This window comes from Herbiconiux solani NBRC 106740, from assembly GCF_001571005.1.
GTDB lineage: Bacteria > Actinomycetota > Actinomycetes > Actinomycetales > Microbacteriaceae > Herbiconiux > Herbiconiux solani.
In genome coordinates, this window is record NZ_BCST01000004.1 from 111323 (window position 1) to 168993 (window position 57671).

General features: G+C 71.7%; 45 protein-coding genes and 2 tRNA genes (2 of these 47 running past the window's edge). 15 read left to right on the forward strand and 32 right to left on the reverse strand.

Annotated features, from left to right (window positions below; all coding sequences use genetic code 11):
* A protein-coding gene (locus tag HSO01S_RS08230; protein ID WP_066040285.1) for a CYTH and CHAD domain-containing protein crosses the window boundary here: on the reverse strand, positions 1-664 show its 5' portion. It extends 1160 nt beyond the left edge of the window; the window shows 664 of its 1824 coding nt (coding positions 1-664); its start codon is at positions 662-664; its stop codon lies off the left edge, out of view.
* Positions 665-732: 68 nt separating this feature from the next.
* Between HSO01S_RS08230 and HSO01S_RS08235 the strand changes: the two genes are divergently transcribed.
* Positions 733-1620, forward strand: a complete 888-nt coding sequence (locus HSO01S_RS08235; protein WP_066040286.1) for an aminotransferase class IV — start codon at positions 733-735, stop codon at positions 1618-1620.
* Here the strand turns inward: HSO01S_RS08235 and HSO01S_RS08240 are convergent.
* Entirely contained in the window at positions 1609-1989 is a 381-nt protein-coding gene (locus tag HSO01S_RS08240) for a winged helix-turn-helix transcriptional regulator (RefSeq protein WP_066040288.1), read from the reverse strand. The two genes, HSO01S_RS08235 and HSO01S_RS08240, sit on opposite strands and share 12 nt — an antisense overlap.
* A gap of 111 nt (positions 1990-2100) precedes the next feature.
* On the opposite strand from HSO01S_RS08240, the gene HSO01S_RS08245 reads away from it, so the two are divergent.
* Entirely contained in the window at positions 2101-2958 is an 858-nt protein-coding gene (locus HSO01S_RS08245) for an NAD(P)H-binding protein (RefSeq protein ID WP_066040290.1), read from the forward strand.
* Positions 2959-3025: 67 nt separating this feature from the next.
* Here the strand turns inward: HSO01S_RS08245 and HSO01S_RS08250 are convergent, their stop codons facing one another.
* The 3 genes from HSO01S_RS08250 to HSO01S_RS08260 all read right to left on the reverse strand — a co-directional run bounded on the left by HSO01S_RS08250 (position 3026) and on the right by HSO01S_RS08260 (position 5439).
* On the reverse strand, positions 3026-4003 hold the full coding sequence (locus tag HSO01S_RS08250; protein WP_066040292.1) for an LLM class F420-dependent oxidoreductase: 978 nt from the start codon (positions 4001-4003) through the stop codon (positions 3026-3028).
* A 106-nt stretch (positions 4004-4109) separates the two neighbouring features.
* Positions 4110-4658, reverse strand: a complete 549-nt coding sequence (locus HSO01S_RS08255; protein ID WP_066040294.1) for an MOSC domain-containing protein — start codon at positions 4656-4658, stop codon at positions 4110-4112.
* A 37-nt stretch (positions 4659-4695) separates the two neighbouring features.
* Complete coding sequence (locus tag HSO01S_RS08260; RefSeq protein ID WP_169799965.1) at positions 4696-5439, reverse strand: acetolactate decarboxylase; 744 nt, start codon at positions 5437-5439, stop codon at positions 4696-4698.
* Between the two features lie 48 nt (positions 5440-5487).
* Here HSO01S_RS08260 and HSO01S_RS08265 point away from each other — a divergent pair, with 48 nt between their 5' ends.
* Both HSO01S_RS08265 and HSO01S_RS08270 read left to right on the forward strand, forming a co-directional pair.
* Positions 5488-6360 (forward strand): hypothetical protein, encoded by an 873-nt coding sequence (locus HSO01S_RS08265; protein WP_245635938.1) that lies wholly within the window; start codon positions 5488-5490, stop codon positions 6358-6360.
* Positions 6361-6461: 101 nt separating this feature from the next.
* A complete protein-coding gene (locus tag HSO01S_RS08270) occupies positions 6462-6701 on the forward strand; it encodes a hypothetical protein (protein ID WP_157078968.1) in 240 nt (79 codons plus the stop codon).
* An 83-nt stretch (positions 6702-6784) separates the two neighbouring features.
* Here the strand turns inward: HSO01S_RS08270 and HSO01S_RS08275 are convergent, their stop codons facing one another.
* A complete protein-coding gene (locus tag HSO01S_RS08275) occupies positions 6785-8026 on the reverse strand; it encodes a CDP-glycerol glycerophosphotransferase family protein (RefSeq protein ID WP_066040301.1) in 1242 nt (413 codons plus the stop codon).
* A gap of 182 nt (positions 8027-8208) precedes the next feature.
* The gene (locus HSO01S_RS08280) at positions 8209-10080 is read right to left on the reverse strand and encodes a S1C family serine protease (protein ID WP_066040305.1); all 1872 of its coding nucleotides are present in this window, start codon (positions 10078-10080) and stop codon (positions 8209-8211) included.
* Between the two features lie 167 nt (positions 10081-10247).
* On the opposite strand from HSO01S_RS08280, the gene HSO01S_RS08285 reads away from it, so the two are divergent.
* Positions 10248-11444, forward strand: a complete 1197-nt coding sequence (locus tag HSO01S_RS08285; RefSeq protein WP_066040307.1) for an aminotransferase class I/II-fold pyridoxal phosphate-dependent enzyme — start codon at positions 10248-10250, stop codon at positions 11442-11444.
* On the opposite strand, the gene HSO01S_RS08290 is transcribed toward HSO01S_RS08285, so the two are convergent.
* From HSO01S_RS08290 to HSO01S_RS08315, 6 genes are all read right to left on the reverse strand, one after another.
* The gene (locus HSO01S_RS08290) at positions 11445-12344 is read right to left on the reverse strand and encodes a carbon-nitrogen hydrolase family protein (protein ID WP_084361471.1); all 900 of its coding nucleotides are present in this window, start codon (positions 12342-12344) and stop codon (positions 11445-11447) included.
* A complete protein-coding gene (locus HSO01S_RS08295; protein ID WP_066040309.1) occupies positions 12341-13378 on the reverse strand; it encodes a zinc-dependent alcohol dehydrogenase family protein in 1038 nt (345 codons plus the stop codon). Before HSO01S_RS08295 ends, HSO01S_RS08290 begins: the two co-directional genes overlap by 4 nt.
* Before the next feature lie 97 nt (positions 13379-13475).
* Positions 13476-14759 (reverse strand): cytochrome P450, encoded by a 1284-nt coding sequence (locus HSO01S_RS08300; protein ID WP_066040311.1) that lies wholly within the window; start codon positions 14757-14759, stop codon positions 13476-13478.
* 37 nt (positions 14760-14796) lie between these two features.
* Entirely contained in the window at positions 14797-15915 is a 1119-nt protein-coding gene (locus tag HSO01S_RS08305; RefSeq protein ID WP_084361472.1) for a 3-oxoacyl-ACP synthase III family protein, read from the reverse strand.
* On the reverse strand, positions 15912-16958 hold the full coding sequence (locus tag HSO01S_RS08310; protein ID WP_218003786.1) for an NAD-dependent epimerase/dehydratase family protein: 1047 nt from the start codon (positions 16956-16958) through the stop codon (positions 15912-15914). Before HSO01S_RS08310 ends, HSO01S_RS08305 begins: the two co-directional genes overlap by 4 nt.
* A gap of 161 nt (positions 16959-17119) precedes the next feature.
* Positions 17120-18490 (reverse strand): F390 synthetase-related protein, encoded by a 1371-nt coding sequence (locus HSO01S_RS08315; protein ID WP_218003787.1) that lies wholly within the window; start codon positions 18488-18490, stop codon positions 17120-17122.
* Between the two features lie 126 nt (positions 18491-18616).
* Here HSO01S_RS08315 and HSO01S_RS08320 point away from each other — a divergent pair, with 126 nt between their 5' ends.
* The gene (locus tag HSO01S_RS08320) at positions 18617-19348 is read left to right on the forward strand and encodes a GAP family protein (RefSeq protein ID WP_066040318.1); all 732 of its coding nucleotides are present in this window, start codon (positions 18617-18619) and stop codon (positions 19346-19348) included.
* A 119-nt stretch (positions 19349-19467) separates the two neighbouring features.
* On the opposite strand, the gene HSO01S_RS08325 is transcribed toward HSO01S_RS08320, so the two are convergent.
* Positions 19468-21018, reverse strand: coding sequence for a family 14 glycosylhydrolase (locus HSO01S_RS08325; RefSeq protein ID WP_066040320.1), 1551 nt, complete (start codon positions 21016-21018; stop codon positions 19468-19470).
* Positions 21019-21115: 97 nt separating this feature from the next.
* The gene (locus HSO01S_RS08330) at positions 21116-22771 is read right to left on the reverse strand and encodes a M20/M25/M40 family metallo-hydrolase (protein ID WP_245635939.1); all 1656 of its coding nucleotides are present in this window, start codon (positions 22769-22771) and stop codon (positions 21116-21118) included.
* 146 nt (positions 22772-22917) lie between these two features.
* Here HSO01S_RS08330 and HSO01S_RS08335 point away from each other — a divergent pair, with 146 nt between their 5' ends.
* Together HSO01S_RS08335 and HSO01S_RS08340 are read left to right on the forward strand one after the other, a co-directional pair.
* Positions 22918-23235 carry a hypothetical protein gene (locus tag HSO01S_RS08335; RefSeq protein WP_066040325.1) on the forward strand — a complete coding sequence of 106 codons (318 nt, stop codon included), beginning with the start codon at positions 22918-22920 and terminating at the stop codon, positions 23233-23235.
* Between the two features lie 52 nt (positions 23236-23287).
* Positions 23288-24241, forward strand: coding sequence for a DMT family transporter (locus HSO01S_RS08340; protein ID WP_066040327.1), 954 nt, complete (start codon positions 23288-23290; stop codon positions 24239-24241).
* 5 nt (positions 24242-24246) lie between these two features.
* On the opposite strand, the gene HSO01S_RS08345 is transcribed toward HSO01S_RS08340, so the two are convergent.
* The 10 genes from HSO01S_RS08345 to HSO01S_RS08390 all read right to left on the reverse strand — a co-directional run bounded on the left by HSO01S_RS08345 (position 24247) and on the right by HSO01S_RS08390 (position 36468).
* A complete protein-coding gene (locus HSO01S_RS08345; protein ID WP_066040329.1) occupies positions 24247-26865 on the reverse strand; it encodes an MGH1-like glycoside hydrolase domain-containing protein in 2619 nt (872 codons plus the stop codon).
* A gap of 9 nt (positions 26866-26874) precedes the next feature.
* Positions 26875-27312 carry a Fe-S cluster assembly sulfur transfer protein SufU gene (gene sufU / locus HSO01S_RS08350; RefSeq protein ID WP_066040330.1) on the reverse strand — a complete coding sequence of 146 codons (438 nt, stop codon included), beginning with the start codon at positions 27310-27312 and terminating at the stop codon, positions 26875-26877.
* Positions 27312-28610 carry a cysteine desulfurase gene (locus HSO01S_RS08355; protein ID WP_066040332.1) on the reverse strand — a complete coding sequence of 433 codons (1299 nt, stop codon included), beginning with the start codon at positions 28608-28610 and terminating at the stop codon, positions 27312-27314. The genes sufU and HSO01S_RS08355 overlap by 1 nt, the downstream gene beginning before the upstream one ends.
* A gap of 76 nt (positions 28611-28686) precedes the next feature.
* Positions 28687-28760: transfer RNA gene (locus tag HSO01S_RS08360), tRNA-Met, on the reverse strand.
* A 78-nt stretch (positions 28761-28838) separates the two neighbouring features.
* Positions 28839-30248 (reverse strand): serine/threonine-protein kinase, encoded by a 1410-nt coding sequence (locus HSO01S_RS08365; protein WP_066040334.1) that lies wholly within the window; start codon positions 30246-30248, stop codon positions 28839-28841.
* A 151-nt stretch (positions 30249-30399) separates the two neighbouring features.
* A tRNA-Met gene (locus HSO01S_RS08370) sits at positions 30400-30473 on the reverse strand.
* A 24-nt stretch (positions 30474-30497) separates the two neighbouring features.
* Positions 30498-31790, reverse strand: a complete 1293-nt coding sequence (locus tag HSO01S_RS08375) for a type II toxin-antitoxin system HipA family toxin (RefSeq protein ID WP_066040335.1) — start codon at positions 31788-31790, stop codon at positions 30498-30500.
* Positions 31790-32155, reverse strand: a complete 366-nt coding sequence (locus HSO01S_RS08380; protein ID WP_084361476.1) for a helix-turn-helix domain-containing protein — start codon at positions 32153-32155, stop codon at positions 31790-31792. Before HSO01S_RS08380 ends, HSO01S_RS08375 begins: the two co-directional genes overlap by 1 nt.
* 69 nt (positions 32156-32224) lie before the next feature.
* On the reverse strand, positions 32225-35254 hold the full coding sequence (locus HSO01S_RS08385; RefSeq protein ID WP_245635940.1) for a UPF0182 family membrane protein: 3030 nt from the start codon (positions 35252-35254) through the stop codon (positions 32225-32227).
* Between the two features lie 113 nt (positions 35255-35367).
* Positions 35368-36468: a YlbL family protein gene (locus HSO01S_RS08390; protein ID WP_066040337.1), complete on the reverse strand. Its 1101-nt coding sequence runs from the start codon at positions 36466-36468 to the stop codon at positions 35368-35370.
* 187 nt (positions 36469-36655) lie between these two features.
* Between HSO01S_RS08390 and HSO01S_RS08395 the strand changes: the two genes are divergently transcribed.
* Complete coding sequence (locus HSO01S_RS08395) at positions 36656-38032, forward strand: zinc-dependent metalloprotease (protein ID WP_066040339.1); 1377 nt, start codon at positions 36656-36658, stop codon at positions 38030-38032.
* A gap of 951 nt (positions 38033-38983) precedes the next feature.
* Here HSO01S_RS08395 and HSO01S_RS08400 read toward each other — a convergent pair.
* Positions 38984-40789: an ATP-dependent helicase gene (locus HSO01S_RS08400; protein WP_066040341.1), complete on the reverse strand. Its 1806-nt coding sequence runs from the start codon at positions 40787-40789 to the stop codon at positions 38984-38986.
* Complete coding sequence (gene nudC, locus HSO01S_RS08405) at positions 40786-41823, reverse strand: NAD(+) diphosphatase (protein ID WP_066040343.1); 1038 nt, start codon at positions 41821-41823, stop codon at positions 40786-40788. The genes HSO01S_RS08400 and nudC overlap by 4 nt, the downstream gene beginning before the upstream one ends.
* Before the next feature lie 60 nt (positions 41824-41883).
* Here nudC and HSO01S_RS08410 point away from each other — a divergent pair, with 60 nt between their 5' ends.
* On the forward strand, positions 41884-42927 hold the full coding sequence (locus HSO01S_RS08410) for a phosphotransferase (protein ID WP_066040345.1): 1044 nt from the start codon (positions 41884-41886) through the stop codon (positions 42925-42927).
* Between the two features lie 44 nt (positions 42928-42971).
* Here HSO01S_RS08410 and HSO01S_RS08415 read toward each other — a convergent pair whose 3' ends face one another.
* Together HSO01S_RS08415 and HSO01S_RS19620 are read right to left on the reverse strand one after the other, a co-directional pair.
* On the reverse strand, positions 42972-46751 hold the full coding sequence (locus tag HSO01S_RS08415; protein ID WP_157078969.1) for an ATP-dependent helicase: 3780 nt from the start codon (positions 46749-46751) through the stop codon (positions 42972-42974).
* Entirely contained in the window at positions 46748-50341 is a 3594-nt protein-coding gene (locus HSO01S_RS19620) for a UrvD/REP family ATP-dependent DNA helicase (RefSeq protein WP_281177820.1), read from the reverse strand. The genes HSO01S_RS08415 and HSO01S_RS19620 overlap by 4 nt, the downstream gene beginning before the upstream one ends.
* A 162-nt stretch (positions 50342-50503) precedes the next feature.
* Between HSO01S_RS19620 and HSO01S_RS08425 the strand changes: the two genes are divergently transcribed.
* A complete protein-coding gene (locus HSO01S_RS08425) occupies positions 50504-50728 on the forward strand; it encodes a DUF3107 domain-containing protein (RefSeq protein ID WP_066040349.1) in 225 nt (74 codons plus the stop codon).
* Between the two features lie 10 nt (positions 50729-50738).
* Complete coding sequence (locus tag HSO01S_RS08430) at positions 50739-51038, forward strand: hypothetical protein (protein ID WP_066040351.1); 300 nt, start codon at positions 50739-50741, stop codon at positions 51036-51038.
* A 118-nt stretch (positions 51039-51156) separates the two neighbouring features.
* Here HSO01S_RS08430 and HSO01S_RS08435 read toward each other — a convergent pair whose 3' ends face one another.
* On the reverse strand, positions 51157-51873 hold the full coding sequence (locus HSO01S_RS08435) for a ferritin-like fold-containing protein (RefSeq protein WP_066040354.1): 717 nt from the start codon (positions 51871-51873) through the stop codon (positions 51157-51159).
* Positions 51874-52064: 191 nt separating this feature from the next.
* Between HSO01S_RS08435 and HSO01S_RS08440 the strand changes: the two genes are divergently transcribed.
* Positions 52065-53603: a DEAD/DEAH box helicase gene (locus HSO01S_RS08440; RefSeq protein WP_066040356.1), complete on the forward strand. Its 1539-nt coding sequence runs from the start codon at positions 52065-52067 to the stop codon at positions 53601-53603.
* A gap of 105 nt (positions 53604-53708) precedes the next feature.
* Here the strand turns inward: HSO01S_RS08440 and HSO01S_RS08445 are convergent, their stop codons facing one another.
* Complete coding sequence (locus HSO01S_RS08445) at positions 53709-54578, reverse strand: PHP domain-containing protein (RefSeq protein ID WP_066040358.1); 870 nt, start codon at positions 54576-54578, stop codon at positions 53709-53711.
* An 84-nt stretch (positions 54579-54662) separates the two neighbouring features.
* Between HSO01S_RS08445 and HSO01S_RS08450 the strand changes: the two genes are divergently transcribed.
* Positions 54663-56192: an aminopeptidase P family protein gene (locus HSO01S_RS08450; RefSeq protein WP_084361478.1), complete on the forward strand. Its 1530-nt coding sequence runs from the start codon at positions 54663-54665 to the stop codon at positions 56190-56192.
* Positions 56193-56265: 73 nt separating this feature from the next.
* Here HSO01S_RS08450 and HSO01S_RS08455 read toward each other — a convergent pair whose 3' ends face one another.
* The gene (locus HSO01S_RS08455; protein ID WP_245635941.1) at positions 56266-56763 is read right to left on the reverse strand and encodes a YflT domain-containing protein; all 498 of its coding nucleotides are present in this window, start codon (positions 56761-56763) and stop codon (positions 56266-56268) included.
* 70 nt (positions 56764-56833) lie between these two features.
* Between HSO01S_RS08455 and HSO01S_RS08460 the strand changes: the two genes are divergently transcribed.
* On the forward strand, positions 56834-57671 hold the 5' portion of the coding sequence (locus HSO01S_RS08460) for a magnesium transporter MgtE N-terminal domain-containing protein (protein WP_066040360.1). It continues 503 nt past the right edge of the window; the window shows 838 of its 1341 coding nt (coding positions 1-838); it begins with the start codon at positions 56834-56836; its stop codon lies beyond the right edge, outside the window.

A 57671-nucleotide genomic window follows, 5' to 3' on the forward strand; every position in this document is an offset into this window, starting at 1 on the left:
CACCCAACCCCGTGCGCCCGAGCGCCTGCGCGAGCTTCGACACGCTCGGTGAGACCGCGGCCCCGGCCGCGAGCAACTGCGTCTCCACCTCGTCGAGCAGCTGGGCCCGCTTCTCGGCGGTCTCGGGGGCGCCCGAACCGAGCTCGGCCTCCCACTCACGCCAGAGCGTCACGCGGCCGTGGCGGGCGTCGCTGCCCTCGACCGTGTCGTCCGAGAGCTCGACCACCACGGCCCCGTCGGCGTTCCGCAGCTCGGTCACCCTCCGGGTGGTGCGGATGCGCGCCAGCGGCGTGAGCGGACGGTCGCGCACGAGCACGCGAACCGCGTCGGCGACCTCGGTCGGCACCGAATCGCTCTCGCCGCCCTCGCCGAGCGGCCACTGCAGTTCGGTCCGACCCTCGTCGGCCGGCAGCTTGATGTGCCAGCCCTCGTCGTGACCGCCGCGGCGCCGCCGGAGCGCGATCCGGTGCCGCGCCAGTGCGAGCGTGTCGGTGTCGTAGTAGGTCGCCTCGAGCTCGAACGGCTCGAGGGGTGCGACCTCGGTCACGGGCGTCCCGGCGTCCACGCCGATCCCGCTGAGCGGCGGCAGCGCATGCCCGTCCTCGACGGCGTACTTGCGCTCGATCTCGACCTGGGACGTGTGACTGGGCTCGGTGGTCGTCATCGGTCCACTCTCCTCCTTACCGGCGCGTTCCGCTTCCCCACCGCGTGTCGGCGGAGGACACTGGGGCGATGTCTCCTCCTGTTCTCATTCTGGTCAGCCGGCCCGTCGTCGGCATGTCCGACGGGCGAACGGATGGCGACGACGGGTTCCGGCTCGCGGATGCAGGCGCCCCGCAGCTGAGCGTCTTCGACCTCGGCGTCACCCGCGGCGACGGCGTGTTCGAGACCGTGCTGGTCGAGGGCGGTCGCGCCACCGACGTCGACGCGCACCTGGCCCGCTTCGCCCGCTCGGCCCACCAGGTCGACCTGCCCGAACCCGACCACACCGTGTGGCGCGACGCGGTCGCCGCGGCCGTCGCCGCGCATCCACCGGTCGGTTCGCTGTCGGTCAAGCTCGTCCTCACCCGCGGCATCGAGGGCACCGGCGTGCCCACCGGCTGGGTCACGGCTCGCGAGGCGCCGGACTTCGCGGCGCTCCGCGTCGAGGGCGTGCGCGCGATCGTGCTCGACCGCGGCTACCGGCACGACGCGCCGGCGACCTCGCCCTGGCTCCTCCTCGGGGCGAAGACGCTCTCGTACCAGGTGAACGCCGCCGCCCTCCGCGAGGCCGCGCGCCGCGGAGCGGAGGAGGTCGTCTTCACCAGCTCGGACGGGTTCGTGCTCGAGGCCCCCACCTCGAGCGTCCTCATCCGCGAGGGCGGCCACATCAGCACCCCCTCGGCCGAGCTCGGGATCGTGCCGGGCACCACGCAGCGGCGCGCGTTCGAGTTCTTCCGGGACGAGGGCTTCGAGACCGAGGCGGTGCGGCTGCGCACCAGTTCGCTGCTCCGGGCCGACGCGATCTGGCTGGTCTCCAGCGTGCGGCAGGCCGTCCCGGTGACGGCGCTCGACGGCGAGCCGCTGACGGTCGACGCGCCGCTGACCGCACGGCTGAACCGCTTTCTGTCAGGCCGCTGAGCCGGCCTGATCCGCGACGCCGGTGCGCGTCACGTTCTTTCCCACCCAGTGGACGAGCGGGATGAGCACCTCGGCAAGCTCTCGGCCGAGCGGCGTCAGACTGTAGTCGACGCGCGGCGGCACCGTGCCCTTCGAGTCGCGCAGCACGAAGCCGTCGGCCTCGAAGGTCCGCAGGGTCTGCGCGAGCATCTTCTCGCTGATGCCATCGATGTAGCGGTGCAGCTGACCCCACCGCATCGGCTCCTCGGCGAGGGCGACCAGCACGAGGACTCCCCACTTGCTCGTCACGTGATCCAGCACCACGCGGCTCAGGCAGTTCGCCGCGAAGGGGTCGGGATCGGGCAGGAGTTCCCAGATACGATCAGCCATGCATCTAACTTACCAAAAAGTGGGTACCTCCCGTCGGGAAGTATGGTGAGAGCGTCCGTGTTCACCCATTCCGACGGTCCGTGAGCGCGGGCCCGTGAAAGGAAACCCACCATGACCATCGTCATCACCGGAGCCACCGGCCACCTGGGCCGACTCACCGTCGACCACCTGCTCGCCCGCGGCATGCCCGCCTCCGACATCCTCGCCACCGGCCGCAACGCCGAGAAGCTCGCCGAGCTGGCCGATGCCGGCGTCCGCACCGCGGTCGTCGACTTCTCCGACCCGGCGACGCTCGACGCCGCCTTCACCGGCGCGGACGCGATCGCGTTCATCTCGAGCAGCGAGGTGGGCAGCCGCCAGCCGCAGCACGCGAACGTCGTCGCCGCGGCCGCTCGTGCCAAGGTCGGGCTGCTCGTCTACACGAGCGCGCCGAAGGCGACGGACACCGCGCTCATCCTCGCCCCCGACCACAAGTTCACCGAGGAGGCGATCGCCGAGGCCGGCATCCCGTCGGTGATCCTCCGCAACGGCTGGTACCACGAGAACTACGGCCAGTCGTTCGCGCAGGCCGCCGCGACGGGCCACTACGTCGCGAGCACCGGCGAGGGCCGGGTCGCCAGCGCCGCCCGCAGCGACTACGCCGAGGCGATCGCGGTCGCCCTCACCGAGGACGGCCACGCCGGTTCGGTCTACGAACTCTCCGGCGACACCGCCTGGGACGGCACGGAGTTCGCCGCCCTCGCCTCCGAGGTCGTCGGGCGCGAGATCGTCTTCGACTCCGTCTCGCCCGAGGAGCACCTCGCGATCCTCACCGCCGCGGGTCTGGACGAGGGCACCGCCGGGTTCGTCGTCGCGCTGGACGGCAACATCCGCGACGGCCTCCTCGGCGAGACCTCCGGTGACCTCGGACGGCTGATCGGCCACCCGACGCAGCCGCTGGTCGACTACTTCCGCAGCATCGCGGAGTAACCGACCGGCGCGGGGTGGAGCAGGCGACCGACGGCACGGCCCGCCGGTCGCCTGCCTAACCGCTTCGTCAGCGGAGCGCGCGGAGCTTCTCCAGCAGGGGCTCCGCCGCTTCGGCGAGGAAGCGGTCCTGCCCCTCGTCGCCCACCTGCACGAGGGCGATGTCGGTGAACCCGGCCTCGAGGTAGGGGCGGACGCTCTCGGCGATCTCGTCGAGGTCCGGCCCGCAGGCGATCGACTCGGCGACGTCCTCCGGGCGCACGAACTGGCTCGCCGCAGCGAATCCGGCCGGCGTCGGCAGATCGGCGTTCACCGACCAGCCGCCGCCGAACCAGCGGAACTGCGAGTGCGCCTTCTCGATCGCGGCCTCCTTCGACGACGGATCCCAGCAGATCGGGATCTGGCCGATCGAGCGGGAGGCCGCCCCCGAGCCGGAGTGCTCGGCCCAGCCCTTCACCAGGTCGCCGTCCGGCTCGACCGCGATCAGGTGGTCGCCGAGCGGGGCGAAGCGCTCGATCGACTTCTCGCCCGAGACGGCGAGGCCGATGGGGACGCCGCCGTCCGGCAGGTCCCAGATCCGCGCACTGTCGACGCGGAAGTAGTCGCCCTCCCAGGTGACCAGGTCGCCCTCGTGAAGGGCGCGGATGATCGTGACGGCCTCCTCGAGCATGTCCTGCCGGGCGGCGACGGCGGGCCAGCCCTCGCCTACGACGTGCTCGTTGAGGTTCTCGCCGGAGCCGAGCCCCAGGATGAACCGGCCGTCCGAGAGCAGCTGCAAGGTCGCCGCCTTCTGGGCGATCACGGCCGGGTGGTAGCGCACGGTCGGGCAGGTCACGTAGGTGGCCAGCTCGACCCGCGAGGTGGCCTGGGCGACCGCGCCGAGCACGGTCCAGGCGTAGGGCGCGTGCCCCTGCTCGGTGAGCCAGGGCGAGTAGTGGTCGCTCGAGACCTCGAAGTCGAAGCCGGCATCCTCGGCGGCCACCGCGTACCGCACCAGGTCCTTGGGGCCGCTCTGCTCGGTCATCAGGGTGTAGCCGAAGCGGGTCATCCGCATCTCCCGTCGTCAGGGCGGCCGCTCTCGTACGACCGCATCCCTCTCGACCGTGGCACTCCCCGGCGGATGCCGCATGGGGTAGCCGTGCCGGAAGTGGGGGTCAGACCAGCGTCGGCTCCCGCACCAGCTCGGCGTCGGCGCGCAGCACCGCCGGCCCGAGCCGGAGGACCCCGTCGGTCAGCGGTTCGCACCGGATGCCGCCCCGGCCGCGCAGGGCCTTGTGCGCACCGGGGGCCAGCACCACGTTCATCCAGGCGCACGGATTCGCGGGCCGATGCCCCTGGAAGACGACCGGCCCGTCCCCCGAATCGAGACTGAACCGCTGCCCGGCCAGAGCGTCGACGTCGACCCCGCGCAGCACGATGTTGCGGCGGGCGGCGACCGGGTCGAACGGATGCGCGACGCCGAGCAAGGTGGCGACATCCTCCAGCGACTCCGCCGCCATGACGGTCACCGCCGCGGTGCGGTGAGCGAGGTGACCGTAGAAGCGGTCGCCGACGATCCCGCGGCCGGCACGGACCTCGATGCGCTGACGGGACTCCTCCTCGCCGGCCACCACGGGCAGCGGGCCGTCCGCCGGCCGGCCCTCGTAGCGGTGCCGCGACGACACGACGAGGTGCTCGATCCGCACCTCGTACACCCGCTCCATCCCCCCACGCTAGCCGACCCCGCGGGCCTCCCCGGCGTCAGCGCTGGTGGTCGGACTCGGCGTGCCGGATCGCGCGGTCGGCCTCCGTCGCCTCGAGGTCGAGATCGGCTTCGAGGTAGTCGAGCGAATGCGGCAGCCGCACGGTGACGGCCGAATAGGTCTCGAGCTGCAGCTCGCCGTTGGCCTCCGTGAGCCCGAGCACGTGGCCGCCGATCTGCCCGGTGACATCGACGAAGTGGAAGTGCGCGCCCGCCACGGTGACGCCCTGGAACACGGTCGGCGCGACGAAGCCGAGGAGCGTGCCGGCCACGTCCTCCACGACGACCTCGCGCTGATCGTGCACCGCCTCGGCCAGCGGCAGGTACGGCTTCGACTGCCGCTTCGCCTCGCGGAGCGACACACTGCCCAGATGGCAGTCGAAGCGCACCGCGTGGAACAGGTTCGCGCTCGGCACCCGGCCCCGCACCTCGTCCAGGAGCGTCTCGAGATCGGGCACGGCCTCCAAGAGCGCCGTGCTCTCGGGCTCGAAGTCGACCACCTCGGCGAAGGCCAGCTCGGCGTCCGGCGGCAGGAGCGTCATGCTGCCGTCGCCGTGGAAGAGCCGGAAGTCGTCACCGAGCACCACGAGCTCGCCGTCCATGTGGTCGCCGCAGCCGAGCCCGAGCGTGCCCCGCTTCCGGATGGCGGAGACCGGGAACACCCCGTCGAACAGACCGGCGAGCAGGGCGTCGACCAGGGAGAACTGCTCGATGGCCTTCTCGGCCCGCATTCGACGTCGCATGTGCTGCATTCTCGCGCATCCTTCAGCAGAACACACCAGAGTAGAAGGATGGCCTCCCGACTCGACCGCAACATCGACCGCGTGCTGAGCGTTCAGCGCCCGGTCGTCCTCGCTCATCTGCGGGGCATCCGCCGGCTGCACCCGAACGCCTCGCCCGAGCAGCTGCTCGTCATCCTCGAGCGTCGCTACGTCGCCGCCGTCACGACCGGCGGCGCGGCGGTCGGGGCGAGCGCCATGCTGCCATTCGTGGGCACCGGGATCTCGCTCGGACTGAGCGCGGTCGAGACCGCCGGGTTCCTCGAGACGACGGCCCTGTTCGCCCAGTCGGTCACCGAGGTGCACGGCATCGCCGTCACCGATCCGGATCGCGCGCGGGCGCTGGTCATGACGATGCTGATGGGCAAGGCCGGGAGCGACCTGCTGCGTCAGATCGCCGGCCAGGCCACGGGCGGGGCCACCCGCAACGCCTACTGGGGCCAGGTCGTCACCTCGAGCCTGCCGGGATTCGTCGTGGGGCCGGTCGCCGACCAGCTGAAGAAGTCGTTCCTCCGGCACTTCGCGGTGGGCCAGGGTGCGAGCGCCGTGGGCCGGGCGATCCCCTTCGGCATCGGCGCCGCGATCGGCGGGGTCGGCAACCTCGTGCTCGGGCGCACCGTCATCCAGAGTGCCCGGAGCGCCTTCGGTCCGGCGCCGTTCAGTTACCCCGAGGATCTCGCGATCACCGTGAAGCCCTCGACGTCGAAGGCGCCGAAGCTCACGGAGGGGTCTCGCGGGACCCGCGGGACGAAGGAGAAGACCCCGAAGGTCAAGACGGTCCGGCTGTCGAGGCGGTCACGAGCCGCCCTGGGTCCTGGCGGGATCGTCGAGGCGCCGGGTCCACGCGGGCAGGATACGGCAGAGGTTCCTGACATCCGCATCTGAATCCCGCCGATTCACAGCGGAGTGGTAGCCTGGAAGCACCGCGGGGTATGTGCCCGGCGGAGCCGGCCGGGGCATCCGGCCCGTTCCTGGAGGGGGCAGCCGTGAGACGACGCATCGTCAGCGCCTCCGCCGTCCTCGTCGGAGCTTTCTTCGCGATCCTCGGTCTCGGGGTGTCCGCCGCATCGGCCGCGACCGCCGACGGGGCGGATGCACAGCCCACGCTGGCCGAGACCGGCTACGACTTCACCCCGATGCTGGTCACCGCCGCCGTGGTGCTCGTGATCGCGGGAGTCACCGTGATCCTGGCGAAGTACGCGCTCGCCCGCTCCAGCCACAGCTGAGCACCAGCCCCTGACGCCGGCCTCGCGCGTCTGTGTTGCCCTGCGCAGCCTCGCGCGTCTGCGCTGCGCTGCGCACCGGCCCGTCAGACCAGGTCGACCTGCTCGTCGTGGGCCTCGCGCGCGGCCCGTCGCTCCCAGTCGGTGAGCAACTGGTCGATCGCCGCGTGGAAGCGCCGGGTCGCCGCGCCCGGGCGCGTGTCGCCGAAGTGGTAGGTCACCCAGCGGCCGAGCCGCACCGCGGCCGCCGAATCCTCGGAAAGCCCGGCCAGCCGGCGGCGGAGCGCCGGTGCCTCGTCAGCGGTCAGCCATTCGCAGTCCGAGAGGTAGCCCGCGGTGTCGACCACCGCATCCGGGGCCACCGGCCGGGTGACCAGGAGCGGCTTGCCCGTCGCCAGCCGGTCGTAGACCATGGCCGAGACGTCGACGATCGCGACATCGGCCGCGACGAGCTGCCAGCCGAGCTCGGGAGCCGTGTCGTGCACGTGGCGTGCCGCCGGGTCGGCGCGGTTGGCGGCGGCGATCGCCTCGGCGATCTCGCGGTCGGCGGCAGCATAGTCGCGGTCGCGCGTTCCGGTGCGCGGATGCGGCCGGTAGATCACCCGGTGCTCGGGCGAGGCGAGCAGGTCGCGGATGAGGGCGGTGCCGTGGCTCGCGACCGAGCCGTAGGCGGTCGCGGGCCCGTCGCCCTCCCAGGTGGGTGCGTACAGCACGACCGTGCGGCCGTCGGGCTCGAAGGGGGCACGGCCCGCGGGGTGGTCGGCCTGGGGTCGCCCGATGCGGATGGCGCGCTGCCCCGCGTCGTAGCCCCAGAGCACGCGGCCGAGCCGGTCGACGGCTGCGTCGCCTGCGACGAGGCTCACGTCGTACGCTCGGATCTGGTTGGGCGTGCGGTCGCTCTCGCCGTGGTCGATGAGCACGTGCCAGCGGCGCCCGTGCCCCATCAGCTCGAAGGTCAGAGGGTGGTGGTCGACGTGCAGCACGATGCGGAGCGGCTGCACGGCGAGCAGCGCGTCGACGTCGGCGGGGGCGGGCACGAAGGCGACCGGGACGGGCGACTCCTCGATCAGGGCGAGGGCCGAGGCCGGGTCGCGGACGAGCAGCAGCACCGGATGGGTCTTCGCGAGCTCGGCGAGCGGCCCGTACCAGCGCCGCAGCTGGTAGAGGTTGAGCGGTCCGTCGGCGTAGTGCACGCCGATCTCGAACCGGCCGGCCGCGAGTGGCGCCCTAGCCTCGAGGGCCCGGTCGAGTCGGGCGCGGATCGAGCGGTCCCGGAGGTGCGTCCGAAGCGCTCCCCACGACCACGACAACCCGCTGAGCACGCCCACCGCTCCAGGCTAACCAGCCGGATCGGGCGCCCTCGGCCGTTCGTGCTCCCCGGCCCTGTTCTTTAGGCAATCGTGACCTTGGACCTCCGCGACCGCACGCCGGGAACGGCGAAGGCCGGTGACCTCCCGGAGGGGGTCACCGGCCTTCGTGGCGCGGAACGCAGGTCGTGGGGACGACCGGATCAGCCGGCGAGCTGACCCAGGGTCACGTCCACCGTCTTCGAGCTGCCGCCACGAGTGTAGGTCAGCTTGGCGTCGCCGCCCGCGGGCTGCGTGCGGACGAGCGCGGTCAGGTCGATCGAGTCGGTCACCGGCAGGCCGTTGAACTCGGTCACGACGTCGCCGGCCTGGAGCCCGGCCTTCTCGGCCGGTCCTCCGGATGAGACGGACTGGATGACCGCACCGGCGGTCGTGCTGCCCTGGGCCGAGGCGGCGTCGCCGACCGTGGCTCCGAGGAGGCCGTGGGTGGCAGAGCCGTTCTTGATGATCTCGTCCGTGACGCGCTTCACCAGGTTCGCCGGGATGGAGAAGCCCACACCGATGTTGCCGGACTGCGAGTCGCTCGAGGAGGCGCCAGCGCTCGCGATGGCGACGTTGATGCCGATCAGCTTGCCCTCGGAGTCCAGGAGCGCGCCACCGGAGTTGCCGGGGTTGATCGCCGCGTCGGTCTGGATGACCGAGAGCGAGATCGACGACTTCTGGGTGGGCTGCTGCTGCTGGGGCTGGCCCTGACCGCCCTGACCCGGGATGTCGAAGTTCCAGAAGTCGTACGGACCCTGGTTGCCGTTCCCGTTGCCGTCGTCCGGCGCCGGGTTGGTCTCGGTGTCGTCGGGAGCGGCCGAGGAGGCCACCGTGATGCTGCGGTTCAGCGCGCTCACGATGCCGTTGGTCACGGTTCCGGAGAGGCCGAGCGGAGCACCGATCGCGATCGCGACGTCACCGACGTTGAGGTTCGACGAGTCGCCGAACTCGATCGGGGTCATGCCGGAGGCATCCGTCAGCTTGATCACGGCGAGGTCGGCGACCGGGTCGGTGCCGACGACGGTGGCCTTGTAGATCTTGCCGTCGTTGGTCTGCACCTGGATGTCGGGGCTCGCGGTCGCGCCGTCGAGCGTCACCACGTGGGTGTTGGTCACGATGTAGCCGTCCGAGGTGAGGACGACGCCGGATCCGGTGCCCGCGGCCTGGTTGCTCGAGACCGAGATCGTGACCACCGAGGGCGAGGCCTTCGCGGCGACCGCGGTGATCAGGTTGGCGTCATCCGGGTTGTTGACCGTGATGCTGGTCGGGCTGGACGCGCTGGTGGAGGAGTTGCCGCCGTTCTGGTTGACGGCCCAGGCGGTGACCCCTGCACCGGACGCGCCACCGATCAGGGCGCCGATGGCGAGGGCCGCGATCAGGGCGACTCCCCCGCGGCGCTTCCGCGGCTGCTTGGGGGCGCGGTTCTGGTCGGCGTAGGCGCCCGAGGCGGCGTACATGGCCGAGTTGAACGCGGGGTCGGGCACGGCGCCGTAGGGCGGGGTGCCGGCCGGAGGCGTTCCGAAGGAGCCGTTGCCGTAGTTCGCGGTCGGGGCGTTCTGGCCGACGTGCTGCTGGCCCGCGTGCTGCGGCTGCTGGGGCTGGCCGGCGTGCTGCTGCGCGTGCTGGGGCTGCTGCGGCTGGCCGGAGTGCTGCTGGGGCTGCTGCGGCTGCTGGCCGTAGGGCTGGGGGTAGGAGGCCTGCTGGCCGTAGGGCTGACCGTACGGCTGGGTCGGCGCGGTGTGCGCGGGCTGCATCGGCGCGGCGGGCGTCGCCGGCGCGGTGTGCGCGGGCTGGGCCGGAGCCTGGTAGCCACCGGCCGGAAGCGGTGTGGTGGGCTGCGTGGCCGGCGACTGCGCCGGCGCGGCGACCGGCGGCACGGCCGCGGTCTCGCCCTGGTGGGGGTAGGCGGGGGTCTCCGCGGCGGGCGCGGGGGTGACGGCCTCGGCGGGGGTCGACTCCGAGGACTGGGCGTCGTGCTGCGGGCCCGCGGTGCCGGCCGGGATGCCGTCGTGGTTCTCGGTGTTGTCTGACATGTGGTGCTCCTTCCAAGCACTCGCTAGCATCCTCACCCAAGCTGAGGGTTCTCTATGGACGGGCTGTGCGGCGACTGCCGTCTGGATAAGACTCCGCCAAGTGAGCCGGGATCGGCGGCTCTCCGCGGTCGCGCTAGGTTGGACGGACGGCGGAAGACGGAGTGCGAATGACGATCGACGGATCCTGGCAGCGGGCGGCACGGGGAGCCGGACTCCTCTCCCCGGACGGACGGATCGCCTCGACGATCTTCGCCGAGATGAGCGGGCTGGCGCAGGCCACCGGAGCCATCAACCTGGGTCAGGGCTTCCCCGACGAGGACGGCCCCGCCGAGGTGCTCGAGGCCGCGCGGAAAGCGATCGCCGACGGGGTCAACCAGTACCCGCCGGGAACCGGGATGCCGGTGCTCCGCGCCGCCATCGCCTCCCACCAGCGCCGCTTCTACGGGCTGACCGTCGACCCCGACCGGGAGGTGCTCGTCACCGCGGGCGCGACCGAGGCGCTCGCCGCGACCATCCTGGCCCTCGTCGACGACGGTGACGAGGTCGTCACCTTCGAGCCGTTCTACGACGCCTACGGGGGCCTGATCTCGCTGGCCCGCGGCATCCACCGCACGGTCCCCCTCCGGCGGCCCGGCTTCCAGCCCGATCTCGACGAGCTGCGTGCCACGGTGACCGACCGCACCCGGATCATCCTGGTCAACAACCCGCACAACCCGACCGGGTCGGTGCTGTCGCGGGAGACGCTCGAGGTGATCGTCGAGCTGGCGCACCGCCACGACGCGATCATCGTGACCGACGAGGTCTACGAGCACCTGACCTTCGGGGTCACCCATGTGCCCGTGGCGACCCTCCCGGGGGCCCGCGAGCGGACCGTCACGATCTCCTCGGCCGGCAAGACCTTCAGCACCACGGGGTGGAAGATCGGCTGGCTGATCTCGACGCCGGAGCTGGTGACCGCGATCCTGGCGGTCAAGCAGTTCCTCACCTTCGTGAACGGGGCGCCCTTCCAGCCGGCCGTGGCGGTGGGTCTCGAGCTGCCGGAGTCGTTCTTCCGGGGTATCGCCGAGACGCTGCAGGCCAAGCGCGACCTGCTCACCCGGGGACTGGTCGCGGCCGGGTTCGACGTGAGCTCGCCGCAGGCCACCTACTTCGTCGTCGCCGACGCGGCGCCGCTCGGCTACACGGATGCGGCGACGCTGTGCCGCGAACTGCCCGCGCTCGCCGGGGTGGTCGGCGTGCCGATCAGCGCGTTCTGCCACGAGGAACTCGGGGCCGAGTACGCGAGTCTCGTGCGGTTCGCGTTCTGCAAGAAGACCGACGTGCTCGAGCGCGCCTCGGCGCAGCTCGCGCGGCTCGGGCGCTGATCAAGCCCCGGCGTCGTCCTGCTCGGGCCGCGGCACCGTCGTGTACCGGCGCAGCGCCAGAGCCGGGTTCACCCGCCTGACCTCGTCGATCCGCCGCGGGTCGATCCACGCGACCGCGACGTCCTCCCGCTCGCCGAGCGAGGCGATCGTGACCCCCATCGGGTCGACGATGAGACTCGCCCCGACGCCGACGGGCGGCGTCTGGTCGGCGGCGGCCATGTAGATCGTGTTCTCCAGGGCCCGGGCGGTGACGAGGCTCCGCCAGTGGTGCTCCTTGAGCGGCCCGCGCACCCATTCGGCCGGGACCGCGACGAGGTCGGCGCCCGCATCCACCAGCCGGCGCGAGACCTCGGGGAAGCGGATGTCGTAACAGGTCTGCATCCCGATCGTCACGCCTTCGATCGAGAAGGTCTCGGGCGCGGTCAGCGCTCCCGCTTCGACCCAGTCGCTCTCGCGGCTGCCGAAGGCGTCGTAGAGGTGCTGCTTGCTGTAGGTCGCGACCAGCCCCTCACCCGGCGAGACCGCGACGAGTACGTTCGCGAACCGGCCCGGGGTCGATGCCTCGGCGACGAGCCCGGCGATCAGGTGCACGTCGAGCTCGGTCGAGAGCGCGGCGAGGATCGTGACGAAGGGGCCGTCGAGCGCTTCGGCGTTCTCGACCAGGAGCTCGCCGAGCGGATCGACGAAGTACGAGGAGTACTCGGGGAAGACGACCAGCCGGGCGCCGCGCGCGACGGCGAAGCGGGCGAGGCGGGCGATCGTCTCGAGGTTCCCGGCCTTGTCGGGCCCGGGTGCGAACTGGGCCACGGCGACGCCGAAGCCCAGGCCGCCGGGAGCTGCGACGTCGTAGTGGCGGGGGGCGGCGACGTCGGAGCCGCGGGGCACGCGTTGGCCGGTCATGACAGCCTCGCCATCGCCTTGACGGCCCGGCGTTCGTCCATCGCCGCGTAGCCCTCCGGCAGATCCTCGAACGCGACCTCGAGGTCGAAGACGAGGCCCGGCTCGATCACCCCGTCGAGCACCTCGGTGAGGAGTTCGGGCATCACCGCGCGCACCGGGGCGATTCCGCCGCCGAGGCCGACGTTGTTGCCGAAGGCGATGTTGAGCGGGAACTCGACGCCGTGCGGCATCCCGACGAACCCGACCCGCGAGCCCGGGCGCGCGATGGCGAAGGCGGTGGTGAACGACTCGGCGGTGCCGACGCACTCGAGCGTCGCATCCGCCCCGATCCCATCGGTGAGCTCGAGCACGGCCTCGACCGCGTCGGCGCCGCGCACCGCGACCAGGTCGGTGGCGCCGAACCGGGTCGCCAGGGCCTGCCGCTCGGGGTTGCGGCTGAGCGCGATGATCCGCTCGGCGCCCAGGCGCTTCGCCGCGAGCACACCGCTCAGGCCAACGGCGCCGTCGCCGACGACCGCGACGGTGGAGCCGGGCACGACGGCGGCGCCGCGGGCGGCATGGAAGCCGGTGCCGTAGACGTCGGTGAGAGCGAGCAGATGCGGGATGAGGGCGTCGTCGGGCCGGCCGCCCGGCACGACCACGAGGGTGCCGTCGGCCAGCGGCACGCGCACGAACTCGCCCTGCCCGCCGTCCACGCCCTTTGAGCCCCAGAAGCCGCCATGCACGCACGAGGTGGTGATGCCGGCGACGCAGTGCACGCAGGTGTTGTCGCTGTACTTGAAGGGCGCCACCACGAAGTCGCCGACGCGCACCTGCCCGACGTCGGTGCCGATGGCCTCGACCACGCCGATGAACTCGTGGCCGATGCGGGAGCCGGCCGCCTTCGGGGTCTCGCCGCGGTAGTACCAGAGGTCGCTGCCGCAGACGCAGGTCGCGACCACGCGGACGATGGCGTCCGTGGCGGCGACGATCTCGGGATCCGGAACCTCTTCGACGGCCACCGAGTAGGCGTCGTTGAACACGAGTGCGCGCATTTTCCGACTCTACCGGGATCCCGGGGTGGGGTCGGCGGTGGGCGGGTCGGCGGGTGGGGCGGGTCCTGGGGGTCTGCCCGGTCGGCGGGTCGGCCGGTCAGGCGGGCAGGCGCTGGAGCACGAGCTCGGCGTAGCCCGGGATCAGGGTGCCCCGCTGGGCGCGCCGGCGGGTGAGGGCGAGCGGCGCGGTCTCGGCCGCATCCAGGACCGCCCCGACGGTCAGCCGGATCTGGGCCATGGCGAGCGGCGCCCCGAGACAGAAGTGCGCACCCGCCCCGAACCAGAGCTGGCGGAGGGATGCGGCGGGGTTGGCCACCGGGTCGAAGCCGCCCGCGCGACGATCGGCGAGGAAGGTCGCGAGCACCAGCCGGTCGCCTGGGTGCACCGCGACTCCCCCGATCTCGGCGGACGCGGCGACGCTCCGGAGCATGACCGGCGACGGGGTGGTCACCCGGAGTCCCTCGGCGATCGCCTGGTCGAGCAGCGAGCGGTCGCGGGCGAGCACGTCGAGCCACCCGGTGTCGGCGAGCACGGCGACCAGGCGGGGCAGGTACGAGACGAGCGTCTCGGTGCCGGTGAGCACGAAGGCGCCGACCGCGCCGAGGGCCTCCTCCTCGCTGAGGCCGAGGCGGCGCATTCGGGCGGGGACGGTCTCGGGGTCGGTGGGGGCGGCGACGCGGTCGGATGGTGCGGTAGCCGAATCGGCTGCGGCCTGCGCGGCCTCGGGGTCCGCATCCTCGCCACCCGCGGCGTAGGCCGAGCGGGCGTGGTCGGTCAGCTCGGCCAGCACCGCGCGCGCCCGCCGCACCTGCGACGGCGTGAAGCGGGGCCGGGCGAGAGACACGAACCCGGTGACCGACGAGATCCGGGCGAAGAGCTCCTCGCCCACGACGTCGCGGTCCAAGCCCACCAGGCGGCTGATCACCTGGCCCGCGTACTCGCGCACCTCGGTGACGAGATCCACCGGTTCACCGCGCGTCAAGCGCCGGGTCAGGGTCTCGGCCCGGCGCCCGATCGTCTGCTCGGTGAGTGCCTCGACGAACGCGGGCGCGAACAATGGCGCGAGCCGGCGGCGCAGGGCGTGGTGGTCGGCGCCCTCCATGTTGAGCAGCACCGACGGGCCGAGCACGGGCGTCCAGAGGTCGGCGGGCGAGCCGGGCCCGGTCTTGGTGAAGCGCTCGGTGTCGAGGAGGATGCTCCGGAGCAGCCCCGCCTCGGTCACGATCACGCCCACTCCCGGCACCCGCACGACATCGCGACGGATGGCGCTCAGGGCGGGATAGGCGAGCGGATGCGCGGTGCGCTGCACGCGCTCCTCCCAGCGTCGTTCGCCGCCCGGCGTGAGCGCCCGGCCGCCGTGGCGCTGGACGTCCGCGGTCATCGCCGACCCACCGCCGTCACAGCCGCACCGTTCGCCGTCACAGCCGCACCACCATCACGCCGAGCGAGATGCCGCCGGCCAAGCCGACCAGCGCGACGAGGCTGCCGTCGTGCACGAGTCCGCGTTCGCGCGCGAGCTCGAGCTGCAGCGGGAGCGAGACCGAGGCGAGGTTGCCGTGCTCCGCGACGGTGAGCACCGTGCGGGCGGGGTCGACGCCGATCGCCTCGACGATGCTGTGGTGATAGGGCGCGGCGACCTGATGGATGGCGACGAAGTCGAGGTCGGCCGGGTCGATCCCCAGCTCGGCCAGCGTCTCGCCGACGAGGCCGACGCCGACCTCGAGGAAGGCCCGCTGGAGTGCCGCGCCGTCCATGTCGAAGTAGCTGCCGCCCTCGGCGTGGGGGTTGATCGAGCCGCCGGTCGGGAGGGTGCCGACGGCCCAGTGCTCGGAGCGGGCGGCGAAACGGCTGCCGAGGATGCCGCGGGGCTGCTGCTGCTCGTGGGCGGCGGCGCCGCGGGCCGCTTCCTCGTCCGCCCGGGCCGCCGCCCCGGTCGCCTCGACGATCACGGCCGCGCCGGCGTCGCTCATCGTGTAGCCGGCGAACGAGCGGAGGAACTGGTCCTGGCCGTCGAGCGTCCAGCGCACGGCGTGCGAGGGCTGCTCGCCGCTGACGACCAGCACCCGGCGGTGCTGTCCGGCTCCGATCAGGGCGTCCGCGACCTGAAGCGCGTTGATCACGCTGTTGCAGGCGTTCTTGATGTCCATCACCGGGCAGTCCAGGCCCAGCTTGGCCGAGACGATGTGGCTCGTCGCCGGTTCGATCAGGTCCTGGCTGGCCGAGGCGAACAGGAGCAGGTCGATCGGTCCGGGCGACTGCTCGAGTGCCCGCTGGGCGGCGGCCACAGCGAGGTCGGAGGTCTGCCACCCGTCGGGGCGGAGGTGCACCTGCTCGACACCCGTGATCCGCCGGATGAGCCCGGTCGCCAGCGGCAGCCCGGGGTTGCCGTCGCGGAGCCGCCGTTCGGTCTCGCCGCTCGACCGTGTCTCGGGCGGCAGGAAGGTCGCGACGGCGGCCAGCCGGGCGTGCGGCGTCGCGGCCGTGCGGGTCGGCGCGCTCACCGGGGTCGGCGCGCTCACAGGGGTCGGCGCGCTCATCGGGGGCCGTCCGCATCCGTCGCCGTCAGCCACGCCACGAGCCGGTCGACTCCCTCATCCACCGTTACACAGGGCGGGCCGAAGATCTCCCGGGCGCGGGGATCGTCGAAGGTGGTGGAGAAGGCGTACACGATGACCGAGTATCTCGTGATCGGCGGCTCCCCCGCTCGCCGGGACACCCGCCAGAGCGTCTCGACGGCGCTCGCCGCGACCAGGGCGGCGCGGCGGGAGACGCTGCGGCGGGGGGCGGGAAGCCCGAGCCGGTCGATGATGCCGAGCACGGTGGCCTGCAGGTCGACGGGTTCGCCGTTGGTCAGGGTGAGGGTGGCTCCCGTCACCGCGGGCGACCGGAGCGCCGTGACGAGCTGGTCGACGAGCGTGTCGATGTAGAGCAGGTCGCCGAGCACCGGCCGGCCCCCGGGCACGCGGATGCGCGGCAGCCGCCCGCTTTCGGCCGCGGCCACCAGGCGTGGCACGAGGGTGGTGTCGCCGGGGCCGAAGACCGCGCGCGGGCGGAGCACGGTCCACTCGCCGGGGTAGGCGCGCACCAGCTCTTCGGCCCCGGCCTTGGTCTCGGCATAACGGCTGACGAACGGCGGCCGCGCCGCTGCGTCGCCCGGTGCCCCGACCTGATCCCTCGCCCGGGTGACGACGGATGCAGTCGACACGAACACCACCCGCGGATACGCCCCCGCGCCTCCCGCGCCCTGGCCCTCGCCCTCGGTGTACCGGCGATCGGTGCCGTGCTGCTCCGCGAGGCGCTCGGCGTAGTCGAGCACCGTGCGGGTGATGCCCACGTTGTCGCGCTCGAATTCGCTGCGGCTCCCCCAGGGCGAGCTCCGCGCGGCCGCGTGCACGATCACGTCCGGCACGAATGGCCTCAGGGCGAGGAGGTCGGCCACCGCGGTGGAGGCCGCGAGATCGACGTGACGGTAGTCAGCGCGAGGGGACGGGGAGCGGCCGATGCCGATCGCCTCGTACGCCGCCTCGGCCGAGAGCCGCTCGAGCAGGGCACCTCCGACGAATCCCGATGCCCCCGTCACCAGCACGCGTAGCGGCCGCCTGGCACGATCGCCCTCAGCCCCGGAGGCGTCAGGATCCGCGCTTCCTCGCTCGGCCCCGGAGTGGGCCGGATTTGCGCGCCCGCCCCCAGCGGGAGGATCGTCGGGAAGGAATCGCGGGGCATCGCCGGGTTCCGGGGCCGTCACGGGGTCACCTCTCGGAGGATGCGGCGGCGCTTGTGGGCGGGGTCTTCCGGCTCCCAGGGCGCGTGGACGACGGCCGCGTGGCAGCCGTAGGCCGAGAAGAGCGACTCTAGGGCCGCGGTCACCGCCTTCGGCGCACCCGGCGCGGGCTCCTCGAGCCGCACGTGCACGTCGAGGCCGCGCTGCCGGATCCGCCAGTCCGCGTACCCGGCCGAGCCGACGGCCATGGCGCGCCGCGCCGCATCCGGGAACACCTCGACCATCGCCCGCCCGTCGATGCTCGGCAGCCGCAGCACCGAATCCTCCCGGCCGTCGACACCCGCGAGCACCGTCGTCACCCGCCCGCAGGCGCAGCGCTCGGGTGCGGCCGGATCCACCCGAAGCACGTCGTCGAGCCGGTACCGCACGACGAGCTGCGTGCTCCGCTCGAAGTCGGTGACGATCGGCACGAAGCGGGTCCCGTCGTCACCCTGCCACTCCCGTTCGAACCGCACCGTCTCCTCGTTGAGGTGGAGCGCCCCATGACCGCAGCTGAGCGCGAGCAGCCCCTCGGTCGCCTGGTAGACCTGACGCGGCGGCCGGCCCCAGGCCAGCTCCACCCGGCTCGCGGTGTCCGGCTCCAGCACTTCGGCGACCGAGATCACGAGCCGGGGGCGGATGCGCAGCTCCCCTGCGTCGGCGCGACGGGCCAGCGCGTCGAGCACCGAGGCCGGCGCCACGAGCACATCGGGCCCCCGCCCCGCGTCGGCCGCCGCCCGGAGCTCTGCCAGGTGGGCGTCGAACGACTCCGTCAGGTCGAAAAAAGTGAAGCGCACCCGCGAGCTCGCGACGGATTCGTACAGGCCGCCACCCGCGCGGAGGAAGAACGCGATCCGCAACGGCGGCCGCCACGGCAGCAGTAGCCGGCGCACCGACCCCGCGTCGAGCAGGCGGCCGAGCACGGTGCCGGCCCACAGCATCCGTTCTCGCGGACTCACGAGGAAGACACCCCGGCGACCGGAGGTGCCGCTGGAGAGACCGACCGTGAGGTCGCCGCCCACCGTCGGGCTGAAATCGCGGCTCTGCTCGGCCTCGAGTGCCACGCCCAGGGCATCGGCCAGGCGGATGCCGCGGGTGTTCAGCCCGTCGAAGTGCTCGAGGTGCACGGTCTTGTCGACCACCGGCAGCCGCACCGGCCGCCGACCGGGGTTCGCATCGAGCAGAGCACGGTAGAACGGAGCCGCGACCAGCCGCCGCCTGAACCGCTGTACCCGCCGCTCCTGCCAGGCGTCGAACGCCGCCCGCGACCGGAACCGCCTCCCCCACCGCGCCATCCCGAACCGCACCAGCATCGCGCCGGTCAGTTGCGCTCGAGAGATCCGCTCCCTCATGACGTCGACCGGCAGGTCGTGAGCGGCGGCAGGGTGGGCGTGAGGGGCGGATGCGTCGTCGGCCGGCTCACGCTCACAGCCTACGCGGGCCGCGCCCGAGCACCGCTTGCCTTCTAGAATGGCGCCATGGCGGGAATCATCGGACACATCCTGCCCATCGCCATCGGCGTCGCCTTGAGCTCGGTTCCCATCGTCGTGATGGTGCTCATCCTCCTCTCGCCACGCGGCCGGTGGTCGAGCCTCACCTACCTGATCGGCGCCGCGATCGGGCTCGCCGGACTCACGACCCTCTTCAGCGCCGTGGCCTCGCTGCTGCCGCCGCCCCCGCCCTCGAACCAGAGCCCCCTGTTCGCGGCGATCGAGATCGTGATCGGCCTCGCCCTGCTGGTGCTCGCCGCCGTGCGCTGGACCCGCGGCCGCGCGCGCATTCGTGCCGCGCGTGCCGCCCACAGCGGGGTCCCCGCCGACCTCGACCCGGATGCCGCCCCCGCCTCCGCGACGGGCATGGTCGCGTGGCTGACCAAGGTGACGAGCCTCGGGCCCATCCCGTCGTTCGGGGTCGGCTTCATCCTGATGCTGCGACCGAAGAACCTGCTGCTCACCCTGGCCGCTGGCGTCGCGATCGGCGCCGGCAACGTGACGGTCGGCCTCGACGCCGTGGCCATAGCGATCTTCACCCTGCTCGGCATCTCGACGCTCGCCGCCCCGATCATCTTCTCGCTGGTCGACCCGGCCCGGATGAAGACCCCGCTCGAGCGCACCCGCGTCTGGATCGAGGGCAACAGCGCCACCGTCACGACCATCGTGCTGCTCGTGCTCGGCGTCGTCATCATCGGCAGCGGCATCACCCACCTCTGACCGAGCGGCGACAGCCCGACCGGACTGCGGCGGACTGCCCGGACGGCGACGGCCCGACCGGGCTGCGACGACCGGCGAACCGATCCCTCGCAGCCCGGCCAGGCCGGCGACCCGCCGACTCAGTGGAAGTCGCGGATGAACCGCTCGAACTCCCCCCGCGCCGTGCCCGAGGCCGTGACATCCTCTAGCCGCAGGATCGTCAGCCCTGAGTACGCCGAGGGCGACCCCGAGAAGGCGTCCCGGATGTGGGACCAGCCCACCGTCGACGAGGTGCCGACCGAACCCAGGTTGCCGCTCAGCGCGTTCTCGCCCTTCAGCGTCACGTGCGCCCGCTGAGCGGCGTCACCGACCCAGTTCACGAGCGACGCCGCATTCGAGTAGGCGTGCGAACCGCCGTCCCACTCCCGCCCGTCCGGCATCTCGAGGGCCGTGAAGTGCAGGATCACGCGGTGCTTCGGCGAGACCCCGTCGCCGTTGACGTCGAGGTCGTGCACGAGCGCGAGGATTCCGTCGTAGCCGTGCCCGGTCGAAGCGTCGTCGTAGGCCTGATCGGTGTGGATGAGCCCGGCCGCGACCTCGGGTGCGCGCCGGATGGGGCTGCCCGCCATGGTCTGCCAGTGCACTCCGGGCACCTTCAGCCCGAGCGGCACCGAGGCGAACTCGTCGTCGAAGGCGCCGATCGCCTCGAGCATCACCTGGCGACCGTGGCGCAGCAGGCTCTCGCTGTACCAGCGCGTGAAGTCTTTGCCGTAGCGCAGCGAACGGTACGCGCCCGAGGTGATGAACCGGTCGTGGTCGCTCGGCGGCGTGATGGCCGTGTAGGTCAGACCCGGGATGCTCCAGGCCGTCGCGACGCCCGCGACCGACCCGTAGCGCGCGACCGCCCAGTCGGCGAAGTCGCGCACGGCCGAGGTCGAGTAGCTCTGGAAGGTGCCCCGGTTCGGGTAGCCCGCCGGGTCGCCCGGAGCGGTCTTGTCGTGTGTCGCGTACGACGGGTACCGCAGCTCACCGGCGGGCCCCGTGCTCACCGTGATCTCCTGGATGCGCCCACGGTAGTCGGTCGCGCCCGAGCTGTAGTGCTGCTCGAAGGCCTCCATGAAGTCACCCATGTCCTGCAGCGCCCGATCCGACCCCATGCCCCACGGCGACGGGGATTCGCGGTTCGTGTTGCCGTACTCGCTGACCCAGGCGTTGTCGGCCGGGATCGTGCTGCACCACCCCGCCACACCGCAGATCTGGATCGGCTCGAAGACGAAGTCCGGCACCGCGATGTTGCAGACGTCGGCGACGTTCGTACCGCACTGGTGGAACGACATCATCGGCACGAGCTCGAGCCCCGCCGAGGTGACGGCCGCGAAGAGCTTGTCGTAGTAGGCCCAGTCGAACGAGCCGCGCGCCGGCTCGGCCTTGCCCCACCAGACGTCGACGGCGACCGCATCCACCCCCTGGCCCGAAGCGATCGCGAGGGAGTCGGTGAACGAGGTCCACTGCGGGCCCGAGGAGGCCCAGTCGTCGATCCAGAGCGGGGCCATCACGTTCACGGTCTGGGCGGCCCCCGGAGAGGCCGCGTGCCCGGGCGGCGCCCCGAGCGGGGCGGCCGAGAGTCCGGACGCGAGAAGGGCGATGGCCGCGGTAGCGAGCCCGATACGGGAGGTGGTTCGAAGTGCCATCCCCCCACGGTAGGTTCGGGCGGCCATCGCCCTTCGTGAGTACTTTCCACCTAGCGGCCGACCCGCCCGAAGACGGATCGGCCGCAGTGGGATTGCGCTACTCGGCGGACGCCCCCTGAGCCCGACGGCGGCGCACGGCCAGCACGAGCCCGAGCCCGAGCATCAGCACCGATCCGGCGATGGTGCCGGACGCGGCCCCGTCAGCGGCCCCGGTCGCCGCGAGCTGCGGGTCGACCGGACCCGTCCCAGCCGGGGCCACGGTCGGAGTCGGCGTCGGAGTCGGCACCGGCGCGGTCACCACCCCGTTGATCGCCGAGGTGTCGTTCGCGAGCGAACCGGTGACCGAGGCGATCGCCCCGAGCATGATGCCGAGCGCCTCCTGGTTCACGTTCCCCAGGTTGTCGCCGGCCGAGTGGTAGTTCGGGTCCTGCGTGATCCCGGCGGTGCCGCCGAACAGGGCGACCTGCTCCGGCGTCTTCACCTCGTCGGCCCCGGTGAACAGGCCCGAGGCGGGCACTCCGTAGCTGATGAAGGCGTCGTAGTCGCTCCGCGAGTCGAAGGCCGTGTCGATCCAGGCCTGGCCCGAGGCGTCGAAGTAGTCCGTGAAGGCCTGCTCGGTCGCGATCGATCCCTCGGGCACCTCGACGGGCGCCTCGAACGTCGACTGGTCGGCGTCGTAGACGCTGATCACGTAGTTCGGCGAGGCGACCATGTCGAAGTTGAGGTAGGTCGCGATCTCCTCGAGCTCCGCGGGGTTGTTCTCGGCCAGATCCTCGACGTAGTGGGCCGAGCCGACCAGGCCGACCTCCTCGGCGCCCCACCAGGCGAAACGCACCTGGTTGTTGAGCGGGCCCGACGCGGCGAGTTGCACCGCGGTCTCCAGGATCGCGGCCGAGCCGCTGCCGTTGTCGTTGATCCCGGGGCCTTCGGGCACGGAGTCGAGGTGCGCGCCGAGCATCACCGTGTTGGTCGAATTCCCGGTCGGGGTCTCCGCGATGATGTTGAAGGTGTCGACCGTCGTCGTGGTCTCCTGCAGCTGCAGGTCGACCGTCGGCGGGGTCGCCGAGCCGAGCGCCGCGACCACGGCCGCGCCCTCGGCCTGCGTGAGGCCGACGGTCGGAACGAGGCCGGGCACCTGCTCGCCGAGGGTGCCCTGGAGCGGCCCCTCCTCGTTGTTGTAGATGAGGGCCGCGGATGCTCCCGCAGCAGCGGCTGCGGCCGACTTCTCGGCGAACGAGCAGATGCCGCGGCTGATCACGGCCACGGCGCCCACGGCGGAGACGCCGCCCCACTCGGCCTCGTCGCAGCCGGTGGCGGTCGCCGGCGCGACCAGCGGAGCACCCACGATGCCGGCCGCATCCGTCGCCGGCGTGCCCTCCATCGGGATGCGCTGCGGCTGCGGCGTGGTCAGGTCGGTGGTGGTGCCCAGCAGGGTGATCGAGAACGCATCGATCTTCTGCGTGGTGGCCTGGAAGTCCTGTCGCACCGGGGTGTACCCCGCCGCGGTGAGGACCTGCTCGATGTACTGCCCGCTGGCCTCGTAGCCGGAGGTGCCGATCGCGCGGTTGCCGTCGTTGGCGTCGGCGATGGTCTGCAGGGCGGTGAGGTGGGTCATCACCCCCTCCACGGTCACCCGGGACTCGAGGTCGTCCGGATCCACGGCGAAGGCGGCCTGCGAGCCACCGGCCACTGCCGCGATCATCACCCCCGTGCCCAGTCCGAATGCGGTCAGTCGTCGATGACGTCGCTTCACGTGTGTTCCCCTTCGTCGCGTGAACGTTTGTGGAACCATACCCTCTCCGGGGGCTCCGTGTCCCCCACTACGGGGGACATTTAACGAGGAGTAATCTGATGGAAACACGGTCGCCGACACTCCGTGCAGAGCGAGGAGACACCCGGATGGACGAGGACCCGACGAAGGTCACCAACCAGGCGTCCCTCACGTCGTCGACGGGTACCATCTGGCTCGTCGTGGGCGGGCTGATGGCCGCGATCTCCGTGGTGCTCCTGTGGTCGTTGCAGCAGGTGAACTCGACCGGCATCGCCATCTGGGCCATCGTCGTGATCGTTCTGCTCTACCTCGCGATGGTCGAGGTGCGCCTGCTGGTGCGCTCGATGCGGCTGCGGTTGATCCTCATGGCGGTCGCCTTCGGCGCAATCGCGCTGGTGGCACTGGCCTCCGTCGTGATCATCGGGTACTCCACCGTCGCGCCCTGACGTTCCGGGCAGCCGCTCGGCACTGGTGGCACATTTTGTGTAACAATCGGGCATGCTCCCCGTCCTCGCCGTCCTGCTGGCCGCCGTCTGCTTCGGCACCACGGGCACCGCGCAGGCCTTCGGCCCGATGGATGCATCGGCCGGCTCGATCGGCGCCGCACGCGTCCTGATCGGCGGCGGCATCCTGGGCGTCATCGCCCTCGTCTCGGCGGGCAGGTCCGCCCGCAATGCGCCAGCAGCCGACCCGTCGGGCGCCCGCCCGACCCGGATCCGGTCTCGCGCACGAACCTGGATGCTCGTCCTCGTCGCCGCCCTCGGCGTCGTCGCGTACCAGCCCGCCTTCTTCGCCGGCACCGCGAGCAACGGCGTCGCGATCGGCACGGTCGTCGCCCTCGGGTCGGCGCCGATCATCACCGGGCTGCTCGACTGGGCCCTCCACCGCCGCTTCCCCGGCACGGTCTGGCTCGTCGCGACCCTGGTGGCGACCGTCGGTGTCGCTCTGATCAGCGGCGTGCTCGGAGAGTCAGGCGGCATCCCGGTCAGCCTCCCCGGTCTCCTCGCCTCCGTCGGCGCCGGCGCCTCCTACGCCGTCTACACCCTGGCGAGCAAGGCGCTGCTCGAGCACGGCTGGGCACCGACCGTCACCATGGGCGCGGTCTTCGGCGGCGCAGCGATCCTGAGCATCCCCCTTCTGTTCGCGAGCGACACCCGCTGGCTGCTCACCGCGGAAGGACTCGTGATGGCGCTCTGGCTCGGCGTCGTCACCACGGCCGCCGCCTATCTGCTGTTCGGCTGGGGCCTCGCTCGACTCCCGGCCGCCACGGTCTCGACACTGACTCTCGCCGAACCGCTCACCGCGACCCTCCTCGGCACGCTCGTGCTGGGCGAAGCGCTCTCCGCGACGGCGATCGGCGGCCTCGCCGTGCTCGCGCTGGGACTCGCCCTCCTCGCCGTGCCGAAAGCGCTGTTACTCCACCGAGGGAAGACCGCGGCAGCCCGGCGCTAGCCCGTTCACCGCCTCCGGGTGATGATCAGGTGCGCGACCAGCGCCGTCCACCCTGTCTGGTGCGAAGCTCCGAGCCCCTGCCCGGTGTCGCCGTGGAAGTACTCGTAGAACGCGATGTTCTCCCGCCAGCGCGGGTCGGCCGAGAGCAACGGGTACCGCGCATCCGCCGGCCGCGGCGCGCCCTCCTCGGACAGGAACAGCGAGATCAGGCGCCGGCTCAGGTCGTCCGCGATCTCGCCGAAGGTGTGCGGCACGCCCGTACCGGCCGGGTACTCCACCAGGTGCGGTTCGCCGAGGCTCTCGTCGTAGCCGCGGAGCGACTCGATGATGAGCACGTTCAGCGGGAGCCAGACCGGGCCGCGCCAGTTCGAGTTGCCGCCGAACAGGCCCGAGGTCGACTCCGCGGGCTCGTAGTCGACGACCGCCTCGGCGCCGCCGACCTCGACCCGGAACGGATGCTCCCGGTGCCACGCCGAGATGCTGCGGATGCCGTACGGCGAGAGCATCCCCGCCGGGTCGACGACCCCCGCGAGGACGCGCTCGAGCCGCTCGGGCGAGACCAGCGCCAGCAGGCTCATCACCCCGTCGGCGTGCGAGCGCACGTGCACCGACTGCCGGAACGAGGGGTTCCGCTCAAGGAACGAGCGCCCGCGCGCGACGAACTCCTCGAGCCGGCCCATCTTCGAGCGGTCGAAGACGAGGGCGGCGGTCACCGGCACGAGTCCGACCAGCGACCGCACCTTCATCGGCACGTCCCGCCCGTCCGAGAGGTGCAGGAGGTCGTAGTAGAACGCATCCGCCTCGTCCCAGAGGCCCGCCTCGTTGGCCGAGTCGGCGATCACGAGGAAGTGCTCGAGGAACTTCGTCGCCACGTCCTCGTACACCGGGTCGTGCGAGGTGAGGAGCAGCGCCATGTCGAGCAGGTGCAGCGCATAGGTCGCCATCCAGGCCGTCGCATCCGCCTGCTCGAGCACGCCGACGGCGGGCGGGAGGGTGGAGCGGTCCAGCGGGGCGATGTTGTCCAGGCCCATGAACCCGCCCTCGAACAGGTTGTTGTCGCCGTGGTCCTTGTTGTTCGTCCACCAGGTGAAGTTCATCAGCATCTTGTGGAACACTCGGCCGAGAAATCGGTAGTCCCGGCTGCCGTCGATCTCGAACACACGGAGGGCGGCCCAGGCCTCGATCGGCGGGTTCACGTCGCCGAAGTCCCACTCGTAGGCGGGCAGCTGCCCGTTCGGGTGCATGTACCACTCGCGCACCATCAGCACGAGCTGCGCCTTGGCGAACTCGGGGTCGATATGGGCGAGGGTCACGCAATGGAAGGCGAGGTCCCAGGCCGCGAACCACGGGTACTCCCAGGCGTCGGGCATCAGGATGACGTCGTTCGCCGAGAGATGGCGCCAGTCGGCGTTCCTCCGCTCACGGCGCTCGGGCGGGGGCGGCGGCGAGGTCGGGTCGCCGGCGAGCCAGCGGCGCACGTCGAAGTGGTAGTACTGCTTCGACGCGAGCAGCCCGGCGAACGCCTGGCGGGCGACCCGGGCCTCGCCCTCGCTCGTGCCGGCCGGCAGCACCGAGGCGTGGAACTCGTCCGCCTCGGCGAGCCGCTCGGCCGCCACCTCGTCGAAGTCGGCGAACGCGGTCGCGGCGGGGCCCGCATCCTGAGCCCGGGTGAGCCGCAGGCGCAGCACCCGCGTCTCGCCCGGCGCCAGGGTCAGCACCTCGTGGAAGGCGGCCTTGGTACCCGTGCCGGCCGGGTTGACGGTGTCGGCTCCCGAGACGATGTGGTCGCCGATGCCGTCCTTCGGGTACGGCGTGGTACTCGGCTCGCCCCAGAGCCGCTCGCGGTTCGACTCGTTCTCGCAGAACAGCGCCGCGGCGCCGTCGTCGTCGATCCGCAGCACGAGGTCGTCCCCGTCGGGACGGTCGGCGGTCAGCTCGCCCGAACCGGTCGAGCGGATGCCCGGCTTGGCCCGGGCGGGCAGGTCCCAGTCCCACACGTTGCGGAACCAGAGGGTCGGCAGCACGTGGATCGTCGCGGTCTCGGGCCCCGCGTTCTCGACCGTCACCCGCATCAGCAGGTCGTGCGGGCCGGCCTTGGCGTGGTCGACGGTGACGACCCAGTACCGGCTCTCGTCGAAGACGCCGGTGTCGGCGAGCTCGTACTCGGGTTCGTCCTTCGATCGGGCCAGATTCGTCGCGAGCAGGTCGTCGTACGGGAACTCGCCCTGCGGGTAGTGGTAGCGCCAGCGCTGCCAGGAGTGGGTCGGGGTGCCGTCGAGGTACCACCAGTACTCCTTGACGTCCTCCCCGTGGTTGCCCTCGGGGCCGGAGAGCCCGTACATCCGCTCCTTGAGGATCGGGTCGACCCCGTTCCAGAGCGCGAGCCCGAGGCACCAGCTCTGCCCGGTGTCGCAGACACCCGCCATCCCGTCCTCGTTCCAGCGGTAGGTGCGCGAACGGGCGTGATCGTGGGGGAAGAATCGCCAGGCGTCGCCGTCGGCGCTGTAGTCCTCGCGGACCGTGCCCCACGCTCGCTCGGCGAGGTACGGGCCCCAGTCGCGCCATTCCGCCACGCCCGAATCCGCCTCGGCCAGTCGTCGACGTTCGGCCCCGGGTTCGCTCATGCTGCGATCCTAGGAGGCGAGGGCCGCCTCGAACGCCACCCACGGGAGCATGGCGCACTTGATGCGGGTGACGTAGCGCGAGACGCCGCCCAGGGCGACCGCGTCGCCCAGCAGCTCCTCGTCGCCCTCGATCGCGCCCTTGGACTGCATCAGTTCGCGGAAGGCCTGGATGCGCGCCGTCGCCTCGGCGTCGCTCAGCTCGTGCACGAGGTCGTTCAGTACCGAGGCCGACGCCGTCGAGATCGAGCAGCCCTGCCCCTCCCAGCTGATCGACTCGATCGAGCCGTCGGAAGCGCGGTGCACCCGGAGGGTGACCTCGTCGCCGCAGGTCGGGTTGATCTGGTGAGACGAGCCCGAGGCGCCGTCGCGCAGGCCGAAGCCGTGCTTCTGCTTCGCGTGGTCGAGGATGACCTGCTGGTACATGCTCTCCAGCTCACGGGACGCCATCAGACGACCCCGAAGAAGCGGCGGGAATCGGCGACGGCCTGGACCGCGAGGTCGATCTCGTCGGGGGTCGTGTAGAGGTACCCGCTGGCGCGGGTGGTGGCGGTCACGCCGAACCGGCGGTGCACGGGCTGCGCGCAGTGGTGCCCGACCCGCACGGCGATCCCGCGGTCGTCGAGGAACTGCCCGACGTCGTGCGCGTGCACGCCGTCGACCACGAAGCTCGCGAGGCCGACCCGCTCGGCGCCGGCCGCGGGGCCCAGCACGCGGACGCCGGGGATGCCGGTCAGCCCGTCGACCAGGCGGCGGCCGAGCTCGGCCTCCCAGAGCTCGATCCGGTCCATCCCGACCGCACCGAGGTAGTCGACGGCCGCGGCCAGCGCGATCGCCTGGGACACCCGCTGGGTGCCCGCCTCGAAGCGCAGCGGCGCCGGCAGGAACTCGGACTCGGTGAGCCCGACCGTCGTGATCATCGATCCGCCGGTCAGGAACGGGGGAAGCGCGTTCAGCAGCTCGGAGCGCCCGTAAAGCACCCCGATCCCGGTCGGGGCGAGCATCTTGTGACCCGAGAAGACGGCGAAGTCGACCTCGAGGGCGTGGAGGTCGAGCGGCAGGTGCGGAGCCGACTGGCAGGCGTCGAGCACGACCAGGGCACCGACGGCATGCGCCAGCGCGGTCAGTTCGGCGACGGGGTTGACCGCTCCGAGCACGTTCGAGACGTGCGAGAAGGCGACGACCCTCGTCGTCTCGCCGATGACCTCGGCGGCCTCGTCGAGCCGGATGGCGCCGTCGTCGTCCAGCCCGATCACGCGGAGCGTCGCCCCGGTGCGGAATGCCAGTTCTTGCCACGGCACGAGGTTCGCGTGGTGCTCGAGCTCGGTGACGACGATCTCGTCGCCGGCACCGAGACGGAAGCGCTCGGCGGCCGCTCCCCCGCGGCCGAGCGAGGTGTTCGACATCCCGTAGGCGATGAGGTTGATGCCCTCGGTCGCGTTCGAGGTCCAGACGATCTCGTCCTCGCCCGCGCCGACGAAGCCCGCCACGGTCGCCCGCGCGGCCTCGAACAGCTCGGTCGCCTCACCGGCGAGAGTGTGGGCGCCGCGGTGCACGGCCGAGTTCGTCGTCTCGTAGTAGGCCCGCTCGACGTCGATCACCTGGCGCGGCTTCTGCGAGGTCGCCCCCGAGTCGAGGTAGACGAGCGGATGACCGTTGACGGTGCGACCGAGGATCGGGAAATCCGAGCGGATGCGCTCGACCTCGGCTCCGTCGAGTCCGGTTCTGATGTTCGTCTCGATCGTCACGGCTTTCTCGTGCCACCCTTCGTGTACCGGCTGAAAGCGCGAGGGCCCGGTCTCTCGACCGGGCCCTCGCCATCCGTTGCGGGGACAGGATTTGAACCTGCGACCTCTGGGTTATGAGCCCAGCGAGCTACCGAACTGCTCCACCCCGCGCTACCCCTCAAGCCTACCGCACGTCTGAGCACCCGGGGGCCGTGCCGCCGGATGACCGAGTCCGCGGAATACTCGCGGCTACTTGTTCTTGTCGCCGTTGTTGCCCTTGCCGCCGTTCCCGTTCCCGTTGCCGTTGCCGTTTCCGGGGCCGCCCTTGTCGTCGGCCGGCTGCGGATCGGTGGCGGGGGTGACCGCCTCCTCGGGCACGACGGCCGGGGCCGGTTCGGTCGCCGGGGCGGGTTCGGTGCCCTGGTCGGGTTCCGCGCTCGGCGCCGGCTCCGGCGTGGTGGCCGGGGCGGTCGTGGAGGTGACCACCTGGGCCGGGTCGTCGCTTGCGGGTGCGGTTCCGGATGCGCCGAGCCCCCAGAGGGCGAGACCGGCGAGAGCGGCCACGGCCGCGCCTCCGGTCACCCAGGCGATCACGCGCCGACGCCGAGCGGGAACGGCCGGCTCACCGCGCTCGAGCACCTCGGTCGAAGTGGCACCGGGCGCGAGCGGTGCGGTCGCCGACGATCCACCGGGCGCGAGCAGTGCGGTCGCGGACGACCCGGCCGGCTCGAGCACTTCGGTCGCGAGGTCGATCCCCTGGGTGGGGACGGCGGCCGGCTCAGCGGCGTCGCCGCCGGTGGTCGAGGCGGTGGTGTCGCCGCGGAGCAGGGCGTTCGCCCGCACCACGACGTCGAGTGAACTGGGGCGGGAGCCCGGGTCGCGCGAGGTCATGGCGGTCAGCAGCGACTTCCAGCCGTAGCCGAGGGACCCCGGCACGACCGGGTCGTGGCTCAACCGCGCGAGGGCGGCCTCCGGAGCCCCCGTCTGCGGGAAGGCGCGCTCACCCGTCAGGGCCTCGAGGAGGACGAGTCCGAGCGCGTACACGTCCGAGGCCGGCGCCGGCGCGCTTCCCCGAACCTGCTCGGGGCTCAGGTACGCCGCGGTGCCCACGAGGGTGCCGGGCAGGGTGAGCCGGGTCGAGTCGATGAGGTACGCGATCCCGAAGTCGGCGAGCTTGGCCCGGAACTCCTCCCCGGGCACGTGCGAGCTTCGCAGCAGCACGTTCGAGGGCTTGATGTCCCGGTGCACGATGCCGGCCTGATGCACGACGTGCAGGGCCTCGGCCAGGTCGCGGGCCATCGTGGCGGCGTCGTGCCGCGCGACGGGGCCGGAGGCGACGCGTTCGGCGAGCGTCGCGCCCTCGACGTATTCCATCACCAGGTAGTTCGTGCGGGCGGCCGCGGTCTGGGCGTCGAACAGCGTGACCAGGGACGAGTGGTTGAGTGATGCCAGCAGGCGCGTCTCGGTGCCGCTGCGCGCCGCGTCGGCGGTGGCTTCACGGAACACCTTGACCGCGACGGTGCGGCCCAGCGCCTCGTCGCGGGCCCGGTAGACGACGCCCATCCCGCCCGCGCCGATCTTCGCCTCCAGGAGGTAGCGGCCGTCGAGGAGCTCCCCGGTCGTGGCCGAGCCCCCGGCGCCGGTGTCAGAGATCGTCACGCGATCCGTCCATAGTGTCCTCCGTCTTCCCGACCTGCCTACCATGATTTGCCTCAACAGCGATTGAGGCACCATGCGCGATCAGCCCCCGGAGCACGCCTTAAACGAGAAAGATCCGGTGCAGCCTCAGCTGCACCGGATCTCGTTCTCGTTGCGGGGACAGGATTTGAACCTGCGACCTCTGGGTTATGAGCCCAGCGAGCTACCGAACTGCTCCACCCCGCGGCACAAGACAAAACACTACCACAGTCACCACCGGGGAAGTGTCGCCGCGATCCGTTCGGCATCCTCGCGGGCGAGTCCGGCGCGCTCGGCGAATTCGGGCCAGCGCACGATCGCATCGGTCACCCCGGTGATCGCATCCGTGCGGCCCGGCACCTCGAACCGGTCCGCCACCGCGAGCACGTCGTCGCGGGAGATCTCGCCGAATCCCCCGTTGACCGACATGAGGTGCTGGTACGTCCACTGGCCGGCGGGGTTGAAGGCGTACGTGACGTCGTAGGCGGGCGCGAGCCGCCAGCCCGACCCGCTGCCGGGAGGGTCGAGCAGGAACGAGAAGTTCTTCGTGTGGTCGTCGCAGTTGCGGGCGAGCACGTTGAACACCATCCGCCGGAAGGCCTCCGTGCGCGCCTCTTCCGGCAGGCCGAGCCGCGCGATCACCTGGAAGTACTGGGCGTAGTCGTGCGTCGCCCGCTGCTTGTAGTCGAGCTCGGCCATCGCGCAGAGCGTCTGCAGGTGCACCTTGGAGTCGTCGGGTCCGCGGTCGAACCGCTTCGTCATGAAGTGGGCGCGGCCGTTCTCCTCGAGGAGCCGCGACGGCGACATCTCGATTCCCGCGGCGGTCGCCATCAGGTAGTACGCGTACTCGATCCGGCCGTACCCCGACGAGCTCCCCAGCTCGCTGTCGCGGCCCACGCCGTCGAGCTTGATCATCCAGTGCTCGAAACCGTCCTCCGCCGGCAGCTGCCCGGAGCGCACCTCGTCGGTCTCCGGGTTCCAGGCGATGATCGCCTTGGCTCGGGCACCGCCGGCCGAGGTGCCGACCTGGATGAGCGTGGCCAGGGCCGCGGCCGCCTCCCGATCGCCCTCGATCCGCCCGGAGAGAGCGCTCCGCGCGCCCACGACCAGGTCGCTGAGCTCGAGCGCGGTCGGCTTCCGGCGCTGCGGACCTCGGGTGGGCCGGAACTCCAGCGCCCCCATCCCCCGCCGGCCGAGGTAAGCGAGGCGGTCCAGGGCGCTGATCGACCCACGGTCCACACCCTGCGAGGCGAGGTAGGCGGTGACCAGGGCGTTGCCGAAGTCATCCGGCAGCGCGTCGGCGATGAACGGCGGGAGCCGGTGGTAGGTGGGCTCGGGCAGGGACGCGTAGACGCGCACCCCGTCCGCGAGGGGGGTGCTGAGCGGGGAGAGCTCGATGCCCGAGGCCAGCCAGGCCGGGTCGTACTCGAACGCGAAGCTGCCGCTGACCGGGTCGGGCGCGATGGCGCCGACGAGCCTGTCCCAGGCCCGGACCTCGATCACCGAGACGGGTGCGTACGCCATCAGCGGGACCCCTCGGGCAAGCCGGGTGCCCGGCCGCCGGCGACCGGGCCGCGCGGGCGCGACGCACGCTGCGGAGCACTCTGCTTGCGCTCCTGGGCGAGCAGACGCAGCGGGCTGACCGAGACGGCCGGCGCGAGCGAATCGATCCAGTCGAGCCGGCCGAGAGCCCGGACCACCCGGACCAGGGTCGCCGTGCTCGAGCCGTGCCCGGCCTCGAGGTTCTTGATGGTGCGCACGCTGACGCCCGCCCGCTCGGCGACCGCGGCCTGCTCGAGGTTGCGCGACAGCCGGACGGCGCGGATGCGGGCGCCGAGGCGCTCTTCCAGCTCCCCGGTCGTCGCAGCGGTCGAATCGAAGATCTCCATAAGTGCAGTATCGTGCACTTTATGCGCCTCTAGCAACACTAAGTGCACGATACTGCACGTTATGACGAACTAGTTTGACGGGGTGGCCGAGGGTGTCGGAGTCGATCCACCGTCGGTGCCTTCACCCGTGCCCGACCCGTCCGTGCCGGAACCATCCGTCGAGGTGCCCGACGCGCCGCCCGTCTGGGCCTGCAGTGCCTGGTCGATCGCGTTGATCGCATCCTGGAGCCGCTGGTCGGCCTCGCCGTAGGCCGCGAAGTCACCGGCGGCCAAGGCCGTCGCCCGGTCGCTGAGCGCCTGGCGGGCGTTCGCGAGAGCCTGGGTGATCTGCGCGTCGGCGGTCGCCGCATCCGTTCCGGTCCCGGTTCCCGAGCCGGTGTCGATGCCGCCCGTGCCTCCGGTGCCCGGATCGGTGGGGGTCACGCCGCCGTCGCCGGCCTGGGCGCCGGAATCTCCGCCGAAGAGCGAGTCCAGGGCGCCGTCGAGCGTCGACTCGAACGCGATCTTGTTGCCGAACGAGACCAGCACCTTCTGCAGCAGCGGGAAGCTGGTCTCACCGCGGGACTGCACGTAGACCGGCTGCACGTAGAGCAGACCGCCGCCGACCGGCAGCGTCAGCAGGTTTCCACTGATCACCTGGCTCTCACCCTGACGCAGCAGGTTGAGGGCAGAGCTCACCCCCGGGTCCGAGGAGAAGCTGTTCTGAACCTGACCGGGCCCGGGTATCGTGTCGTCCTTCGGCAGCGTCAACAGCCTGAGCTTGCCGTAGTCGCCGGACTTCTCGCCGGTCGTCTCCCCCGCGTTCGCGTCGACCGCCAGGTACCCCGTGAGCACGCTCCGGGAGGAGGTCGCATCCTGCTGGGTCTGCGGGATGAACGTCGAATAGAGCGAGTACGACGGCTGATCCTGGGTCGGCATCTGCAGCGTCAGGTAGTACGGCGGCTGCAGCGTCGGGTTGGTCGACGGCGAGGTCGGGTCGTTCGGGGTGGCCCAGGCGTCCTCCTGCGAGTAGAAGGAGCCCGCGTCGGTCACGTGGTAGGCGCCGAGGATCGAGCGCTGCACCTTGAACAGGTCGGCCGGGTACCGCACGTGGCTCATCAGGGCGCCGGACATGTCGCTGATCGGCTTGACCGTGGCCGGGTAGATCTTCTCCCAGGTCTGGAGCAGCGGGTCCTTGTCGTCCCACGCGTAGAGCGTCACCTTGCCGTCGTAGGCGTCGACCGTGGCCTTCACCGAGTTGCGGATGTAGTTGATGTCGTCGACGGGGTACGCCGGCGAGGGCGTGTAGGTGTCGGCGATCGTCTGGCTGAGCGACTGCACCTTCGAGTACGGGTAGTTCGACGAGGTCGTGTACCCGTCGACGATCCAGACGACCTTGCCGTCGACGACGGAGGGGTAGGGATCCGAGTCGATCGTGAGGTACGGCGCGACCTTCGAGACGCGCTGGGCGGGATCGCGGTCGTAGAGGATCTGCGAGTCGTCGTTCACCGCATCCGACAGGAAGATCTGCTCGGACTGGAACTTCAGCGCGTAGACCAGCCGCTTGAAGATGTTGTCGAGCTTCGGCCCGCCGTCGCCCTGGAAGGTCGTGTAGGTCTGCGAGGCGCCGTCGGTGCCGGAGGGGTAGTCCAGCTCGATCTGCGAGGCGCCCTCGGGCCCGCCGACGATCGAGTAGGGCGGGGAATCCTCGCCGAAGTACACGCGCGGCTCGAAGTCGCCGAGCTCGCCGGTGGAGGGGATGCCGGACTCCAGGAACACGGGCTGGCCGTCGGCCGAGCGCTGGTTGCCGTAGGCGGCGACCACGCCGTAGCCGTGGGTGTAGACGACGGTCTGGTTGTACCAGGTCGCGGACGAGCCGAGCGCGTCGATGTTGATGTCACGCACGGTGACCACCGCATCCTGGACCTGGCCGTCGATGTTGTAGCGGTCGACGTCGAGGTGGGTCGGGAACTGGTAGTACTGCCGGAACTGCTGCAGCTGCTGGAACGACTTGGTCACGAGGGCCGGGTCGAGGATGCGGATGTTCGCGGTCGTGGCCGCGTCGTTCCGCAGTGCACCCTGCTCGGCCGTGGTGGTCGCCGCGTACGGCGTCTCCTCCACGTCGGCGACGTCGTAGGCGTCCCGGGTCATGTCGATGTTGCGCTGGATGTACTCGCTCTCCAGCGTGCGCTCGCTCGGGTCGACCTGGAAGCGCTGCACGACCCAGGGGGCGAGGGAGCCCAGGATGAGGGCACTCACGATCAGGAGCGCGGTGCCGATGATGGGCAGGCGCCAGCGGCCGATCACCGCGGCGACGATGAACAGGATCGCGACCAGGCCGGCGATCCCGGCGAGGATCTGGAGGCCCGGGATCGTGGCGTTGACGTCCGAGTACGAGGCTCCGGTGATCAACCCCGAACTGTTGGCGAGGGTCGCGTACTGGTCGAGCCAGATGCTGACGGCCTGGAGGATCAGGTAGACCGCCGCGGTGACGGCCATCTGGATGCGCGCGATCTTCGAGATGCGCACCTCGCGCTGGCTGAACCGGATGGCCCCGTAGAGGTAGCTGGTCGCGATTCCGGCCAGGCCCGCGATGATCACGACGGCGGAGGCGAAGCCCACGACACCGCGCCAGAACGGCAGGTCGTAGATGTAGAAGGAGATGTCCATGCCGAACTGCGGGTCGGTCTGCCCGAACGCGGTGCGGTTGAGGTACTGCAGAGTGAGCTGCCAGCGGGAGGCGGTCGCGACGCCCGCGAACAGGCCGAGCACGGCGGGTACCCCGAAGGTGGCGAGGCGGCGGAGCGGCTCGATGACCTGCTGGTAGCGGTCGAGCTGCGAGTTGAGCTTCGCGTAGACGGGTCGCCAGCGGAACGCGATCTCGATCGAGGCCCAGACCGGGATGGCCATGGCCAGGAAGCCGATGACGAACATCACTCCCCCGGCGAGCCACTGCGTGGTCAGCACGCTCAGGTAGCCGAGCTGGTCGTACCAGAGGATCTCGGTGTACAGGGTGCTGAAGACGAAGAAGAGTATGGCCAGGACGACCACGATCGCGATCGCGATCGCGAGAGTGACTCTCGAACGTCGTGCGGGCTTCTCTGCTGTTTGGGAAGTCACGGGGGGCCTCTGTGCTCGATGCTGCGGTGTCCGTCAATCTTAGACACCGCAATCCTAGGCAAGGGCGTCTGGGAGCCCGCTGGCCGGGAGCCGTCAGATGGCCCCGCTGCGCGTCAGGAGCAGGTGGGCAGCGCCGAGGTGTCCCCGCCCGAGGCGATCGCCTGGAGCGCCGTGACCGAGTCGTTCAGGGTCGAGACGGCGAAGACGGTGATGCCGTCCGGCACGTGCCCGACGACCTCGTCGCAGTTCGAGGCGGGGGCGAGGAACCAGGTGGCCCCCGCATCCCGGGCGCCGAACATCTTCTGGCGGATCCCGCCGATCGGCCCGACGTTGCCCGCGGCGTCGATCGTGCCGGTGCCGGCGACGTTCTGGCCGCCGTTCAGCTCGCCCGGGGTCAGCTTGTCGATGATCCCGAGCGCGAACATCATGCCCGCGCTCGGACCGCCGACGTTGTCGAGCTGGATGTCGACGTCGAACGGGAACTGGAACGAGAGCGCCACCGCGATCCCGATGGCCGGAGCGCCGGTCTGCGGCGAGACGGTCGGGGTCACCTGCACGGTCGTCTCGGAGCCGTCGGCGTGCTGCACCTGCAGGGTCGCGGGGGTGGAGGTGCCGTTCGCGGCGATCAGCGCGCGGAGGGTGTCGAGGTCGGTCGCCGGGCTGCCGCCGACCGAGAGGATCACGTCGTCCTCGGCGAGCGCGCCGGCCGCCGGGCCCTGGGGGTCGACCGCAGCGACCTGCACCCTGGTCGTGTAGGCGATCCCCTGCTCGGTGAGGGCGGCGGCGACGGCCTCCTGCTGGCTGTCGACCATCTGGGCGGCGTTCTGCTGGTTGCGCTCCTCGGTCGTGACGGTCGGCGGGTAGATCGCGTCGATCGGCACCACGGCCTTGCTGGAGTCGAACCACGAGGTGGCGACCTCGGCCCACGAGGGGCGCTGCTCCCGGGTGCCTCGCACCGAGACGGTGAGCATGTCGAGTGTGCCGGAGGTGGGGTAGGTCTGGGCGCCGTCGATCGAGATGAGGGGCACCTCGGTGCCGTCGCGGTCCTGGGAGCCGAGGGTGTCGAAGACGGGGCCGGGCTGCTCGATCGCGTAGGGCGCCGGGATGAAGCTCATCACGAGTCCGAGGACGAGGGCGAGGACCAGAAGGGTCCACCCCGTCCGGGCCCGTCGGGAGGGGCGCGCGCGAATGTCCTCGGGTTCGAACAGACTCACGGGATCCTCTCGCAGCACCTGGGCCGGGTGTTCGCCACGGGCGCACGGCCAGGCGTTCAAGCTTATGGGAAAACCCAGCCTGGGCGGCGGGCCACGAGTTAGCGTAGGAGCACTGTCTGACAGCCCGCATGGAGATCCCGGAGAACCGGATCGCACGGTGCGGCTGACACCGAACGAAGGACGAACCGTGAGCGACGATCCCCGCGAGCAGCCCGAGCAGCCCGAGGACGAGTTCCGCGAGATGCTGAACTCCTTCCTGTCGGGCAACTCCGACATCGACCCTTCGAAGCTCGCGAGCGCGGCGGGCCTGCCGTCCGACCCGGCGGCCGTCTCGCAGCTCATGCAGCAGCTGCAGAACGCGATGGCCTCCTCGACCGACGGCGTCAACTGGGACACCGCGAAGAAGCAGGCGCAGGAGATCGCCGGTTCGGCGAGCCTCAGTGTGACCGACCAGTCCCGCGCCCAGCTCGACCAGGCACTCCACGTGGCCTCCCTCTGGCTCGACGAGGTGACCTCGCTGTCGGACTCGGCGGTCGCGCCCCGCCTGCTGACCCGTGCCGAGTGGGCCACCACGACGATCCCGGTCTGGACCCAGCTCGCCGAGCCGGTCGCCCTCAGCATCTCGGATGCGCTGACCACGGTGCTCCGCGACCAGGCGCCGGAGGAGATGGCCGGCATGATCGCCGGCGCGAGCCAGCTCATGCGCAACCTCGGTGGCACTCTCTTCGCGATGCAGCTCGGCCAGATCGTGGGCCGGCTCTCGCAGGAGGTCGTCTCCGGCGGCGACGTCGGCATCCCGCTGCTGGAAGAGGGCCAGGCGGCCCTGCTGCCCCAGAACATCGCCGAGTTCGGCGAGGGCCTCGACATCCCGATCGAGGAGGTGCAGCTCTACCTCGCCATCCGCGAGCTCGCCCACGCCCGCCTGTTCCGCCACGCGCGCTGGCTGCGCCTGCACGTGATCTCCTCGATCACCGAGTTCGCCAAGGGCATCACGATCGACACCGACCGGCTCGAAGAGCTCGCCGGCAGCTTCGACCCCTCGAACCCGGAGGAGCTCCGCGAGGCGATGGCCAGCGGTGCCCTGATCCCGCCGAAGAGCGAGCAGCAGCTTCACGCCCTGGCACGCCTGGAGACCACCCTCGCCCTGATCGAGGGCTGGGTCGACGTGGTGACTGCCGAGGCGTCGAGCCGTCTGCCCCGCTGGAACGCGATCGCCGAGACGGTGCGCCGTCGCCGGGCGACAGGAGGCCCGGCCGAGTCGGCCTTCGGGGCCCTGATAGGCCTCGAGCTGCGACCGCGGCGGCTCCGCGACGCCGCGGCGCTCTGGAAGGCGGTCTCGGAGGCCGTGGGGCAGGAGCAGCGCGACGCGCTTTGGTCGCACCCGGACGTCGTGCCGACCTCGGACGATTTGGACGACCCGTCCGCCTTGATCGCACGGCTCACGGGCGGTACCCCGGAGCCGGACGAGATGGACCAGGCGCTGGAAGACCTGCTGAACGAAGAGGCGACGAAGGACGAGGACCAGGACGACCAGGACCAGGACGACCAGCCGCCCGTGCCGTGATCGATGGCGGTCGGCGCTCCAGTCTTCGTCGGCCTTTGCCCGGGTCGCAGTCCGCGGCTGTGGATAACCTCCTGACCTGACCTGCCGTGGGGCAGGATTCCGGGATGGCCCTCCGACTCGAGCCCGAGCATCCGCTGGTCTGGCGCACGCCACATTCGGTGCAGTTCGGGGTCGAGCGGGCCGTCGCCCGGATCGACGACGTCGGCGCCGGCCATGAGCTGGTGATCGCTCTGCTCAGCCGCGGGGTCACCCGGCGGGTTCTGCTGGCTTCCGCTGAGGCGAACGGGATGTCGGCGGCAGACGTCGATGGCATCCTCGACGAGTTGGGCTCTTTGGTGCGCGACACCGACACGCGGCCGGCGGGATCCGACGTCGGCGCGCCCTCCCCGGCATCCCTCGTCGTCGAGCTCGACGCGCGGCCCCGGGAGGCGGACGTGCTCGGCCCACTGCTGGAGGGCGTCGGGTTCAGGGTGCGCGCGCCGGGCTCGGGGCGGCGAATGGATGCGGCCGTGCTGGTCTCGCACTTCGCGACCTCGCCGCGTCGCGCCGCCCGGTGGCTGCGGGAGGACGTGCCGCACCTGCTCGTCGAGTTCGGCGATCGTTCGGTGCGGATCGGGCCGTTCGTCGTCCCGGGGCGCGGGCCCTGCGCCGAGTGCCTCGAGCTCGCGCGGGTCGAGGCCGATCCGGCGTGGCCCGCGATGGCCGCTCAGCTCTCGGTGCGCACGGCGCCGTCGGCCGACGGGCTGGGTGTCAGCACGGCGGGGGTGGTGGCGGCTCGGATGCTCGTGGAGCAGTTCGCCGGGGGCGGTACCGGGGGGCCGTGGTCCGGGCGGGCCGTCCGCATCCTGAGGCCAGGGCTCGGCGGGCTGGGGCTCGGCGGGCCAGGGCTTGGGCCCGAGCTGGGTCCGGGACCGGGGCCGACCCGCGGTGACGCGCTCTCGATCGAGGCGTTCAGCGCCCATCCGAGCTGCGGATGCCGCTCTCCTGCAGGAAGCGTGACGGCTGGCGGTCGCCCGACCGCCGCATCCCGGCCGCCGCCCACGACAGACGCAGTAGTCGTCGAGCGCGCGTGATGCCGACGTAGAGCAGCCGACGTTCCTCGTCGACACCCTCGAGCCCCTGCGCGTAGCTGATCGGCACCAGCCCCTCGGCGACCCCGGCGATGAACACGACAGGCCACTCCAGCCCCTTCGCCGAGTGCAGGGTGGCGAGGTTCACGGCCCGGACGGTCGGTTCGTGCTGCGAGGCCTGCCGCTCCATGAGCTCGTCGGTGAACTGGCGGAAGGTCGTGCCGGGCGGCATCCCCTCGGCGAGACCCATCAGGGCGTTCATGGCCTCCCAGCGGTCGCGGAGGGCGCCGACGCCTTCCGGAGCATCCTGCGTCCAGCCCCGCGTGCGGAGCACGTCGCTGACCGACTTGAACAGCGGCTCGTCGACGATCGAGACCGAGGCGGCGCGCAGCTCCATGACCGCGCGCTTGACCTCGGGCTGGTCGAAGAAGCGCGCGCCACCGCGCAGCTGGTAGCTGACACCGGCGGCGGTCAGCGCCTGCTCGAGCACCGCCGACTGCGCGTTGACCCGGTAGAGCACGGCGATGTCGTGGGGCTCGGTTCCGCCGGCGATGAGCGCGGCGATCTCCTGGGCGATGCCCTCGGCCTCGGCGTAGTCGGAGGCATAGGCCGTGACCGTGGGCGTCGGGAAGGTGGGGACCGGTGCGCCGGCAGCCGCATCCGGAGCCCCGGCCACATTCTCGTGCGCATCCCCGTTCGCATCCGCGTGGGCGCTGCCGTCCGCATCCACTCCCGCCGGCTCGACCGCGTGCAGCGTGAGCGCGCCGGGCCGGCCGCGCATCAGCCGGTTGGCGAGAGCGACGATCGGCTCGGTCGAGCGGTAGTTCTGCTCGAGCGTGACGACCGTGGCGCTCTGGTTGCGGCGCGGGAACTCGAGCAGATAGTCGGCGCTCGCCCCGGCGAAGGAGTAGATCGTCTGGCTCGCGTCGCCGACCACGCAGAGGTCGCGCCGGTCGCCGAGCCACTGCTGCAGAAGGTGATGCTGCAGCGGCGAGACGTCCTGGTACTCGTCGACGACGAAGAAGCGGTACTGCTCGCGCACCTGGATCGCCACCGAGGGCTCGGTCTCGATCATGCCGGCGGTGACCAGCAGCACGTCCTCGAAGTCGAGCTGCCGCCGCTCGTCCTTCAGCTGCTCGTAGCGCGCGTGCAGTTCGAGCATCTGCTCGACCGAGATCGTCGGGGGCATCGTGCGGCTCGACCGCGCCCGCAGTTCGTACTCGGCGAGCCCGAGGTTCGAGACCTTGCGCCACTCGATCTCGGCCGCGACATCCCTCAGAGTGGCGGTGTCGACCCGGAGCCGCAGCGTCTCGGCCGCGTGCGCGATGGCCTTGGCCTTGTTGTCGATGATCTTCGGAGCCTCGCCGCCGATCACCTGCGGCCAGAAGTAGTTCAGCTGCGCGAGCGCCGCCGAGTGGAAGGTGCGGGCCGACACCCCGCCCGCGCCGAGCGGCCGCAGCCGGGTGCGCAGCTCGGCCGCCGCCCGCGAGGTGAAGGTGAGCGCCATGACGCGGCCGGGCGAGTAGACGCCGGTTGCGACGCCATAGGCGATCCGGTGCGTGATGGCGCGGGTCTTGCCCGTGCCGGCACCGGCGAGGATGCACACCGGGCCGAGCAGCGACCGGGCCGCGACGCGCTGCTGCGGGTCGAGCGCGACGAGCAGGTCGTCGGCCGAACCAGCCGTCACGCGCGCTCCACCGTCGGCAACGGGCCGCCGAACCAGGTCTCGATGATCGCGCGGGCGATCGACGAACTGCCGGGCAAAAGGATGCCGTTGTCGGGGTCGGCGATCTGCTCCCGCGTGAACCAGCGCAGGTCGAGGATCTCGTCGCCGTCGGGGCGGAGGTCGGCGGTGTCGTCGGCCGACACCTGGGCGATGAAACCGACCATGAGGGAGGCCGGGAAGGGCCAGGGCTGCGAGCCGACGTATTGCGGGTCGTCGATGACGACGCCGGACTCCTCGGCGATCTCCCGCACCGCGGCCGCCTCGAGCGACTCCCCCGGCTCGACGAAGCCGGCCAACAGCGAGTAGCGGTTGTTCTCCCAGAGAGCGTTCGACCCGAGCAGGATGCGCTCGTCGCGGTCGACGATCCCGACGATGACGGCGGCGTCGGTGCGCGGGAACAGCTCGATCTGCTGCACCGGGCAGCGGCGCACCCAGCCGCCGCTCTCGACCAGGGTCGCGGCGCCGCAGCGCGGGCAGTGCGTATGGGTGCCGTGCCAGTTGAACATCGCCAGCGCCTCGGTGAAGACGCCGGCGCCGGTGTCGTCGAGGTCGGCGGCGACCATGCGGAGGTCGAGCCAGTTCCCGGAGCCCAGCTCGGCGGCGCGCTCGTCGTCCACCGTCACGGCGAACAGGGGGCTCCCGGCGGCGGCGTCGCCGCTGGCGTCGAGGGAGCGGCCGAGATAGAGCCGCACGGACTCGGCACCGCCGCCCGCACCCGCTTCGGCGATGCGCTCGAGCACAGCATCCGGGAGCAGGGAGGGGGCCAGGAAGGCGAGCACCGGCGTCGTGGTCACCGCGGGCTTGGAGCCGAAGCCGTCGTAGCCGGACGGGTTCTCGCCGCTCGAGGCGAGCGCGCGGCCGCGGTTCAGAACGAGCACCCGCGCCTCGGGCGACCCCCACAGTGCGTCGAGCACCGCGAGGTCGGACCGGGAGGAGTGGTCGCGGTCGATCCGGTGCCGGGAAAGCGGGAGCGAGGACTGGAAAGCGCGTGACATGGTTGACCAATCGTGCGTGGCGGAAGCCGTGGCCGGGACCGACCGCCCTACCCTAGAGACATGGCGAGATCCCACCTCACTCTAGCCGCGCTCGCGACCTCGGCCGTCGCCGGAGCCGACATCGTCGTGACCCGTCCGCTCACCTCCCGGAGCGGCGGCCGCTACGACTCGGCGGTCGTCACGCTGCGCTCCGGCGAGGAGTACGTGGTGCGCGTCCCGGTCGACTCCGCCGCCGAATCCGAGCAGTCGCGCGACCTGGTCGCGCTGAACGCGCTGACCTCCGGAGTGCGCACCCGGCTCCCGTTCGCGGTCCCCGCCTACCTCGGCCAGGCGCCCGTTGCGCAGACCCGCGCGATCGTCTACGAGTACATCGAGGGTCAGCCGGGCTCGCTCGCCGACATCGGGGGCGAGGACAGCGCCTCGGATGCGATCGGTCGCGCGATCGCCGCCATCCACTCGCTGCCCACCTCGGTGGTCTCGGATGCGGGGCTCGCGTCGAACTCCGCCTCGCAGATCGCCGCCACCTCCCGCAAGCTCGCCGACCGCGCCGCCGCGACCGGCAAGGTGCCGAAAGAGCTGCTGACCCGCTGGTCGCTGGCTCTGGAAGACAGTGCGCTCTGGCAGTTCGCCCCCTCCGTGGTGCACGGCGCGCTGGCGCCGGAGTCGTTCCTGCTGCTCGGAGACCGCGTCTCCGGGGTCATCGGCTGGCAGAACCTCCGCGTCGGCGACCCGGCGCTCGACCTGTTCTGGCTGAACTCCGCCCAGCAGGCCTCGAGCGCCGACCGGGTCTTCGCCGGCTACGAGCAAGCCCTCACGCGTCCGGCCGACCGCCAGCTGCGAAAGCGCGCCCGCCTCTATGCCGAGCTCGAGATCGCGCGCTGGCTGCTGCACGGTGTCGACACCCGCGACGAGGGTGTCGTCTCGGATGCGGTCGGGATGCTGGAGAGCCTGCACGCGACCGTCGAGAACGACCTGCTCAACCCGCTCTCGACCGACACCGGCCAGATCATGGGACTCGAAGACGTCGAGGCACTGCTGGACCGCACGCCGATGCCGGGCGGCGCTCCGGCCGGTGAGCACGCGAACCGCATCTCGGAGGACTGAGGGGGCTGCTCCGGCGGCCACCCGTCGCGCCGGCCGTCTTTGCCTCAGAGGCCGGAGTCGCGGATGAGGGTGACCAGCTCGGCCTCGGAGTACAGCCGTTCGGGCGTGATGATCGCGTCGTCGGCGACGAAGTAGAACGAGGCGTCCACCGCATCCACGTCGATGCCTTTCCACCGCGCGTACGCGAGCCGGTAGAGCGCCAGCTGGAGCTGCTTGAGTTCGAGATCGGCCGCATCCACCGGGGCCTTGCCGGTCTTCCAGTCGACCACCTCGAACCGGTCGCCGACGGCGAAGATCGCGTCGATCTTGCAGATGATCACCCTCCCGGCGAGCACGAGGTGGATCTCGACCTCGACCTCGACCGGCTGCCGGCCCGCGAACGGCGAGGCCTCGAAGATCGCGATCAGTTCCTGCAGGCGGGCGGTCTCCTCGGCGGCGGTGTCGCGGGCCGGCGGGGCCGCGGGCGGTGAGGCGGGCGGGAGAGCCGCGTCGCCGTCAAGGGCGAGATCGCCACCGAGATCTGCGTCGAGGCCGAGGTCTGCATCGAGATCGAGGTCTGCATCGAGATCGAGGTCGAGGTCGCTCTCGAAGGCGTCCGGGTCGAGGATCCCGCCCCCGAGAGCATCCACGTCGATCAGCTCTTCGCTCCGGCCCGCGCGGTACCGCTCCTCGACCCAGCTGTGGAACCGGGTGCCGAGCCGGGTCTGCCGGAACGGCCGTTCCGGCATCGGCCGCTGCAGCGCGCGCACGACGGCCTGGGGGTCGGCCACGTAGTCCTTGAAACGCGAGGCCGGGATGCGCGCCGGCACCTCGAGCATCCGCGCGCCACGTTCGGCGGCCCGCTCGGCCAACAGCAGGTCGATCTCGAGATCCCAGGGAGTGGGGGCCCCGGGATCGGCCGAGCGCACCGCGTCGGCGGCCGCCTCCATCCGCGACCGGCGGGTGCCCAGCGGATCCCGCGGCCAGGGCAGCCAGCTCTCCTCCTCGGCCAGCGGATTCTCGTCGAAGGCGCTCGCCTCAGGGAACGCGGCCGGGTCGAGCAGACCCGCCGCCTCGAGCTCGCGGAGGTAGAGGCCCGGGCCCCGCACGTTCTTGACCCCCGGCGTCCAGTACGAACCGGTGAGAAGGAGGTCGGCCTTCGCTCGCGTCACGGCGACGTAGATCAGGCGTCGCTGCTCGGCGGCGTAGTGCTCGGCGTTCTGCCGCCGGAAGGTCTCGGAGACTGCTTTGAAGTCGGTCTGCACCTCGATGCCCCGCCAGGCGAGCGACGGCAGCTCGGCCGAGTCTCCGCGGAAGTCGTAGGGCAGCTCGCCGAAGGCCAGCCAGCCCTGGTTCGAGCGGGGCTCGCCCGGGAGTTCGCTCTCGACCATCCGCGGGATGGCCACGACGTCCCATTCCAGGCCCTTCGAGCCGTGGATGGTGAGGATCTGCACCGTGCCGGGCTCGGGTTCCTCGGTGCGCGGCTCGAGGCGGTCGCGCTTCTCGGCCTCCTCGAGCCAGGCGAGGAACTCGCCGAGCCCTGCCGAGGGGTCGAGCGAGAGGAAGGAGCCGAGCTGCTCGGTGAAGGCGTCGAGGCTGGCGCGGGCGGTCGTCGAGCGGGGGCTCGCGAGGGCCTCGACGTCGAGCAGGAGCTCTTGCACGACGAGGTCGACGAAGTCGACGAGCCCGAGCCCGGCCCGGGTGCGGAGGGCGGCGAACTGCGCGGCGGCCCGGCGGAGCCGCGCGAGGCCTTCCGCGCTGAAGCCGTCGAGGGCGGAATGCTCCTCGGGCGAGGTGGCGATGAAGTCGAGGGCGTCGATGATCGAGCGGTCCTCGTCGGCGACGACCGAGCCGCGCAGGCGGTCGGCCACCTCGGGTTCGAGCTTCTGGAAGCGGTGATCGCGCTGGGCGATCCAGGAGGCGAGGGCGCGGAGGGCGGCGAGATCCTTCGTGCCGATCCGCCAGCGTGCGCCCGCGAGCACCCGCAGCAGGTCGGCGCCGGCGGTCGGGTGGTAGAGCACCCGCAGCGTCGAGACGAGGTCGGCGACGGCGGGCTGGCCGAGCAGTCCGCCGATTCCGAGCACGTGGTACGGGATGCCGCGGGCCTCGAGCGCGGCCGTGAACGGCTCGATCCGCTTGACCGAGCGGCAGAGCAGCGCGGCGGCGCGGCGGCGGCCGTTCTCGTCGCGGATGGCGAGCCGGTCGTGCAGCCAGTCGGCCAGCGCCTGGGCTTCGTCCTTGACGGTCTCGGCGAAGCGCAGCTCGAGGGTGCCCTGCTGCACGCCAGGCCTCGGCTGCAGCTGTTCGACCGCGATCCCGGCGGTCGCCGTGAGCGGTGCGACCAGCGTGTTCGCCGCATCCAGCACCCGCTGCGGATTGCGCCAGCTCGTCGACAGCGCGAACGGCTCGGCCCGCTCCGCCCGGTCGGCACGGTCAGCAGCGTTGCCGGCGTCGGCACGGTGGGTCGCGTCGGAGCGGGGGGCGAAGTCGGTGCGGAAGCGGGCGAGGTTCGCGGCACTCGCACCACGCCACCCGTAGATCGACTGGTGCGGGTCGCCGACGGCCATGACGGGCTGCCCGCGGAAGAGGGCGGCCAGAAGCCGGGTCTGCACGACACTCGTGTCCTGGTACTCGTCGAGCAGCACCACTCGATAGCGCGAGCGGTACTCCTCGACCACGCGTGGCGTGCTCTCGACGATGCGGAGCGCCAGCGCGATCTGGTCGGAGAACTCGACGTAGCCGCGACGGAGCTTCTCGGCCGCGTACGCATCCGCGAGGTCGAGCAGCAGGGGCAGGTCGGCGACCGGGGTGATGGCCTTGGCGAGCTCGCCGTAGACGTTCTTGACGCGGGCCGACCCGGTCGGCAGCTCGGCGAGGGCCGCGAACGACCGCGCGTACGCGGCGACCGGTGCGGAATCGACCACGTTCTCGGAAAGCGCCCGGCTGACCGTGAGTACCGCCGAGGTCACGACGTCGACCGAACGGTCGACCGTGAGCAGGCGCGGGTCGTCGCTGGCCACGACCACCGAGCGGGCGAGTTGCCAGGCCGAGGCCTCGCTCAGCACGGCCGCCTCGCCCTCGCGGCCGATCACGACCGCGCTCTCGCGGAAGATGCTGTTCGCGAACGCGTTGTAGGTGGCGATCGCGGGCGTCTCGAAGGCGTCGAAGGCCGGCGGGGTGAGACCGGCGGCGGCCAGCTCGTGCAGCCGCTTCCGGATGCGCTCGGCGAGTTCACCGGCCGCCTTGCGCGTGAAGGTGAGACCGAGCACCTCGGGCACCTGCACGAGCCCGTTCGCGACGAGCCAGACCACCCGGTTCGCCATGGTCTCGGTCTTGCCGCTGCCGGCACCGGCGACGACGATTCGCGGATCCAGCGGCGCCTCGATCACGGCCTGCTGCTGCGCGGTCGGCAGGGGCAGCCCCAGCCGATCCGCGATCTCGACCGCGGACAGCTGCACCGCCCGCGCTTCGCCGACATCGGAATCCGCGGCGCCAGAGCCCGCGGCGCCAGAACCCTCGGCATCAGAACCCTCGGCACCGAGACCCTCGGCATCAGAGCCCTTGGCATCAGAGCCATGGCCCCCGAAGCCGATGGCGACGGCGTCCGGGCCGGAGTCGTCGACGTGGTTGTCGTCCGGGTCCGGATCGTCTGGTCCGGTGAGGTCGGAATCGTCGAGGTCGTCGAAGCCCGGTAGGAACTCCTGCGCCTGCTCCCCGTGCTCGAGCGCAGCATCCTTACCGGACGGGCGTGCGCCCGACCGCGCCGCGCGGGAGCGGTCGCGCGCCGATTCACCGAACGCGTCGGGATCATCGAGGTCGGCGAGGTCGAACAGGGGGTCGGTCACTCGGTCACCGCCTTGATCAGCTGGATCCGGTACTCGTACCGGTTCTGGTAGTCGCGCTCCTCGGGCTCGGCCATTCCCGGGAAGACCGCGGCCGCCATCCCCTCGGCTACCTCCTCGATGCGCGCCGCGATCTCGCCGAGCGCGGTCTCGTCCAGCGCCTCCTGTGACCGCAGCGTGAACCGCAGCCCCTTCTCGCCCTTGGCCACGTACAGCAGCGCGGCTCCTCGCGACCCCGTCGCGCCGGTCGCTTCTGCCGCTTCGATAGCCGCCGTCCCGTCCCCCGGAGCCGCGACGACACCCACATTCACCTCAACACCCGCATCCACAGCGCCCGGATCAAAAGCGCCCGCCGCCGGCGCCGCCGTGGCCGGCGCCGTCGCGGCCGCCGGGGCGTCACCCGCTGCCTCGAGCCCCTCGACCGCGCCGTGGTGCACTGCGAGCTGGTAGCTCGCGAGCTGTGCGTGCCCCGGCACGTCGGCGGCCCGGATCGGATATTTGCCCGTCTTGAGGTCGACCACGAGTAGCCGCCCGTCGGGGTGGCGCTCGATCCGGTCGATCGACCCGTTCACCTGCGCCCGGCCCTGACGGAACGAGAACGGTGCCTCGGCCCCCACGAGCTCGGCCCCGCCCGCGCGAAGGTGCGTGAGGTACTGCGAGAGCCCCTCGATCTTGGTGCGGAGCGCTCGTCGCTCGCGCTGCTCGATCCAGGGCGCCTCGAACCGCAGCTCCTCCCAACGATCCTCTGAACGCTTCATCAGCTCGTCGACCGACAGATCCGCCTCGGGATCGCTCGCCGCCGTCTCCATGACCGAGTGCACGATCGTGCCGATCCCGGCGGCCAGACTCGACGAGCCGCCCGCGACCTGGTCGACGAACCACATCAGCGGCGACTGCTCGAAGGCCTCGATCCGCGACGGCGAGACGCGGACGACGGCTTCCGGGTCGTCGGGATCGACCAGCGGATCCTCGGTCGAAGCCGGGAGCAGCCCGTACCAGTCCTCCGGATCGGCGCCAGGGACCCCGGCCTCGGCGAGCCGGGCGAGAGCGGCGGCGGCCCGGCGATCGCCGTCCTCGGCGAGCCGGCGGCGGAGGTGCCCGGTCAGCCCGCGAAGAGAATACGGATGGCGCGGGGCCGCGAGCGGCTCGGCATCCGGCGCGAGACCGAAGAAAGCAGACGGCTGCTCGTCGTCGTTCGAGACGCAGCTGAGCACGGTCAGCTCGCTGGACCGCGACACGGCGAGCGCGAACATCCGCAGCTCGTCGGCGAGCACCTCCCCCCGGCTCTCCGCCCCGCCGTTCCCCGCGCCCCCCGCAGCTGCCTCGTGACGGACCCCCTCGCCGGAGCCCGCACTCGCCCCAGTACCCGCACCCGCGCCCGCACCCGATCCGGCCCCGGGACCTGCGCTCGTCTCCGGACCGACTCCGGTGCCCGAACCCGAGCGAACCCCAGGACCCACGCCTGTACCCTGGCCCGAGCTCACACCAAGACCTGCGCCAGCCCCGAGACCCGCGCTCACCCTGGCATCGGCGGCATCGATCCTCGACCCGAACAGGCGCCCCTCGGCCGCCAACGCCGTGAGGCGCTGAGGATGAAGCAGCGACCCCCGGAGACGCAGGTTCGGCCACACCGACTCCTGCAGCCCCGCGACCACCACCACCGCGACCTCGAGCCCGACCGCACCGGTCGGCGTGGTCACGAGCACCGAGCCGCTGCGGGATCGCGGCGACAGCGTGTCCTCCGGCACCTCCGCGGTGAGGAACTCGTCCAAAAACAGCTCGGCCGGTCGCTCCGGCTCCCTCTCCACCGAGCGCTTCGCCGCGGTGAACAGAGCGACCGCGCCGTCGAGGTTGCGGTTGGCCTCCTCGGCGACGATCCCCGAGCCGGCCGCTAGCTCGCCCCAGCGGGCGGCGAGGTGCGAGCGCTGCCACAGCTCCCACAGCAGTTCCTCGATCGTCGCACCGGCGGCGTGGCTCGCCCGCACGGCGGCGAGCGTCGCCCCGAGAGCGGCCACGCGTCGCGCCGGCGCCGAGTCGATCGTCACGAGCACCCCCGGCATCAAGAGCGCCTCGCGCAGCAGCTCGTCCGAGTGCCGCAACCCGCCGGCCGCCAGCTCTTCGTGCCGCAGCGCGAGCCGCAGCCGCCGCAGCCCCACCGAGTCCACTCCGCAGAGCGGCCCGAGGATGACCTCGTCCACCGCCTGGGGCGTGAACTCGAGCGTGCCGATCGCCAACGCGACCGCTTCGGCCAGGTGGCGCGCCGCGTAGTCGTCGCGGAGCGCCTGCACCGCCGACAGCGTGCGCGTCGGCACCTCGGCGAGCGACAGTCCGCGGGCCAGCGCCGGCACGAGCGCGCCCGAGCGCACGACCACCGCCATGTCGGCCCACGGAGTCCCGTGCAGCAGATGCCGCTCCCTCAGCAGCCGCGCGATCGTCGCGATCTCACCGGCCCGCGAGTCGGCCTGGATGCGCAGCACCCGCCCCTCGGGCTGCGTTTCAGCACCGGCACCGCGCTCACCGTCGCCGTCGTCGCCCGACTCCCCCGCCGCACCGGGGCTGATCGTCGCGCGCTGGCGCCCGGCCGCGGCGGTGCCGATGCGCTCCGTGGCCCGCTGGGTCAGCGCGCGCAGCACCGCCCCCTGTCGATGCGACTCCCGCAGCACCACCGGAGGGAGCACCGGCACCCCGAGCACCCTTCCGAGCTGACCGAGCGCCCGCACGTCCGACCCGCGGAAGCCCGCCGTCGCGGCATCCGGATCGCCGAACGCCACCACCGCCACCCCCTGCCTGGCGAACTCGCGCACGAGGTTGAGGGCGCCGATCGAGAACTCCTGGAGGTCGTCGACCACGACCAGCCGCAACCCCTCGGGGCCGCCTTGGTCGCGCAGCACCCGGCGCGCCTCGGCCAGCAGCTCGGCCGAGTCGAGGTGCGCGACCTCGAACGCCTCGAGCACGGCCTGGTACTCCCGCAGGAACGACGCCGCCGCACCCCACTCGGCCACGCCCTCACGCTCGCCCAGCCGCGCCAGGTCGTCGGGCGAGACGCCGTTCTCGGTCGCCCGCATCGAGAGCTCGCGCAGCTCGGTGCGGAAAGCGCGCAGCCGCCGCACCTCAGGCGGCAGGTTCTCGGGCCACCCGTCACCGCCGCCCCCAGCAGCACCACCCCCAGCACCGCCTAGCGCGCCATCGCCCGCGTCTTCCCCCGCGTCGTCGATCCCCCCGTCGAGCAGCTCGGCCACGATCCTGTCCTGCTCCGCCCCCGTCAGCAGCGCCACGGCCCGCCCCGAGCCGCTCCGCACGAGGTCGAAGGCCACCGAGGTCGCCGTGCGGGCGAGCGGCCCGTTGCTCGGCAGCCCGAGCCGCAGCGCCACCCGGTCGCGGAGCCGGGTCGCGCTCTGCCGCGTCGGCGCGAGCACCAGCACGCTCTCGGGCGCAAGACCCTGCCGCAGCACACGATCGGCCACGAGCTCGAGCAGGGTCGTCGTCTTGCCGGTTCCGGGCGCCCCGATGACCGAGAAGGATGCCTCGAGCGGCCGCGCGAGGACAGCACGCTGCGACTCGTCGGGGACGACTCCGTTCGGCGCTGCTTCCATCACGGCCACCACGCTAGCCGCACCCGCCGACATCCTCGCGCTGCCGGCCTGTTCGCTCTGGGCAGCTACCCGCAGGGGCCGGATCGACCGGCCGGGAGCCACGGGTGCCGTAATCTGAACCTGTGATCGTGACATCGGTCACGTGACGTGAAAGGCACACTGATGGACATCCGTATCGGCATCGCCAACTCGCCCCGTGAGCTCAACTTCGAGTCGAGCCAGTCCCCCGCCGACATCGAGCAGCTCGTCTCCGAGGCCCTGTCCGGCTCGGGCAGCCACCTCTCCCTGAAGGACAACAAGGGCAAGCTCTACGTCGTGCCCCTGGCTTCGCTCGCCTACGTCGAGATCGGCTCCGAGGAGTCGCGTCGCGTCGGCTTCGTCGGCTAACCTCGCTGGCATGGAGCTCCTGTTCATAACCCTCGGCGGCATCATCCTGGGCCTTCTCGCCCGATACCTGCTGCCGAACCGCGACCGTCACGGCGCGGCCCTGATCCCGGCGATCGGGGCCGCCGTGTCGGCGGTCGTCTGGGTCGGCCTGACCTGGCTCGGCTGGGCGTGGGACGGCGGGTGGATCTGGGTGGTCAGCCTGGTCGTCACGGCCATCGTGGTCGTCGCAGCCGACATCCTGATCGGCCGCACGCGCAAGACGCACGACGCCGAGCGCCTGCAGCTGCTGCTCTCCCGCCGCGCCGCCTGACGAGCGCGACAGCCCGACCAGCGCTCCGGCTCGACGAGCGTCACGCCTGACGAGCCTCGCGCTCGCTGCGCCGATCGAGGGCTGCTACTGCCCGACGAGCGCTCAGGCCGACGAACGCTCAGGCAGTCAGCCCGAGCCGGTCCATCCGCCGAGTGTGCGAGGCGATCATCTCGGTGAACACCGGCTCGATCCGCTGCTCGTCCGATTCCGGGTTGCCGGTGAGGTGGATGGCCGAGCGGGCCACCAGCAGCGTGTCGCCGACCACGCGGCGACCCCACATGGCCAGTCGAGAGCCGAGCACCGCATCCGCGTCGGTGGCCTCGCTCAGGATGCCGACGATCGCCGTGCGCCCTGTCTCGGCGTCGAGGATGGCGACGCACCGCGGCCCGATGTCGCCCGGCAGCCCGGCCGCGAGCAGGGTGAAGAAGTCGTCGAGGATCCCCGCCGTCAGGTACACGCTCGCCAGCTGTTCGAACCAGTCCGCACCCTTGACGATCGCGCGATAACGGTCGATGCCCGCGGTGAAGGGCTCGATCACCTCGGCCGGGGTGTCGACCCGGCGGCGGATCTCGGCGACCAGCCGCTCGTGCTTGTCCAGCGCCTGCGTAGCCGCGGGTGCCAGTGCCTGCTTCGCGGCGACCGTGGGGGCCGAGCCGATGGCGGCCGACAGCTCCTCGAAGATCGCCAGCTGCACGTAGGCGACCTGCCCCAGATAGGGCAGCACCTCGGGCGTCAGCTCGGCGAGATTGACCTTCGGATAGTCGGTGGTGTTCTCCCGGGGCTTCAGCCGCGGGATGTCGATGCGCACCTTCGGGCGGCGGAGGAATCCGAACACGACGCCAATCCTATCCGCGCGTCGGGGACCGCCTCCGACACCGCACCACCCCACGTCGACTAAACTCGACCCGGGCCCTGACGAAACTCGGGGCAATCGCCGCCGCCCGACGCCATCGTCGGATGTCGCCCGCGTCTCTGGCGGGCACCGTTCCTCTCCGGCGGCCACGTCCTTTACGACAGGTATCCATAGTGACTTTCAGTGAACTCAACATCGACCAGGACATGGTCGACGCCCTTGCAGCCAAGGGCATCCTCGAACCGTTCCCCATCCAGGAGCAGACGATCCCCCTCGCCCTCGACGGCCAGGACATCATCGGCCAGGCGAAGACGGGAACCGGCAAGACCTTCGGCTTCGGCCTCCCCCTCATCCAGCGCCTCGGTCTCGACCCGGCGCCGGGCGTCAAGGCGCTCGTCGTCGTCCCCACCCGCGAACTCTGCGTGCAGGTGACCGAAGACCTCGAGATCGCCGCGGGCAACCGCCCCACCAAGATCGTCTCGATCTACGGCGGCAAGGCCTACGAGGGTCAGATCGAGCAGATCAAGGCCGGCGCGCAGATCGTCGTCGGAACCCCGGGCCGCCTCCTCGACCTCGCCGGACAGCGCCTGCTGAACCTCGGCGCCGTGCAGGAGATGGTGCTCGACGAGGCCGACAAGATGCTCGACCTCGGCTTCCTCGCCGACATCGAGAAGCTGTTCGCGCAGACCCCGGCCACCCGCCACACCATGCTCTTCTCGGCCACCATGCCCGGCCCGATCGTGGCGCTGGCCCGCCGGTTCATGAACCGGCCCATCCACATCCGCGCCACCGACCCCGACGAGGGTCTGACGCAGGCGAACATCAAGCACCTCATCTACCGCGCCCACAACATGGACAAGGACGAGGTCATCGCCCGCATCCTCCAGGCCGAGGGCCGCGGCAAGACCGTCGTGTTCACCCGCACGAAGCGTGCTGCCGCGAAGCTCGTCGAAGAGCTCAACGACCGCGGTTTCAACGCCGCCGCCGTGCACGGCGACCTCAACCAGGAGCAGCGCGAGCGCGCCATGGCCGCCTTCAAGGCCGGCAAGAAGGACATCCTGATCGCCACGGATGTCGCGGCCCGCGGTATCGACGTCGACGACGTCACCCACGTGATCAACCACACGATCCCGGATGACGACAAGACCTACCTGCACCGCGCCGGCCGCACCGGCCGCGCCGGCAAGACCGGCATCGCGGTCACCTTCGTCGACTGGGACGACCTGCACAAGTGGGCGCTGATCAACCGCGCCCTCGAGTTCGGCCAGCCCGAGCCGACCGAGACCTACTCCTCGTCGCCGCACCTCTTCACCGACCTCGACATCCCCGCGGGCACCCGCGGGCGCCTGAAGCCGGCGTCGCCGAAGGCGGCGGATGCGGGATCCGGGTCGCGCGAGCGTTCGGACCGTGGCGACCGCGGCGAGCGTTCCGACCGGGGCGACCTCTCCGGCGGCCGCGGCGGAGCGGCGTCGAGCGCCGGCGGAACCGGCGACTCGCGTCCCCCGCGCAGCCGCAACCGCAGCCGCACGCGTACCGACGGCGCCTCCCCCTCCACCGCCCCCGCGGGCTCCGGCGAGCCGGCGGTCGCCGGTGACACCGCCGTCGCGACCGAGTCGACCTCGGCCGGTTCGGGCTCCGAGCACCACGACGGCAACAGCGCACCCCGCCGCCGCAGCCGCTCGCGCCGCCGCGGCCCCCGCCCCACCGAGTGATCGGACCGGATCCGGAGTAACTGCGCAAATAACGAGGACCGATGCCATATAGGGCGTCGGTCCTCGTTATTTGCGCAGAAACTCCGGTGCGGCACCCGTCAGGGGTCAGCCGTAGACCGGGCTCCACCCCGTCGCGCGCGCGATCAGCGCCTCGAGCACCTCGGGCGCCGTCGTGTTCTCGCCGAGCCGGTTCGGCTTGCCCTCGCCGTGGTAGTCGCTCGAGCCAGTGAGGCGCAATCCGTGCTCGGCCGCGAGCCGGCGCAGGCGCAACTTGCCCTCGGGTGTGTTCTCGCGGTGATCGACCTCGAGCCCGAACAGCCCCGCCTCGGCATACTCCGCGAGCCGCGACTCGAGGGCTACGTCGGTGCGGCTGCGGGTCGCGGGATGCGCGATCACGGGCACCCCGCCCGCCGCGACCACGAGCCGGATCGCGTCGAGCGGATCCGGCGCGTAGTGCGGCTGGTAGTACCCGGCCTGCCAGTGCAGGATGCCGGCGAAGGCCTCGCTGCGGTCGTGCGCCAGCCCGTTGGCCACGAGCGCGTCCGCGATGTGCGGCCGCCCCACCGTCGCTCCGGGCTCGGTCTGCGCGAGCACGTCGTCCCAGTGCAGCGCGTAGTCGTGCGAGATGCGCTCGACCATGTCCTCGGCGCGTTGCAGCCGCGCCTTCCGGATGCGGGTGGTCTCGGCCAGCAGAGCCTCGTCGGCGGGGTCGATCAGGTAGGCCAGCAGGTGCACGCTCGCCCAGCCCAGCCGGGTCGACAGCTCCATGCCCGGGATGAGAGTGACCCCGTTCTCGACGGCGGCGACGGATGCTTCGGCCCAGCCCCCGGTCGAGTCGTGGTCGGTGATGGCGACGGTACCGAGTCCGGCGGCCGCCGCGGCCCGCACGAGGTCGCCGGGCGTCTCCGTGCCGTCGGAGACCCTGCTGTGCGTGTGCAGATCGATCGGCTCCCGGAAAAGCCGATCGGAAGACATCCCACAATCGTACCCAGTCGGCGAGTTCTCCACAGACCTCCGCGGCCTCGGGATGCTCGCGGGCCGGGGGTGGAGAATGGAGTCATGGCAGAGACATCCGCACCGACCACCGCCGGGCCCGGCACGACCACCGACGGCACCACGACCACCGACGCCGCGACGACGGTCGACCCCTCGGTCACCGAGGCCCCCGAGCCCCGCGCCACGAGCAACCGCTCCACGACCCCCGGCTCCGACACCTTCCGCGACTACATCGCGAGCAGCTGGGCCGAGCGCGAGGACACACTGCCGCCCGCCCGCGAGCAGGCCTCCTTCGCCGCCCGCCGTCGCGCACGCGTCTCCGAGGCGCACCCCGGCAAGCGCCTGATCGTGCCCTCGGGAGCTCCGAAGCAGCGCTCAAACGACACCGACTACCCCTACCGCGCGCACTCCGCGTTCTCCTACCTCACCGGCTGGGGCTCCGACTCCGAGCCCGGAGCGTTCCTGGTCTTCGAGCCCGCCGGCGAGACCGGGCACGAAGTGACCCTCTACTTCCGGGAGCGCGCCGGCCGCGACTCCGACGAGTTCTACGCGAACCCCGAGATCGGCGAGTTCTGGATCGGCGCGCGCCCCTCGCTCGCCCAGGTCTCGAGCGACCTCGGCATCCCGGCCCGCGGCATCTCCGACTTCGACGCCGTCGTGTTCGACGACGACACCCTCGTCGTGCGCGAAGCCGCTCCCGAGCTGCCCGCCGGCGCCCACGAGCCGGCCGACGCCGACTTCGAGCGCTTCCTCTCCGAGCAGCGGCTGGTGAAGGATGCCTACGAGCTCGAGCAGATGCGCCTCGCCGTCGCCGCCACGGCCCGCGGTTTCGACGACGTGATCGCCGACTTCCGCCGCAGCTCCGCCGCCCCTCGCGGCGAGCGGCTGGTCGAGGGCGTGTTCAACACCCGCGCCCGCCTGGACGGCAACACCGTCGGCTACGACACGATCGCGGCCTCCGGTCCGCACGCCTGCATCCTTCACTGGACGCGGAACGACGGTCCCGTCCTGCCGGGAGACCTCATCCTGATCGATGCCGGGGTCGAGCTCGACAGCTACTACACGGCCGACATCACCCGCACGATCCCGGTCGACGGCCGCTTCACCGACGTGCAGCGCCGCGTCTACGAGGCCGTGCGCGAGGCGGCGGATGCGGCGTTCGCGATCGTCAAGCCGGGCATCCGGTTCCGCGAGATCCACCAGACCGCCATGGCGGTCATCGCCCGGCGCACCGCCGAGTGGGGACTCCTCCCGGTGAGCGCCGAGGAGGCGATGGAGCCCGAGAACCAGCAGCACCGCCGGTACATGGTGCACGGCACGAGCCACCACCTCGGCATCGACGTGCACGACTGCGCGAAGGCCCGCCGCGAACTCTACCTCGACGGCGTGCTCGAGGAGGGCATGGTCTTCACGATCGAACCCGGCCTCTACTTCCAGCCGGACGACCTGACGGTGCCGGCGGAGATGCGCGGCATCGGGGTGCGGATCGAGGACGACATCGTCGTCACCGCCGACGGCGCGGAGAACCTCTCGGCGGGCATCCCGCGCACGGCCGACGAGGTCGAGGAGTGGTACGCGCGACTGAACGCCTGAGAACCCGAGCGCCTGAGAACCCGAGCGCCTCTGCGCCTGAGCGCTCAGCGCCCGGGTGCCCGGTCCTGAGCACTCAGGGCTGCTCGGTCCCGTCGAGCAGGTTCCGCGCCCGGTTCGCGAGCTCCGGCGTCACGATGAGGGCGTAGGAGCTCGCGACCACCTGCATCACCGAGGTGTAGTCGCGGCGCCGCCGGTTGAGGCTGTAGACGACGATGTTGAAGAACATCCCGAACCCGGCCCCGATGAGCGCCGCGGCACCCAGGAACAGCGGCGTCGTGGTCGTCGGCGAGATCAGCAGGAAGAGCAGCCCGAAGAAGATGCCGATCCAGACGCCCGAGAGGGCGCCGGCCAGCGCGGCCCGCCCGTAGCTGAGGGTGCCGGTGACCTGCTCGACGCTCTTCAGATCGCTGCCGACGATCGAGACCTGCTTCACCGGGAACCCGGCGTGACCGAGCCGGTCGACGGCCGCCTGGGCCTCGGGGTAGGTCTCGAATCCCGCCACGGTCTCGCCGCGCGGGATGACGGGCACCTGCCGGGGCACGCGGGAGGAGGAAGAGGGGCGATCGCTCACTCCCCCATCCTTTCACGGGGCCGTCCGCGGTGCCCCGAACCGCCCAGGTCGAAGGTCTAAGTTAGTAGTCGTGAGTGCCACCAGAGTCTTCGTCGCCCGACTGGCGGGGTGCACCGTCTTCGACCCCGCCGGCGACCGGCTCGGCAAGGTCCGGGACGTGCTCGTGGTCTACCGCAAAGACGACCCGCCCCGCGTCGTCGGCCTGATCGTCGAGATCCCCGGGCGCCGGCGCGTCTTCGTCTCGATCGGCCGCGTCACGAGCATCTCCAGCGGCCAGATCATCACCACCGGGCTCATCAACGTGCGCCGCTTCGAGCAGCGCGGCGGTGAGGTCCGCGTCATCGCCGAGCTCCTCGGCCGCACGGTGGTCTTCACCGACGGCTCGGGCCAGGCCACGATCGAGGACGTGTCGATCGAGGAGCACGGTCCCGGCGAGTGGGCCGTGTCGCAGCTCTTCGTGCGGCGACCCCGCTCGAGCCCCTCCCCCTTCGCCAAGGGCGCCACCGTCTTCGCGAGCTGGAGCGACGTCCGCGAGAAGACCGCGGTCGGCCAGGCCCAGTCGGCCGAGCAGCTGATCGCGACCTACAGCGACCTAAAGCCCGCCGACCTCGCCAGCACTCTTCTCGACCTCCCGCAGGCGCGCATGCTCGAGGTCGCCGAGGAACTCCCCGACGACCGTCTCGCCGACGTGCTCGAGGAGATGCCGGAGAGCGAGCAGGTCGAGATCCTCGCCCAGCTCGACGACGACCGGGCCGCCGACGTGCTCGACCAGATGCAGCCCGACGACGCGGCCGACCTGATCGCCCAGCTCTCCGAGGAGCGCGGCGAGCACCTGCTCGAGCTCATGCAGCCCGAGGAGGCCGACGACGTCCGGATGCTCCTGGCCTACGCGCCGGACACGGCGGGCG

Coding starts and splice junctions, on each gene's coding strand:
- HSO01S_RS08235 (WP_066040286.1), top strand. CDS start 733: ATGTCTCCTCCTGTTCTCATTCTGGTCAGCCGGCCCGTCGTCGGCATG.
- HSO01S_RS08240 (WP_066040288.1), bottom strand. CDS start 1,989: ATGGCTGATCGTATCTGGGAACTCCTGCCCGATCCCGACCCCTTCGCG.
- HSO01S_RS08245 (WP_066040290.1), top strand. CDS start 2,101: ATGACCATCGTCATCACCGGAGCCACCGGCCACCTGGGCCGACTCACC.
- HSO01S_RS08250 (WP_066040292.1), bottom strand. CDS start 4,003: ATGACCCGCTTCGGCTACACCCTGATGACCGAGCAGAGCGGCCCCAAG.
- HSO01S_RS08255 (WP_066040294.1), bottom strand. CDS start 4,658: ATGGAGCGGGTGTACGAGGTGCGGATCGAGCACCTCGTCGTGTCGTCG.
- HSO01S_RS08260 (WP_169799965.1), bottom strand. CDS start 5,439: ATGCGACGTCGAATGCGGGCCGAGAAGGCCATCGAGCAGTTCTCCCTG.
- HSO01S_RS08265 (WP_245635938.1), top strand. CDS start 5,488: ATGGCCTCCCGACTCGACCGCAACATCGACCGCGTGCTGAGCGTTCAG.
- HSO01S_RS08280 (WP_066040305.1), bottom strand. CDS start 10,080: ATGTCAGACAACACCGAGAACCACGACGGCATCCCGGCCGGCACCGCG.
- HSO01S_RS08285 (WP_066040307.1), top strand. CDS start 10,248: ATGACGATCGACGGATCCTGGCAGCGGGCGGCACGGGGAGCCGGACTC.
- HSO01S_RS08290 (WP_084361471.1), bottom strand. CDS start 12,344: ATGACCGGCCAACGCGTGCCCCGCGGCTCCGACGTCGCCGCCCCCCGC.
- HSO01S_RS08295 (WP_066040309.1), bottom strand. CDS start 13,378: ATGCGCGCACTCGTGTTCAACGACGCCTACTCGGTGGCCGTCGAAGAG.
- HSO01S_RS08300 (WP_066040311.1), bottom strand. CDS start 14,759: ATGACCGCGGACGTCCAGCGCCACGGCGGCCGGGCGCTCACGCCGGGC.
- HSO01S_RS08305 (WP_084361472.1), bottom strand. CDS start 15,915: ATGAGCGCGCCGACCCCTGTGAGCGCGCCGACCCCGGTGAGCGCGCCG.
- HSO01S_RS08315 (WP_218003787.1), bottom strand. CDS start 18,490: ATGAGGGAGCGGATCTCTCGAGCGCAACTGACCGGCGCGATGCTGGTG.
- HSO01S_RS08320 (WP_066040318.1), top strand. CDS start 18,617: ATGGCGGGAATCATCGGACACATCCTGCCCATCGCCATCGGCGTCGCC.
- HSO01S_RS08325 (WP_066040320.1), bottom strand. CDS start 21,018: ATGGCACTTCGAACCACCTCCCGTATCGGGCTCGCTACCGCGGCCATC.
- HSO01S_RS08335 (WP_066040325.1), top strand. CDS start 22,918: ATGGACGAGGACCCGACGAAGGTCACCAACCAGGCGTCCCTCACGTCG.
- HSO01S_RS08340 (WP_066040327.1), top strand. CDS start 23,288: ATGCTCCCCGTCCTCGCCGTCCTGCTGGCCGCCGTCTGCTTCGGCACC.
- HSO01S_RS08345 (WP_066040329.1), bottom strand. CDS start 26,865: ATGAGCGAACCCGGGGCCGAACGTCGACGACTGGCCGAGGCGGATTCG.
- sufU (WP_066040330.1), bottom strand. CDS start 27,312: ATGGCGTCCCGTGAGCTGGAGAGCATGTACCAGCAGGTCATCCTCGAC.
- HSO01S_RS08375 (WP_066040335.1), bottom strand. CDS start 31,790: ATGGCGTACGCACCCGTCTCGGTGATCGAGGTCCGGGCCTGGGACAGG.
- HSO01S_RS08380 (WP_084361476.1), bottom strand. CDS start 32,155: ATGGAGATCTTCGATTCGACCGCTGCGACGACCGGGGAGCTGGAAGAG.
- nudC (WP_066040343.1), bottom strand. CDS start 41,823: ATGTCACGCGCTTTCCAGTCCTCGCTCCCGCTTTCCCGGCACCGGATC.
- HSO01S_RS08410 (WP_066040345.1), top strand. CDS start 41,884: ATGGCGAGATCCCACCTCACTCTAGCCGCGCTCGCGACCTCGGCCGTC.
- HSO01S_RS19620 (WP_281177820.1), bottom strand. CDS start 50,341: ATGGAAGCAGCGCCGAACGGAGTCGTCCCCGACGAGTCGCAGCGTGCT.
- HSO01S_RS08425 (WP_066040349.1), top strand. CDS start 50,504: ATGGACATCCGTATCGGCATCGCCAACTCGCCCCGTGAGCTCAACTTC.
- HSO01S_RS08430 (WP_066040351.1), top strand. CDS start 50,739: ATGGAGCTCCTGTTCATAACCCTCGGCGGCATCATCCTGGGCCTTCTC.
- HSO01S_RS08445 (WP_066040358.1), bottom strand. CDS start 54,578: ATGTCTTCCGATCGGCTTTTCCGGGAGCCGATCGATCTGCACACGCAC.
- HSO01S_RS08450 (WP_084361478.1), top strand. CDS start 54,663: ATGGCAGAGACATCCGCACCGACCACCGCCGGGCCCGGCACGACCACC.